At 38.6% G+C, this 57,671-nt stretch carries 61 protein-coding genes (2 of these 61 only partly in view); 21 read left to right on the forward strand and 40 right to left on the reverse strand.

From position 1 onward, the window contains the following. From L4F91_RS07480 to L4F91_RS07510, 7 genes are all read right to left on the reverse strand, one after another. Window positions 1-775, reverse strand: partial view of a DUF6396 domain-containing protein gene (locus L4F91_RS07480; RefSeq protein WP_395895747.1) — the 5' portion only. It extends 191 nt beyond the left edge of the window; only the first 775 of its 966 coding nucleotides appear in the window; it begins with the start codon at window positions 773-775; the stop codon falls past the left edge of the window. A gap of 89 nt (window positions 776-864) precedes the next feature. Further along, a complete protein-coding gene (locus tag L4F91_RS07485) occupies window positions 865-2,919 on the reverse strand; it encodes a phosphatidylserine/phosphatidylglycerophosphate/cardiolipin synthase family protein (RefSeq protein WP_395895749.1) in 2,055 nt (684 codons plus the stop codon). Between the two features lies 1 nt (window position 2,920). Beyond that, window positions 2,921-3,592: a PAAR domain-containing protein gene (locus L4F91_RS07490; protein WP_250349960.1), complete on the reverse strand. Its 672-nt coding sequence runs from the start codon at window positions 3,590-3,592 to the stop codon at window positions 2,921-2,923. A 54-nt stretch (window positions 3,593-3,646) separates the two neighbouring features. Continuing rightward, window positions 3,647-4,798 (reverse strand): sel1 repeat family protein, encoded by a 1,152-nt coding sequence (locus L4F91_RS07495; RefSeq protein WP_250349959.1) that lies wholly within the window; start codon window positions 4,796-4,798, stop codon window positions 3,647-3,649. Between the two features lie 124 nt (window positions 4,799-4,922). After that, complete coding sequence (locus L4F91_RS07500; RefSeq protein ID WP_265754900.1) at window positions 4,923-6,074, reverse strand: DUF6396 domain-containing protein; 1,152 nt, start codon at window positions 6,072-6,074, stop codon at window positions 4,923-4,925. Then, complete coding sequence (locus L4F91_RS07505) at window positions 6,074-8,128, reverse strand: phospholipase D-like domain-containing protein (protein WP_395895752.1); 2,055 nt, start codon at window positions 8,126-8,128, stop codon at window positions 6,074-6,076. The genes L4F91_RS07500 and L4F91_RS07505 overlap by 1 nt, the downstream gene beginning before the upstream one ends. A 28-nt stretch (window positions 8,129-8,156) precedes the next feature. After that, complete coding sequence (locus L4F91_RS07510; protein WP_265754903.1) at window positions 8,157-8,729, reverse strand: PAAR domain-containing protein; 573 nt, start codon at window positions 8,727-8,729, stop codon at window positions 8,157-8,159. 282 nt (window positions 8,730-9,011) lie between these two features. Between L4F91_RS07510 and tagH the strand changes: the two genes are divergently transcribed. Genes tagH through L4F91_RS07555 form a run of 9 tightly spaced genes read left to right on the forward strand, consistent with a single transcriptional unit; the run spans window position 9,012 to window position 22,312 of the window. Continuing rightward, complete coding sequence (gene tagH, locus L4F91_RS07515) at window positions 9,012-10,253, forward strand: type VI secretion system-associated FHA domain protein TagH (RefSeq protein WP_265754905.1); 1,242 nt, start codon at window positions 9,012-9,014, stop codon at window positions 10,251-10,253. A gap of 11 nt (window positions 10,254-10,264) precedes the next feature. Further along, window positions 10,265-10,816: a type VI secretion system lipoprotein TssJ gene (tssJ, locus tag L4F91_RS07520; RefSeq protein WP_250349948.1), complete on the forward strand. Its 552-nt coding sequence runs from the start codon at window positions 10,265-10,267 to the stop codon at window positions 10,814-10,816. 2 nt (window positions 10,817-10,818) lie between these two features. Beyond that, window positions 10,819-12,162: a type VI secretion system baseplate subunit TssK gene (gene tssK / locus L4F91_RS07525; protein ID WP_250349947.1), complete on the forward strand. Its 1,344-nt coding sequence runs from the start codon at window positions 10,819-10,821 to the stop codon at window positions 12,160-12,162. A 3-nt stretch (window positions 12,163-12,165) separates the two neighbouring features. Then, window positions 12,166-12,903, forward strand: a complete 738-nt coding sequence (gene icmH, locus L4F91_RS07530; RefSeq protein WP_250349946.1) for a type IVB secretion system protein IcmH/DotU — start codon at window positions 12,166-12,168, stop codon at window positions 12,901-12,903. Window positions 12,904-12,911: 8 nt separating this feature from the next. Then, on the forward strand, window positions 12,912-15,521 hold the full coding sequence (gene tssH / locus L4F91_RS07535; protein WP_265754906.1) for a type VI secretion system ATPase TssH: 2,610 nt from the start codon (window positions 12,912-12,914) through the stop codon (window positions 15,519-15,521). Further along, complete coding sequence (gene vasI / locus L4F91_RS07540) at window positions 15,506-16,171, forward strand: type VI secretion system-associated protein VasI (protein WP_265754907.1); 666 nt, start codon at window positions 15,506-15,508, stop codon at window positions 16,169-16,171. Before tssH ends, vasI begins: the two co-directional genes overlap by 16 nt. A gap of 27 nt (window positions 16,172-16,198) precedes the next feature. Beyond that, window positions 16,199-17,587, forward strand: coding sequence for a type VI secretion system protein TssA (gene tssA, locus L4F91_RS07545; protein ID WP_265754908.1), 1,389 nt, complete (start codon window positions 16,199-16,201; stop codon window positions 17,585-17,587). Between the two features lie 19 nt (window positions 17,588-17,606). After that, window positions 17,607-21,107, forward strand: coding sequence for a type VI secretion system membrane subunit TssM (gene tssM / locus L4F91_RS07550; protein WP_395895757.1), 3,501 nt, complete (start codon window positions 17,607-17,609; stop codon window positions 21,105-21,107). A gap of 35 nt (window positions 21,108-21,142) precedes the next feature. Next, window positions 21,143-22,312, forward strand: a complete 1,170-nt coding sequence (locus L4F91_RS07555; RefSeq protein ID WP_265754910.1) for a type VI secretion system ImpA family N-terminal domain-containing protein — start codon at window positions 21,143-21,145, stop codon at window positions 22,310-22,312. Window positions 22,313-22,358: 46 nt separating this feature from the next. On the opposite strand, the gene mobH is transcribed toward L4F91_RS07555, so the two are convergent. The 3 genes from mobH to L4F91_RS07570 all read right to left on the reverse strand — a co-directional run bounded on the left by mobH (window position 22,359) and on the right by L4F91_RS07570 (window position 25,534). Next, window positions 22,359-24,278 carry a MobH family relaxase gene (mobH, locus tag L4F91_RS07560; RefSeq protein ID WP_265754911.1) on the reverse strand — a complete coding sequence of 640 codons (1,920 nt, stop codon included), beginning with the start codon at window positions 24,276-24,278 and terminating at the stop codon, window positions 22,359-22,361. Between the two features lie 104 nt (window positions 24,279-24,382). After that, window positions 24,383-25,147 carry an Abi family protein gene (locus L4F91_RS07565; protein WP_265754912.1) on the reverse strand — a complete coding sequence of 255 codons (765 nt, stop codon included), beginning with the start codon at window positions 25,145-25,147 and terminating at the stop codon, window positions 24,383-24,385. Window positions 25,148-25,300: 153 nt separating this feature from the next. Continuing rightward, window positions 25,301-25,534, reverse strand: a complete 234-nt coding sequence (locus L4F91_RS07570; RefSeq protein ID WP_265754913.1) for a hypothetical protein — start codon at window positions 25,532-25,534, stop codon at window positions 25,301-25,303. 273 nt (window positions 25,535-25,807) lie between these two features. On the opposite strand from L4F91_RS07570, the gene L4F91_RS07575 reads away from it, so the two are divergent. Both L4F91_RS07575 and L4F91_RS07580 read left to right on the forward strand, forming a co-directional pair. Further along, a complete protein-coding gene (locus L4F91_RS07575) occupies window positions 25,808-26,431 on the forward strand; it encodes a recombinase family protein (protein WP_395895760.1) in 624 nt (207 codons plus the stop codon). 112 nt (window positions 26,432-26,543) lie between these two features. Further along, the gene (locus L4F91_RS07580; protein ID WP_250349936.1) at window positions 26,544-26,999 is read left to right on the forward strand and encodes a hypothetical protein; all 456 of its coding nucleotides are present in this window, start codon (window positions 26,544-26,546) and stop codon (window positions 26,997-26,999) included. A 75-nt stretch (window positions 27,000-27,074) separates the two neighbouring features. On the opposite strand, the gene L4F91_RS07585 is transcribed toward L4F91_RS07580, so the two are convergent. The 7 genes from L4F91_RS07585 to L4F91_RS07615 all read right to left on the reverse strand — a co-directional run bounded on the left by L4F91_RS07585 (window position 27,075) and on the right by L4F91_RS07615 (window position 31,697). Next, window positions 27,075-27,881 (reverse strand): N-6 DNA methylase, encoded by an 807-nt coding sequence (locus L4F91_RS07585; protein WP_250349935.1) that lies wholly within the window; start codon window positions 27,879-27,881, stop codon window positions 27,075-27,077. A 78-nt stretch (window positions 27,882-27,959) separates the two neighbouring features. After that, on the reverse strand, window positions 27,960-28,709 hold the full coding sequence (locus L4F91_RS07590) for a hypothetical protein (protein ID WP_250349934.1): 750 nt from the start codon (window positions 28,707-28,709) through the stop codon (window positions 27,960-27,962). Between the two features lie 154 nt (window positions 28,710-28,863). Next, window positions 28,864-29,832, reverse strand: a complete 969-nt coding sequence (locus L4F91_RS07595; protein WP_250349933.1) for an ArdC family protein — start codon at window positions 29,830-29,832, stop codon at window positions 28,864-28,866. A 78-nt stretch (window positions 29,833-29,910) separates the two neighbouring features. Further along, a complete protein-coding gene (locus L4F91_RS07600) occupies window positions 29,911-30,738 on the reverse strand; it encodes a hypothetical protein (protein ID WP_250349932.1) in 828 nt (275 codons plus the stop codon). Between the two features lie 88 nt (window positions 30,739-30,826). After that, entirely contained in the window at window positions 30,827-30,997 is a 171-nt protein-coding gene (locus L4F91_RS07605; RefSeq protein WP_250349931.1) for a hypothetical protein, read from the reverse strand. Beyond that, entirely contained in the window at window positions 30,994-31,251 is a 258-nt protein-coding gene (locus tag L4F91_RS07610; RefSeq protein WP_250349930.1) for a hypothetical protein, read from the reverse strand. Before L4F91_RS07610 ends, L4F91_RS07605 begins: the two co-directional genes overlap by 4 nt. Before the next feature lie 95 nt (window positions 31,252-31,346). Next, window positions 31,347-31,697 (reverse strand): hypothetical protein, encoded by a 351-nt coding sequence (locus tag L4F91_RS07615; protein WP_035686545.1) that lies wholly within the window; start codon window positions 31,695-31,697, stop codon window positions 31,347-31,349. Window positions 31,698-32,078: 381 nt separating this feature from the next. Between L4F91_RS07615 and L4F91_RS07620 the strand changes: the two genes are divergently transcribed. From L4F91_RS07620 to L4F91_RS07655, 8 genes are all read left to right on the forward strand, one after another. Next, window positions 32,079-32,516 carry a TIGR03757 family integrating conjugative element protein gene (locus tag L4F91_RS07620; protein ID WP_250363236.1) on the forward strand — a complete coding sequence of 146 codons (438 nt, stop codon included), beginning with the start codon at window positions 32,079-32,081 and terminating at the stop codon, window positions 32,514-32,516. A 1-nt stretch (window position 32,517) separates the two neighbouring features. Next, window positions 32,518-33,444 (forward strand): TIGR03756 family integrating conjugative element protein, encoded by a 927-nt coding sequence (locus tag L4F91_RS07625; protein WP_395895764.1) that lies wholly within the window; start codon window positions 32,518-32,520, stop codon window positions 33,442-33,444. Between the two features lie 11 nt (window positions 33,445-33,455). Beyond that, on the forward strand, window positions 33,456-35,453 hold the full coding sequence (locus L4F91_RS07630; RefSeq protein ID WP_395895766.1) for an integrating conjugative element protein: 1,998 nt from the start codon (window positions 33,456-33,458) through the stop codon (window positions 35,451-35,453). Window positions 35,454-35,518: 65 nt separating this feature from the next. Continuing rightward, window positions 35,519-35,953 carry a hypothetical protein gene (locus tag L4F91_RS07635; RefSeq protein WP_250350097.1) on the forward strand — a complete coding sequence of 145 codons (435 nt, stop codon included), beginning with the start codon at window positions 35,519-35,521 and terminating at the stop codon, window positions 35,951-35,953. 136 nt (window positions 35,954-36,089) lie between these two features. Beyond that, window positions 36,090-36,329: a type II toxin-antitoxin system VapB family antitoxin gene (gene vapB, locus L4F91_RS07640; protein ID WP_250350096.1), complete on the forward strand. Its 240-nt coding sequence runs from the start codon at window positions 36,090-36,092 to the stop codon at window positions 36,327-36,329. Then, the gene (gene vapC / locus L4F91_RS07645) at window positions 36,329-36,736 is read left to right on the forward strand and encodes a tRNA(fMet)-specific endonuclease VapC (RefSeq protein WP_250350095.1); all 408 of its coding nucleotides are present in this window, start codon (window positions 36,329-36,331) and stop codon (window positions 36,734-36,736) included. Before vapB ends, vapC begins: the two co-directional genes overlap by 1 nt. 94 nt (window positions 36,737-36,830) lie before the next feature. Then, a complete protein-coding gene (locus tag L4F91_RS07650; RefSeq protein WP_250350094.1) occupies window positions 36,831-37,511 on the forward strand; it encodes a DUF4852 domain-containing protein in 681 nt (226 codons plus the stop codon). Between the two features lie 12 nt (window positions 37,512-37,523). After that, window positions 37,524-37,847, forward strand: coding sequence for a DUF3742 family protein (locus L4F91_RS07655; protein ID WP_250363239.1), 324 nt, complete (start codon window positions 37,524-37,526; stop codon window positions 37,845-37,847). Window positions 37,848-37,900: 53 nt separating this feature from the next. Here L4F91_RS07655 and L4F91_RS07660 read toward each other — a convergent pair whose 3' ends face one another. The 20 genes from L4F91_RS07660 to L4F91_RS07755 form a co-directional block, all read right to left on the reverse strand. Continuing rightward, complete coding sequence (locus L4F91_RS07660; RefSeq protein ID WP_395895770.1) at window positions 37,901-39,403, reverse strand: conjugal transfer protein TraG N-terminal domain-containing protein; 1,503 nt, start codon at window positions 39,401-39,403, stop codon at window positions 37,901-37,903. A gap of 13 nt (window positions 39,404-39,416) precedes the next feature. Then, a complete protein-coding gene (locus L4F91_RS07665) occupies window positions 39,417-39,716 on the reverse strand; it encodes a hypothetical protein (RefSeq protein WP_395895772.1) in 300 nt (99 codons plus the stop codon). Continuing rightward, on the reverse strand, window positions 39,713-40,111 hold the full coding sequence (locus L4F91_RS07670; protein ID WP_395895774.1) for a hypothetical protein: 399 nt from the start codon (window positions 40,109-40,111) through the stop codon (window positions 39,713-39,715). Before L4F91_RS07670 ends, L4F91_RS07665 begins: the two co-directional genes overlap by 4 nt. Then, window positions 40,092-42,926, reverse strand: coding sequence for a conjugative transfer ATPase (locus L4F91_RS07675; RefSeq protein WP_395895777.1), 2,835 nt, complete (start codon window positions 42,924-42,926; stop codon window positions 40,092-40,094). The genes L4F91_RS07670 and L4F91_RS07675 overlap by 20 nt, the downstream gene beginning before the upstream one ends. Further along, window positions 42,926-43,330 (reverse strand): TIGR03751 family conjugal transfer lipoprotein, encoded by a 405-nt coding sequence (locus L4F91_RS07680; RefSeq protein WP_395895779.1) that lies wholly within the window; start codon window positions 43,328-43,330, stop codon window positions 42,926-42,928. The genes L4F91_RS07675 and L4F91_RS07680 overlap by 1 nt, the downstream gene beginning before the upstream one ends. Window positions 43,331-43,352: 22 nt before the next feature. Beyond that, entirely contained in the window at window positions 43,353-44,783 is a 1,431-nt protein-coding gene (locus L4F91_RS07685; RefSeq protein ID WP_395895781.1) for a TIGR03752 family integrating conjugative element protein, read from the reverse strand. After that, window positions 44,770-45,687 (reverse strand): TIGR03749 family integrating conjugative element protein, encoded by a 918-nt coding sequence (locus L4F91_RS07690; RefSeq protein WP_395895783.1) that lies wholly within the window; start codon window positions 45,685-45,687, stop codon window positions 44,770-44,772. Before L4F91_RS07690 ends, L4F91_RS07685 begins: the two co-directional genes overlap by 14 nt. Beyond that, a complete protein-coding gene (locus L4F91_RS07695) occupies window positions 45,688-46,326 on the reverse strand; it encodes a PFL_4703 family integrating conjugative element protein (RefSeq protein ID WP_250349916.1) in 639 nt (212 codons plus the stop codon). Next, window positions 46,327-46,695 carry a TIGR03750 family conjugal transfer protein gene (locus tag L4F91_RS07700; RefSeq protein ID WP_395895785.1) on the reverse strand — a complete coding sequence of 123 codons (369 nt, stop codon included), beginning with the start codon at window positions 46,693-46,695 and terminating at the stop codon, window positions 46,327-46,329. It abuts the gene before it with no gap. Window positions 46,696-46,737: 42 nt separating this feature from the next. Further along, the gene (locus tag L4F91_RS07705; protein ID WP_395895787.1) at window positions 46,738-47,148 is read right to left on the reverse strand and encodes a DUF2976 domain-containing protein; all 411 of its coding nucleotides are present in this window, start codon (window positions 47,146-47,148) and stop codon (window positions 46,738-46,740) included. A 2-nt stretch (window positions 47,149-47,150) separates the two neighbouring features. After that, the gene (locus L4F91_RS07710; protein ID WP_250349913.1) at window positions 47,151-47,399 is read right to left on the reverse strand and encodes a DUF3262 family protein; all 249 of its coding nucleotides are present in this window, start codon (window positions 47,397-47,399) and stop codon (window positions 47,151-47,153) included. 10 nt (window positions 47,400-47,409) lie between these two features. After that, complete coding sequence (locus L4F91_RS07715; protein WP_395895789.1) at window positions 47,410-47,727, reverse strand: RAQPRD family integrative conjugative element protein; 318 nt, start codon at window positions 47,725-47,727, stop codon at window positions 47,410-47,412. A gap of 237 nt (window positions 47,728-47,964) precedes the next feature. Then, window positions 47,965-48,654 carry a TIGR03747 family integrating conjugative element membrane protein gene (locus L4F91_RS07720; protein ID WP_395895791.1) on the reverse strand — a complete coding sequence of 230 codons (690 nt, stop codon included), beginning with the start codon at window positions 48,652-48,654 and terminating at the stop codon, window positions 47,965-47,967. Further along, complete coding sequence (locus tag L4F91_RS07725) at window positions 48,651-48,989, reverse strand: hemophilus-specific protein (RefSeq protein ID WP_395895793.1); 339 nt, start codon at window positions 48,987-48,989, stop codon at window positions 48,651-48,653. Before L4F91_RS07725 ends, L4F91_RS07720 begins: the two co-directional genes overlap by 4 nt. After that, window positions 48,986-51,217, reverse strand: a complete 2,232-nt coding sequence (gene traD / locus L4F91_RS07730; RefSeq protein WP_395895795.1) for a type IV conjugative transfer system coupling protein TraD — start codon at window positions 51,215-51,217, stop codon at window positions 48,986-48,988. Before traD ends, L4F91_RS07725 begins: the two co-directional genes overlap by 4 nt. Further along, the gene (locus L4F91_RS07735; protein WP_395895797.1) at window positions 51,217-51,729 is read right to left on the reverse strand and encodes an integrating conjugative element protein; all 513 of its coding nucleotides are present in this window, start codon (window positions 51,727-51,729) and stop codon (window positions 51,217-51,219) included. The genes traD and L4F91_RS07735 overlap by 1 nt, the downstream gene beginning before the upstream one ends. A 267-nt stretch (window positions 51,730-51,996) precedes the next feature. Next, window positions 51,997-52,335 carry a hypothetical protein gene (locus L4F91_RS07740; RefSeq protein ID WP_395895799.1) on the reverse strand — a complete coding sequence of 113 codons (339 nt, stop codon included), beginning with the start codon at window positions 52,333-52,335 and terminating at the stop codon, window positions 51,997-51,999. Between the two features lie 9 nt (window positions 52,336-52,344). Then, window positions 52,345-53,055 carry a hypothetical protein gene (locus L4F91_RS07745; RefSeq protein WP_395895800.1) on the reverse strand — a complete coding sequence of 237 codons (711 nt, stop codon included), beginning with the start codon at window positions 53,053-53,055 and terminating at the stop codon, window positions 52,345-52,347. Next, window positions 53,034-53,789, reverse strand: a complete 756-nt coding sequence (locus L4F91_RS07750; protein WP_395895802.1) for a TIGR03759 family integrating conjugative element protein — start codon at window positions 53,787-53,789, stop codon at window positions 53,034-53,036. Before L4F91_RS07750 ends, L4F91_RS07745 begins: the two co-directional genes overlap by 22 nt. Further along, entirely contained in the window at window positions 53,782-54,423 is a 642-nt protein-coding gene (locus L4F91_RS07755) for a PilL N-terminal domain-containing protein (RefSeq protein WP_395895804.1), read from the reverse strand. The genes L4F91_RS07750 and L4F91_RS07755 overlap by 8 nt, the downstream gene beginning before the upstream one ends. Window positions 54,424-54,576: 153 nt before the next feature. On the opposite strand from L4F91_RS07755, the gene L4F91_RS07760 reads away from it, so the two are divergent. Next, window positions 54,577-55,506 (forward strand): hypothetical protein, encoded by a 930-nt coding sequence (locus L4F91_RS07760; RefSeq protein WP_395895806.1) that lies wholly within the window; start codon window positions 54,577-54,579, stop codon window positions 55,504-55,506. Between the two features lie 18 nt (window positions 55,507-55,524). On the opposite strand, the gene L4F91_RS07765 is transcribed toward L4F91_RS07760, so the two are convergent. After that, a complete protein-coding gene (locus tag L4F91_RS07765) occupies window positions 55,525-55,971 on the reverse strand; it encodes a hypothetical protein (RefSeq protein WP_395895808.1) in 447 nt (148 codons plus the stop codon). Between the two features lie 181 nt (window positions 55,972-56,152). Further along, the gene (locus L4F91_RS07770) at window positions 56,153-56,497 is read right to left on the reverse strand and encodes a hypothetical protein (RefSeq protein WP_395895810.1); all 345 of its coding nucleotides are present in this window, start codon (window positions 56,495-56,497) and stop codon (window positions 56,153-56,155) included. A 58-nt stretch (window positions 56,498-56,555) separates the two neighbouring features. Between L4F91_RS07770 and L4F91_RS07775 the strand changes: the two genes are divergently transcribed. Further along, the gene (locus L4F91_RS07775; protein WP_395895521.1) at window positions 56,556-57,206 is read left to right on the forward strand and encodes an IS1595 family transposase; all 651 of its coding nucleotides are present in this window, start codon (window positions 56,556-56,558) and stop codon (window positions 57,204-57,206) included. Window positions 57,207-57,325: 119 nt separating this feature from the next. Here L4F91_RS07775 and L4F91_RS07780 read toward each other — a convergent pair whose 3' ends face one another. After that, window positions 57,326-57,671, reverse strand: the 3' portion of a protein-coding gene (locus L4F91_RS07780) for a hypothetical protein (protein ID WP_250349901.1). 329 nt of this gene lie beyond the right edge of the window; the window shows 346 of its 675 coding nt (coding positions 330-675); its start codon lies off the right edge, out of view; its stop codon occupies window positions 57,326-57,328.

Here is a 57,671-nt window from a genome sequence, read left to right on the forward strand (position 1 = left end):
TTAGAAAATAGTACGTAGATAAATAGTCATAGATCATCTGATAACGTGTTGAACGTTCTAGATCCACATATCCCCCTAAATAATCTAATTGTTTAGAGTTTGTAATCCTAAACCCGTCCGCTAAAGTAAGCGCTGATAATTTGTTTCCTGCTTTTACACCCTGGTGGTAAACTTGAATCGCCTCTTGATACCTTTTATCTAGCTCAAAGCCAATTCCTAACGATTTAGACGCCTCTCCCATACCTTGTTGAGATGCACAACTTAGAAATTGTTCAACCAAAGCTGTACGGAAAGCGAATGTTGCCTTATCATCTATTCTCTCAAGGATTTCGCCTACGGCGAACTGAGCCTCCCGACTCCCCATATCCGCTGCTTTTCGTAAATACGCAAACTTCCCCCCTGAGGTAGTTTTTACCCCATAGTTGCTATCCAGGTGGTAGTAAAGTTTATACATTGCGGTGGCAGGTAAGGTTTTTTCTAACTCTTTATTTAAGTGATACACTTCTGTTTGTGGTTTTTTCACCACCACACGTTTGGTTTCCAATAACCATTGCAAGCGTAAATTCGCCTGATAATCGCCATTATAGGCAGCAATACGGTAATACACTGCCATATTTTGCCAGACCTCATCGCCTTTTTTGCCCCGCCACATATTGTGTAAATCATGATAAAGGGCATAGTCATAGAGGCTATGTACTTCTTTATCAATAGATGGACGCACTTCATGTTTACATTCAAAAGTGAGATTATCTAAAATGCTGTTGGTTTTTTGCATTGGCTTATCCTTACTGGTTGAGGCCACTGTGTGACACGCACACAAGCTGGCGATAAGACTGAGTAATACAAGTTTTTTGATTGGTTTCATTAGTCTGACCTCGAAATTTCAGTGGTTAAACGTAAAAATTCACACAAAGGTTGATGGGGTAATCTTTGTTTATAACGTTGTTTTCTATTTATATCCATCAATTTTTCCCATTTATCAAACACTACCTTAGTTCTCTCAAAACGGTTCATTTCTTTAGGATTAACCTCTGAATTATGATTAGTATGTAAATTCCATAAATCATAACGCAATGCCCTTGCCACTGCCTGACACTCCGAAATAATCCCCAACTCCGTATCCACCTGCATACTGCGGGTATTCAGATTGGCTGAGCCAATAAAGGTAAACACATCATCAATAATCGTAACTTTCGAATGAATATACACCTCTTGCCACGCATCCATTGAGGTTAGCGTGCAAATATGCGTCCGAATCCCCACCGCATCACTGACTTCGCGTTTGAGTTGTTTCATCTCTTCATATTGTGCCTGAATCGCCTGTTGTTCCTGTTCAGTTAATGCCGATAATTCCTCTAAGATTGCTGCTTTTTTCTGGGTAACCGCCTCTCCACCTTGCCCACGTTCCTCTTGTGCAGTTAAGGTTTCAAGCTGCTCTTCTAGCTCTTGCCTTTTCTTTCGATAATCATCATATTTGGTATAGTCACCATCATTCGTGTTGTCACTATCCAACTGGGTGCTTACCCCCGGCAGCACATCCTCTCGCCCCAATAGCTTGAGCATTTGATAGGTGTTATAGGTTCCACTACCAATTCCCGCATCACTGGAATTGGTCACCACAAACCAATATAACGGTTGGCTGACCTCTCGCCCATTGTCTTTCAATCGTTGCCAATGGGATTGATACGCTCGCACCAATTCTGTCCAGCGAAAATATTGGTTTTCCGTATAAATAAAATGGCTCGCCTTTTTGATATTCTCCAAATACATCGCTCGGATATGCTCTTCTTTCGGATTATCATAAGTGCGTAAGATTTGCGCCATAATTAATTCACCCAACTCAGAACGTGGGGCAAACGAATCTCGCGTTAGCACACTTCTTCGTCTATCTGCGGCCAAAGGCGTGTTGTAGGCTTCCCTTGCCTCTCGGTCAACCCATCCCACCAAATTACGGCTATCACTTCTATCCCAAGATTGGCAAAAATTATGGTTGATATCCCACAATACCTTTCCCGTTACTAAAGAAGAAACATCTTGCAACGGTATCGGGGCGTTACGTTGCGTATATGGCGTGATAGGACGGCTGTAATGAGTACTTTCATCCCAATACTCATCAAGCATATTATGCTCTAATACGAATCCCACTGCATTAGGTGGGTCAATATAATCAATCAGCACCGTCTTTTGATGATGGGAAGGGGAAACATACAATACGAGCCGGTTCATAACAGGCAACGCACTGGCCTCAGGATAATGATTAAAATGACTTTTCACACTGCGTTTTTTCACTTGCAATTTCACACGATTATCACTGAAACTAAAGCCATAAAGTTCTGTAAAAGCCCCTCTAAACACCGTTTCCGAATAAACTTCATTTAATCGGTTTAACTCGGCTAAATCCTTTTCTCCTATCTTGCCCGCCACCGCACGATACCACCAATAATCATAAGCGCGCTGAGCCTCGCTCTGATATGCTTTACCTTTTTGCTGGAAAGGCATTAACCCCGGTGCATTTCCTAAATTGGCCTCTCCCAAGCCTTTTACGGTTTGGAAGTCTATCCACATACTCCATACTAAAACCTTAACCTCTCTGCCTTCTACGGCTTTTTGTATCAATAATCGACCAATACAAGGAGATTCCCCATCTCGCTTAAAAAGCATGGAAGGTTGAAAACCCCAAATTGCAATGTCGATAGAATGTTTTGCCTTAGCGATAAAATCATACAGGGTTTCAAAAGTTGTTTGACCATTAATCAATGGCTGAAACGTCGCCGGTGTTGCAGGTGGTGGCTGAACAATCACCGGCCTTTCCGCCCCCATCTCGTTACAGGCATCTTGCCGTAAAAACCAACTTTGGTTTAACTTCCCTTGGCCTGTGGCCTTTGAAATAACAATGGTTGGATAGCGGTTTTTTGACATCTTAGTTATCCTTTAATACTTGGTGATAATCAGCAAGCTCGTTATCTTGAGCTTGCTCTGTCGGATACCCTTGTTTATCTAATGTACTAGCAAGGTCTATTTCCTCAATTAATTGCAAATGAAACCGTTGCCCATTGCCTAGCTCAATTTCGCCTTCTTTGTCTGTGTCTTTCACTTCAAAATAAAGCGAGCCGGTTTCATCAATAACACCTTGCCCAATCTCTTGCTGTTCAATCATCACTTTATAAGGCATTCCAGCATAAGCACTCTGCTTTGAATGTGCCGATTCCATTAAATTTAATCGAATCTCTTTAGCACCAGCGATACTTTTGCCATGCACGGTTTTTGTGCTGTCATAAACGGTAATCGTTGGAAAAGCATTGATAATCACCCCGCCACAGCTGGTTTTATCCCCTTCTCGGGCTAAGGCCTTACCGCCAATGGAGACGGTTTTTGCTCCAGCGATAATTACACCACTATGTCCTGGACATTCTACCTTATCACCAATACAAGCCGCCGCTTTGCCACCAAAGGTGACAGTAGATTGCCCTCCCACAACCTGGCCAACCGAACCATCAGGGTGTAGCACAGAAGCACCAATATGAGCAGGATTTTTGCCTTTCGGCGTAATCGACCAATGTTTTGGAGAAAAAGTTGATTTTGAGTCTTGCATAATGAGATTCCTTGTCTCTAACATCAATACATTCAACGTGCATCGTCTTTGCCCTTATTTTTTCAACGGCAATCCAGTTTGCCAATCTAACCCTGCTTTTTCAGCCAGTTTCTGCATTAACTCATCACTTGGTTTTTGTGGTGAAGGGCCTTCAAACCAACGTTGAAAAGCGATTTTACCGTCCCAAGGTGGAAGTTTGGCTGGGGGTAAGGGAACGATTTCATCAAGGTCAGGGACTTTAGGTTGGAGATAGTCTTTCGTTGACAAATAATTCTGTATCATTTTATATCTTACTGAACGCTCTATATCTTCAGGCAGATTTAGAAAATCAATATCTTCACCATCATTTTTTCGCTTACCATCAAATCCATAAGCTAATCTATTTGCTGAGGATGAAGAACCATTTTTTACGCCTTGATGAAACGCTTGAATTGCTTGCTCATATTGACCTTGATTTTTATAACGGATACCTAAAAATGTGGAGGCCTTTGCTAAGCCTTGGTCCGAAGCACATTGTCTAAGTTGCTCAATAATTTTTTGTCTATATGGGAGCGTTTCGGGATCATCTATATCCCCTAACATATCTGCCACCACATACTGCGCTTCTCGACTACCCAAATCCGCTGCTTTTCTTAAATAGGCATATTTGCCGTCTTTTTCTTTAGTGGTGACACCAAAGCCAATATCTAGATGTCCATAAAGCTTATAATATGCCGTCGCCGGAAGTGATTTCGCTAGAAGTTTATTGAGATTATGCACCTCATCATAGCTCGTTGAGGTTAAGGCTCGGTTGGTTTCTAATAAATATTGCAACCTTACATTGGCTTTATAATCCCCATTAGCTGCGGCAATTCGGTAATAAGGCAAAAGTTCATTCCAATCCCCTGCTTTCCCTGTCCACATTTTGTGTAAATCTTGATAAAGGGCATAGTTGTAAAGCAGTTGGGCTTCTTCGGGGATAGGTGGTCTCTCTTCATGAACACAGCTAAATTCTAAGGCAGCAAGTTGTTGCATAACATCCATTTTATACTCCTTTTTCAATTTTTCACTTTCAGCTCTTTCTTTGGCGGTACAACGTTCTGGTCGATAACTCGGCCCTCCGCCCATAAAAATAGGGTTACATTCTAAATACTTAATCAATAAGACAAAACTTACGGGAACGGCAATGGCAATAAACCAAAATATTTTTAAACACGCGTGCTTCATTAGTCTAACCTCGCTACATTAGGATAAAAATAGAACAGTGATATTTAAACAAAAACCATAAATCCGCCTTAATTTTCCACCGCACTTTTTTCTGCTCTCAATAAAAAGTGCGGTAGTTTCCCCCTTATTTTTTCAACGGAAGACCAGTTTGCCAATCTAGCCCGGCTTTTTCAGCCAGTTTTTGCATTAACTCATCACTTGGTTTTTGCGGTGAAGGGCCTTCAAACCAACGTTGGAATGCGATTTTACCGTCCCAAGGTGGGAGTTTGGCTGGGGGTAAGGGAACTATTTCATCAAGGTCAGGGACTTTAGGTTGGAGATAGTCTTTCGTTGATAAATAGTGTCTTATCATCTCGTATCTTAATGAGCGTTCTAAATCTGTAGAAAGATTTAAAAAATACATATCACTTCCGTCATCTTTCCTTTTATCATCAAAAGCACTAGATAACCATCCTGCAGAAGAAGAAGAGCCGTTTTTTACCCCTTGATGAAAGGCTTGAATTGCTTGCTTATATTGTCTTTCATCCTGATAACTGATTCCTAAAAACTCCGAAGCCTCCGCTAAGCCTTGTTCTGAAGCACATTGCCTGAGCTGTTCAATTATTTTTAGTCTATATTTAAGCGTTTCAGGATCATCAACTGCACCTATGTATTTAGATACTACATACTGCGCCTCTTTACTACCCAAATCTGCTGCTTTTCTTAAATAGGCATATTTACCGTCTTTTTCTTTGGTGGTGACACCAAAGCCAATATCTAGATGTCCATAAAGCTTATAATATGCCGTCGCTGGAAGCGATTTCGCTAATAACTTATTCAAACTATGTACCTCATCATAGCTCGTTGAGGTTAAGGCACGATTGGTTTCTAATAAATATTGCAACCTTACATTGGCTTTATAATCCCCATTAGCTGCGGCAATTCGGTAATAAGGCAAAAGTTCATTCCAATCGCCGGCTTTCCCTGTCCACATTTTGTGTAAGTCTTGATAAAGAGCATAGTTGTAAAGCAGTTGGGCTTCTTCGGGGATAGATGGTCTCTCTTCATGAACACAGCTAAATTCTAAGGCAGCAAGTTGTTGCATAACATCCATTTTATACTCCTTTTTCAATTTTTCACTTTCAGCTCTTTCTTTGGCGGTACAGCGTTCCGGCCGATAACTCGGCCCCCCACCCATAAAAATAGGGTTACATTCTAAATACTTAATCAATAAGACAAAACTTACGGGAACGGCAATGGCAATAAACCAAAATATTTTTAAACACGTGTGCTTCATTAGTCTAACCTCGATACTTTCGGATCTGCCCGGAAAAATTGACGTAAAGGATGTTTAGGCATCTCGCCTTTTTCTCTTGCAGATTGATTTGCATTGATTAAATCTTTCCATTTATTAAATACCTTTTCAGAATCACGATGATCATGCAAATCAGGAGGATTGGCATCACTATCATTCTTTGTATGCAAACCCCATAAAGTTTGCCGCAACTCACGAGCAACTTGCCCATTCTCAATTACTATACCTAACTCAGTATCTTTCTCCATACTGCGGGTATTTAAATTGGCTGAGCTGATTATCGTAAAAACATCATCCATAATGGTCACTTTGGAATGCACATACACCTCATCCCAACTGTTCGCTGAGGCTAATGTGCAAATATGGCTTTTAATACCTGGTGTCTGGTCAATTTTGGCTTCAAGTTTTTTGAGCAACTCAAGTTCTTTTTGGTCAATTCCTTTTTCAACATTTTTTTGGGTCTTTTTTATCTCTTCCTCTAAACCTGCTTTTTGTTTTTTTAACTCATCGATTTCCTTCATCACTAAACTTGGATTTGAATGTGAATTAGGCTGAGTTAATCTAAAGTAGTGATACTCAATTTTTGTTTGGATTTCTTCAATCTTTAACTGCCTTACTACATTAGGCATCACATCTTGTCTGCCTAATAATTTCAACATTTGATTAGTGGTGTAAGTGCCTTTACCAAGCCCATCATCACTTGAGTTTGTTACCGCAAACCAGTAAATCGGACTAGTTCGTCCTGCTTGTCGCATTTTTTCCCAATGGGTAAGGAAGGTTTCAACTAACGGAGGATAACGAAAATATTGATTTTCCGTGTAAATATAGCTCACCGTTTTTTTGATATTTTGCAGATAAATTTTTTGAATATCGGTGACTCGTGGTTCATCATAAGTGCGTAAAGTTTGGGCTTTAACCTGATGGCCAAATTTTTCATTAGGGATAAACATTTCACGGGTTAGATGTTGTCGTTGTTGGGTGAGATTCTCTGTCGCCTCATAATTCCCTCGATTTTCAAATAATCCATTACGATCCCAAGATTGGCAGAAGTTATAGTTGATATCCCATAACACTTCACCCGTCACAACACTCGACACATCTTGTAACGGTGTATTGACATTTTTTCCTAGGTGAGGAAGTTTGATATCGCCATAATGATGTTCGTTCGTATCCCAATAGTTATCAATCATATTATGCTCCATCACAAAGCCGACTGCGCATTCTGGCAATTCATAATCAATTAACACTGTTTTTTGGTGATGTGAAGAAGTAGCAGATAAAGTTAGCTCTGCTTGCCAAGGCAAATTTTTATCAAAATACTTACGGTTATCAAAGGTGTCATTAAATAAAGCGATACGGCGATTTTTATATTGGATTTTCTTTCTTGCCACTGTGCGGGAAAAAGTGACTAAATGTGAATAGTTAGCCTCAATATCTTTGATTAAATTAATACGGCTTTTGTCAAAAATAGTTTTCGCCTCTTTAAATTCAGCTGCATCCTTTAGATAAGGATCAGTAAAATTCATTTTAGTTCTTTCTAGAAAAAGGTGTAACTCCCCTTTAATCGCCATATACCAATAGTAGTCATATTGTTCTTGCGCCCTAATGACGTCAGTTACACTACGATATTTTACGCCCTGCATTCCACCTAAATTCGCATTTTCATGTACAAAGGTTTGTGCATGAAACCACATACTCCAAACCAGTAAACGAATTTGTACATTTTCATACGCTTTGATTATGAGCAAATCCCCAATGCGGTAAGTTTTGTCATCGCTACCTCGCTTAAAACACATAGAGGGCTGAAAGCCCCAAATTGCTATATCAACAGAACGCTTGGCATTGTTAATTGCTTCATACACTTCAGCAAATGCCGTTTCACCATTCACTAAGGCTTTGAATGTTGCATCCACCGGTCGACTTTTATCCCCATTTTGGTAAGTCTCCGCATTATCTAAAAACCAACGCTCTGTTAAAATCACTTCATTTTGATGTTTCGCAAGTTGTATGCGAATCGGTTGTTTTTCCTCGTCCATCACGTTTCCTCCTTAATGTTACAGAAGATTAGCTTTCCGTCGCGATGATATAGCGATCGCCATTTTTAAGCACAAGCTCAAATTCGTTGGTGTTTTCTGGAACTTCAAGGTAAAAATCCCCTTCTTCATTAGAAAGGCCCTCACCCACTTCACTCCCATCAATGTAAAGCTTATACGGCATTCCTACATATTTCTTTTGCTCAGAAAAGGCTGATTGAAAGAGAGATAATTTAAGTTCCTGTTTGCCCTCTGCACTTTTGCCATGCACGGTTTTTGTGCTGTCATAAACGGTAATCGTTGGAAAGGCATTGATAATCACCCCGCCACAGCTGGTTTTATCCCCCTCTCGAGCTAAGGCCTTACCACCAATTGAGACGCTTTTTGCACCGGCGATAATTACACCACTATGTCCTGGGCATTCTACCTTATCACCAATACAAGCCGCCGCTTTGCCACCAAAGGTGACTGTAGATTGCCCTCCCACAACCTGGCCAACTGAACCATCAGGGTGTAGCACAGAAGCACCAATATGAGCAGGATTTTTGCCTTTCGGCGTAATAGACCAACGTTTTGGAGAAGAAATTAAATTTGAGTGTTGCATAATGGCGTTCCTTATGCTTATATAGATAGATTGAACATTATTTCAGCATAGTTTATATATGCAATGCAAGCTAAACGATACTCGACTTTGTATTTATTCATTAAGATGAAAGATTCCACAAAAACATATTTAGTTATATAATGTTTTACGTCCGAGGTTTAAGCAGGGTGTCTGTATTTTGCTTTTCCTATAGGCAGCCTCTTCTTTAGTTGTTAAATCTATTTTTAGTTTTTTTATTATTATCAGTAAAAAAACTAACACAAATTGGTATGGAGCAATAAAATGATAAGCGGAGACAATAAGACTCTAATCCTGAAAGTAACAAACTCTGCAAATATAGAGAGTGGCTGTCAGGCTTATTTTATTTTTGATTACAATGGAGGAACGCTAGGTAGCAGTAAGAATAATCTGTGGGTTATTCAAGATACCAAGAATAACATTCAGCCCGACCAGGCTAGAGTTGAATGGCGAGATAACCATTATTGCTTCCAAGTCACCGGTAAGAATGAGGTTTCGATCAATGGAAGTATGATAAATGCTCGTTCTGGTTTTATTCGATTAAATAAAAGTGACATCATCACCATTGGTAATATAGAGATTAAAGTTTATATTGAAAATGAAAAAGATGTGGATCTTAAATCTCTCGCTCTAGAACCAGTAGAAATTATCGGTACGCAAGATCATTTAAAACACCTAATCGGAGATAAAAAACAATTCTCCTCCCCTCAGAATAAAACAAATAATTTCCTCAAAGAGGATAAAAGTCTAGATCCTTTATCAGCCTTATCTAATGATGATCCAACAGTTTCCTCCACAGGATTATTAAATAATGAAAGTCCATTTACTCACTCTTCGGCTACCTCTTCAAATATAGGACGCTCTACCATGTCTTCATCAAACTTTATTGATTTACCACAACCTGAACAACATCAAAAATCCGAATATATTGAAAATGCATATGTCACCATTTCCCCTTTGCTACGAGAAATGGATACGAAAATACCGTTAAACAATAGCCAAGACATCAATGATATTCTAAGTGAGATAGGAAGCACATTAAAAGCAACAGTTGATGGTCTATTACGTTTACAGCAAGCTCAAAGTAGTTTATCAGATAAACACCTACGCCCTATTGAGGATAATCCCTTACGTTTAAACTTAGATTATCCAGCCACAATGGACATTTTATTTGGGAATCAAAAAAGCCCTGTTCATTTAGCTGCGCCTGCTGCTGTATCTGAATGTTTAAATAATTTACTCATTCATAATGAAGCAAACAAAATGGCTATCATTAGTGCGTTATCTGCAATCTTACAGGCATTCTCACCCGAAATGTTATTGGCTCGTTTTGAAAATTATCGCCGCAGTAATGAACGGCAAGACATGGATCCATCCTGGGCTTGGCGAATGTATGAAAATTACTATCGAGAATTGACTTCAACACGTCAGCAAGGCTTTGAGAAACTGTTTTGGGAAGTATACGAACAAGCCTACGATAAAGCATTACGGGAACAGGGTAAGTAATAGGATTCAGTATGATTAGCAAATTTAGTTTTTTCCTGAAAATTGCCATTTATTTACCAATTAGCATAGTCTTAATTGGGTGCAGTAGCACTTTAGAAACAGCGACAAAAATTGGGCAGATAATTAGTGACCCTAGCACCCCAGTAGGACCAATTGAAGATCGGCCATCTACAATGGCATTAACTTTATTAACTGATAATAATGTTAATCCTAATGATGATGGTGAGCCTTCCCCTTTAGAATTACAAGTTATTTATCTTTCTGAAGACTCAAAATTACTCGCCTCTTACTATGAACAATTTGAAGGAGATAGCTTAAAAGATATACTAGGAAAAAACTATATTTCTCATCAAGATTATGCAGTTCAACCAGATCAGTACAAGGTTATTTCTGATATTACATTAGATAAAGATACACGTTATTTAGGGGTTATTGCCTATTACTCAGATCCAGAAAAAGCACAATGGCGCAAAGTCATTCCAATCAAAGGTAAGGGATACCATTATAATATTTTAGTTTATTTAAAAAAATGGACATTTGATATTAAGGAGTATAAAGAATAAATATGGCAACAAGAAATCGCGTTATTTGGGGAGAAGGGACTTTTGTTAGACCTCAGCACTTCCAGCAACAACAACGGCATTTAGATTATCTACTGTCGAACCAGCTCCTTTCTCTAACAGGGTATAATTATGGATTACAATACGTAGAAATTGATTCGGAGCTTTTGAACTTAGGTAGAATTTCTCTCATCGCTGCAAAAGGTTATTTTTCTGATGGTACTTATTTTGATATACCATCTCAAGATGCCAACCCAAATATTCTTGAAGTTAAACAAGGTGATAATGTCGTTGGACAATGCATTTATTTAGCATTACCTACTTTAACGAATACTATTAATGAAATTCAATCAGAAAATCAAAAAAATAATCATATCGTACGTTATAAAGAAGTTCATGAAGAAATAAGAGATTTGCATACACCTCATGGAGATACTTCAACCATATTTTTAGCTCAATTATCACCACGCTTAATGTTTGAAATGGAAGATAAGAGTGCTTATACCTATATCCCTATTGCTAAAATAAAAGAGCGATTGGAAAATGGCCAAATTATTTTAGATGAAAAGTTTATTCCAACCTGTATGACAATCTCTGCTTCTACGGTATTGAAAGATTTTGTCGTTGAAATGGAAAATACACTGGATCAACGAACATTAACATTGGCATCTCGCATTGGTTCTCCTGGACAGCGAGGCGTTGCTGAGGTTTCTGAATTTTTAATGCTACAATTACTTAACCGTAAGTTGCCATTTTATCGTCATTTAAATATTCATCCTAATTTACATCCTGAATATTTTTATCGAGAACTTGCTTCATTTTGTGGAGAATTGATGGTTTTTACTGATGCTTCGAGAACAGTAAGCCCATTCCCTCCTTATGATCACCTTAATTTGACAAAAAGTTTTCAGCAACTATGTTCAGAAATTAGAATGGCATTAAGTACAGTTCTAACACCTAGAGCAGTATCAATCCAACTTGCTATTAACGAACATGGCATTCGTTCTGCAGCAATTAATGATGAACAATTACTCAACACTGCAACATTTATTTTAGCTGTATCTGCAAGGATACCTGTTGAAAATTTAACTCATCAATTTATGCATCAAACCAAAGTTACCTCTCAAGGTCGCCTACAGCAACTGGTAAGTGTACAAGTACCCGGTGTTTCTCTTATATCATTAGGCGCAGCCCCAAGAGAGCTACCTTACCATGCAGGTTATGTTTATTTTCAGCTAGATACAAATTCAGATGAATGGCAAGAAATTAAACGTAATCGAACTATTGCTTTCCATATATCAGGCGAATTTCCAGATTTAGATATGCATTTATGGGCGATAAGGAATTAATTTATGTTCGATCAGTCTGATTTATCATTACAAGAATATTATCATCTTCCATTGCGCGGAAATAACATTAATAAGATGATTGATGCTGCAACGCCATTACTCGGAATGATTTTACGCCTAAAAGAAGTAAATGCAGATATGATGCCCGAGAAACTGTATTCGCAAGTGGTGACGGATATACAGTCTATGGAGCAGTTACTAAGAGAAAATCATTATGAAGCTGGTATGATTGTCTCTTTCCGATATATTTTATGCACATTTATTGATGAGGTTGTGCTATCGCATGGATGGGGAAGCAGCAATAGCTGGTTAAATAAATCCTTATTGACTCATTTCCATAATGAGACTTGGGGTGGTGAGAAAGTTTATATCCTACTCGATAAGCTAATGTCTGAACCTAAACGTTATAGAGATCTCCTTGAATTTATGTATCTATGCTTCTCCTTGGGGTTTAAAGGACGTTACAAAATAAACAATCATAATGCTGAGTTTGAAGATATTTTTAAACGTTTATATGATTTGCTCCTCACATTAAGAGAGAATAAACCAGAACATCTTGTTTTATATCAAAATAATGATGAGCAAATACAACAACCTTATTCATTAACCAAAAAGCTCACAATTAAAAGAATTCTTATCTATCTCATTATCGTATTAACTTGTATTTATGCGGTCTATTTCTTTATGCTAGACCATCAAAGTGATGTAATTTTAGAGCAATTAAATAATTTACTTAATTAGGAAAATGTATGAAAGTAGAATTATCCAGCCTTATTGCCAAACTCTCTCCAGTTACTAAATCCATTATGGAAAGTACTGCTGCACAATGTATGTCAGAAAACCAAACAGAAATTTTGGTACCTAATCTGTTATTACAAGCAATAAAAACCCCACTTTGTGATATAAGAAAAATACTTTCTCATTTTGACATCGACGTAGATACACTGTCAGAACAGCTCCAAGAAACATTACCTCAAACTCCATCTTTAGTTGAGGGGAACTACCCTAGTTTCTCACCATTATTAGTAGATTTATTACAAGATGCCTGGTTGCTAACAACCACTGAACTTAATCAAAAAGTCCTTAGAAGTGGCGCTATTTTATTAACTTTACTTGCAACACCACAACGTTACTTATTACCCAAAGTATCGAATATCTTAGTTAATATCAATCGTGATTTATTAAAGCAACAATTTGAGCAAATTACATCTGGCTCTAGTGAAAGCGATACTTTCGAAAGAGAGCAAAATAGAAATAACTATGAAACTGAACATCAGCTTCTTAATAAATATGCACAGAATGTGACCGCATTAGCAAGAGAAAATAAATTAGATCCTGTCTTATGCCGAGATGACGAAATTAACTTAATGATTGATATACTTTGTCGTCGTAGAAAAAATAATCCGATCATCGTTGGAGAAGCTGGCGTTGGTAAAAGCGCATTAGTTGAGGGGCTTGCCTTACGTATTGTGGAAGGAAATGTCCCTGAAAATATGAAAGATACCGAGTTGATGACATTAGATCTCGGAGCTATGCAAGCTGGTGCATCTGTAAAAGGTGAGTTCGAAAAACGTTTTAAAGGTATTATGTATGAAGTTAGTCATTCACCAAAACCAATAATTCTTTTTATAGATGAAGCTCATACATTAATTGGTGCAGGTAATCAACAAGGTGGGTTAGATGTATCCAATTTATTGAAGCCCGCACTTGCTCGAGGAGAATTAAAAACTATTGCTGCAACTACCTGGAGTGAATACAAAAAATATTTTGAAAAAGATGCCGCACTTTCTCGTAGATTCCAATTAGTCAAGGTTGATGAGCCAAATGTTGAAGAATCTATAGTGATCTTAAGGGGGTTACAAAATATTTATGAAACCGCCCATAATGTATTGATTGAAGAGGAAGCGCTTATTGCCGCAGCTCAATTGAGTGAACGTTACCTAACAGGCAGGCAATTACCAGACAAAGCCATTGATGTACTAGATACAGCTTGTGCTAGGGTGGCTATTAATTTCACTTCTCCGCCAAAACAACTAGCCTTATTTCAGAATCAATTATCACAGATAAAATTAGAAATTGAGCTATTAGAGCGTGAAATTTCAATAGGATTTAGCCAAAATAATGTTCGTTTAACGCAATTAAATAAACAATACAATCATATACAGAAGCAAAAGGATGCCTTATCTAAACAATGGGAAAAGCAAAAAGATTGCGTAAACCAGATTATAAAATTAAGAGAGGCTCTTTTAAATAATGATGTTGCGAATAAAAGATCAAATATCAATAAGTTAAAACATTTATCCTCTCGTTTATCAAAATTACAAGAAACACAAATTCTTGTTGCACCTCAAGTGACGAAACAGCAGATTGAAAGTGTTATTGCAGAATGGACCGGAGTCCCATTAGACAAATTATCACAAGATGAATTGAATACAATTACCCATCTACCTCAATTTTTAACCCAAGAAATAAAAGGTCAGGATCTTGCAATTCACCACCTATATAAACATTTACTTACTGCAAGAGCTGATTTGCGTAGATTAGGACGCCCGCTAGGCTCATTCTTATTAGTAGGTCCAAGTGGTGTCGGTAAAACAGAAACAGTAATACAAATTGCAGATTTATTATTTGGAGGGAAACAGTATCTAACGACAATCAATATGTCTGAATTTCAAGAAAAGCATACTGTTTCTCGCTTGATTGGCTCGCCTCCTGGCTATGTTGGTTATGGCGAGGGAGGAATACTTACCGAAGCAATTAGACGCAAACCTTATTCCGTTGTCTTACTAGATGAAGTCGAGAAAGCGCACCCTGACGTACTAAACCTTTTTTATCAAGCTTTTGATAAGGGGGAGCTTGCCGATGGAGAAGGTAGATTAATTGATTGTAAAAATATTGTATTCTTTCTAACATCAAATTTAGGCTACCAAACTATTGTAGAGAATGCCGAAACGCCTGAAGTGATAACGGATAAGCTTTATCCTGAACTAGCAAATTTCTTCAAACCAGCTCTTTTGGCAAGAATGGAAATCGTTCCTTATTTACCATTGAATAAAGAAACGCTATTGACCATTGTAAATGGAAAACTCAATAAGCTCGTTAACCTACTCACTGAGCGTTTTAGTGCAAAAGTGACTATCTCAGAAGAAGTGAAAGAGGAAATTTTATCTCGTGCAAGTAGATCTGAAAATGGAGCTAGAGTTCTTGAATCAATTATAGATGGCCAACTATTACCTCCAATTTCATTATTACTTTTACAGGCATTAGCAAATAAGGAAAACATAGATCATATCCACTTTATCGTTGATAACCATACGTTTATTGCAAAAATTGGAGACAAAGAATGCAATTTAAGCTAATTTTATACGTGATCGGAATTCTATTTCTCCCGCTTGCTATACACGCCAGTGAAAAGGGAGAAAATTTAGAGCTTTCCCTATTAAAAGACATAAAAAAATGCCGTGCGGTTCAATCTGTGTTAGAACGAATAGAATGCTACGATTCTATCTCTATTGGTCAAGAAACTGGGGAGCAAAACTCAAACTCCCCCAAAGGAGAGGCTTGGACTCGAGCAAATCAGCAGGAAGCAAAACGCGAAACGAATACTACCCATTTTATCTTAACTGAACACGGAGATACTAATCCAACAATACTATTAACAACACCCGCTTTAGGGTATCGTTCAAATAGACCAATTCTTATGTTTAGTTGTATTGATAATATCACTCGATTACAAGTAGCTCTACCGGCTCCTATCAATAAAAAGAATAGTATTTCAGTGATATTGACAACAGAAAATTCGACATTCTCAACACAATGGTTTGTTCGTGAAAACTATTTTTTACTCGAGTCTAGCCGTGGTTTAGATGGGATCAAAGAAATACAAAAATTATTTAATGCAGATACATTAAAAATACAAGCTAAACATAAAGAATTTTCTGATTTGATCTTCAACATCAAAGAATTGGCTAATGAAATTAAGCCGCTACGAACAGCTTGTCACTGGTAAATAAATTTTATAACGTTGAGCAACACTATGGATTACTTAGAACAACATCCTTGGCGTCAGTTAATAGCTTCTCCTATTAGTTCGCCGATTGAGCAAGAAATCTCAGAACAAAATCTAGACTGGGAATATTTAGATGGCGAAATGGTTAAGCTAGGCTCTCTAGAACATGAACTATTGGATATTGATAACGTTCAAAAAACGGCCCTTTCTCTACTCTCTAACGAAAGTAAAGATTTAAGAATCTTAGCCCATTTATTACGAACGCTACAGCATTCTGGTGGTGTTTTAGAGGTATTACTTGCTCTGCAATTATTGAGTGATTATGTCGAGCTATATTGGGAAAACGCACCGCCATCTTCTGAACTAAAGAAATATCGTTTAACAGTACAAATCTGTAAACGTTTTGAAAATGCTGCTAACAACTTCAAGCAATCTGCCTCCCGAATAGAACAAGAAGTTGCACTTCAACTATTAAATAAACTTCATCAATATTGGCAAGATAACAAACTGGCTACGACATTGATGGATTTACTTTCTCGTTACGCTGTAGATCGAGAAATTACCATTACTCCTAAAGATCCCGAACAGAAACAACCACCGAAATCACAAAAACAAACGTTTGGCTCCTCTACGCCATCAAATAATTCTATTATTGACCCTATAGAAGTGGATGCAAGCAATGAGAGAGCCTGGAAAAATACCTTGTTTAAGGTGGTAGAATATTTATTAGATCGTGAAATATCCCAACCTTTAGGTTATTTACTCAGACGCTATGCAATTTGGAATAACATTACTACAATTCCTTTAGCTGAAGAAAATAAAACGCCTTTATCTCCACCTTCAGCAGATCGAATCGCCTATTATGAGTCATCAATAGCAAATGCAGATATTGCATTATGGAAAGATATCGAACATAGTCTCACTGTTTCGCCTTACTGGTTTGAAGGACATTATTTATCTGCGATGATAGCTATTTCATTGGGCTATGATGAAATAGCAAATGCTATTAGAGATTCCGTAAATGAATTTTTAGAACGTTTACCTCAATTAAAAGAATTGTATTTTAGCGATGGAACAGCTTTCTGCTCTGAACGTTTGCTACAATGGCTATCTGAGGATAATTTGTATATAAATGATAATACATCTGCGCTTCAGGTTAATGGAACATCTACTGATGATTTATATAATGAAGATATTGAAATTGCACTTGGATCCTTGAATAGAAAGAAACATACAGATTTAAAAGACAAGTTTTATGATCAAATTTTCTTAGCTCAACTACTAGAAGAGAAAGGCTTCAATGAGCTAGCCAAACAACATTATTTTTCTATTTATAAATCCATAGAAAATCTTTCTGTAAAAGAATGGGAAGATAGTTTATATAGTACACTTAAACAAAAATTAGATAGAAATTAGAAATATAAGGTTTATAAAAATGAAATTACCATTAGCATTAACAACATTTAAACCACTTTTAACGAAAATTAGAAGTTCAGGAATTGTGCTATGTATTATAGGGTGGTTTGCATTATTAATCTTCATCTGGCTAAAAGGAGAACACTTTGCTTTAGGTGAATATAAACCACTATCAAGTTTAACTTCAAGATGGCTAACAACAGCTATATTAATTATTATTGCAATAAGTTTTATTACTTGGAAAGTAATCCAAAGATTAAGAACACTTGAAGCACGTCAACAAGAAGATAAACAACAAAAGTATCAATCTATAAAACCTGAAATAGATGCACAACGTCGATATTTTGACCATTGGATTAATCAATTCAAAAGACATATAAACCAACAAGACTATGCCTATTTCCTGCCATGGTATCTTATATTAGGGATTGAAGATAGCGGAAAAACTACATTACTGCAAGAAGGTGGAAATTTTACTAAATTATATAATGATGAAGAGGGTGAGCAGCAAGTAAATTTCTCGATATTTACTAATAAACAAGCCGTAGTAATAAACCCTAATCACAATCTCATAGAACAGCTCGATAATATTGAAGAAAAACCCAAATTATATAAAAAATTGTGGAGTAATTTATTACACCAAATTGCCGAACAAAGAGCAAGACAACCATTAAATGGCATCATTCTTACTATCGATATACATAGATTATTAGTGTCAGACAAAGCTCAGAAAGAAATGTATGTAAAGCTATTATCTCAGCGTTTGCAAGATATTTTTGAGATGACTCAGGGAGCATTGCCCATCTACCTGATTATGACAAAACTAGATATATTGCACGGCTTTGATAGTATTTACCATACATTAAATAAAGAACAAAAAGATGCTGCATTAGGTATTAGCTTTAGTCAACACGGTGAAAATTGGAAAATAGAGTTAGAGCATTTTTGGAATCACTGGATTTCTCAAATGAATGCTCTACTCCCTTCCTTACTCTATCAAACGACTTCTGAAAAACGTAGCCAACTTTTTAGCTATGTAAGACAATTAGCAACAGCAATGGATATATGCATTCCCTTTCTGGAAAGTTTAATGACGAATAAAAGTCGTTCATTTCATTTTCTAAAAGGGGTTTATCTGACATCTGCAACTCAAAAAGGGAAAATAGATGACATTTTTGTACAGTCTGCATCGGAACAATATCACCTTGGTAGACAAACCTACCCAATATGGGGAGTAAAAAATACTCAACCTTATTTTTGTAATGAACTCTTTGAGCAAGTTATTTTTAGCTATCCAAATCTCGCACAAGAAAGCCAAGGCTGGATAAAGCAATATCGCTCTTACATAAAAACATTTTGTTTCTCAAGTGGTATTCTTGCATTAGCTTTATTAGGAAGCTGGCATTACTTCTATTATAAAAACTATCAGGCTGGTATCAATGTACTTGAACAAGTAAAAGAGTTTAAAGCGATCCCTATTTCCTCTGAGCAAGATCATTTTGGAGATAAACAATTACCACTACTTAACCCAATCCGAGAAGCCACATTATCTTACGGCAATTATCACGATAAATCTTATATTTTTAAGGATATGGGACTATATCAAGGTAACGATATTGGCCCCTATGTAGAAAGCACTTATTTAAGGCTTCTTCAATTAAGGTTTATTCCAGCCATTATGAGTGGTTTACTAATCGAACTCAATAATGCGCCAGCAGAAAGTGAAGAAAAATTAGAAATTCTAAGGGTAATGCGTATGCTTGATGATAAAACCGGTAGAGATAACCGTTTTGTCAAAGAGTTTATGCGTAATTACTGGAGTAATGAATTTCCAGGACAAAAAGGATTACAAGATAATCTAATGTTACATCTAGATTATGCATTGCAACATACTAACTGGTTTAACGGTCGATTAAACGGAGATGAGATTCTCATTGAGGCTTATCAACCCTATGATTTATCGATAAAGGATGCTCAAATCGAATTAGCTCGTCTCTCAATTTACGATCGGGTTTACCAAAACTTAAAAATAAAAGCAAACACTGTGCTTGCGGCTCCTTTGAATTATAGGGATGAAATAGGCTCAGGTTTTGATACAGTGTATATGGCAAATAATGAGCAATTATTGAAGATCCCTAGATTCTTTACAGAACATGGACTAAAAAATTATTTTGTTAAACAAAATGAGCATTTAATTGATTTAATAGCAATGGATAGTTGGGTATTAAATCTTAAAGAAAATATGGAATACAGCGACGCAGATCGACAACGTATTAGCGAGCGTATTTCAGAACAATATGTGAATGATTATATTTCCACTTGGCGATCTGCGCTAAATAATTTAGATATTAGGGATTTTGCTAACCTGGAAGAAGCAATAAGTGCAATTGAAAAAATAACAGGCGGAGAACAAACAATTAAGCGAGCCTTGGTTATTTTAAGCGAAAATACGCTACCGCCTATATTACCAGATAAAGAAGGAAAGGAATTGCAAGAAGCAATAAATACGCTAGAGTATCGATTAATGTCGCAGATAGATCATAGTTTTGCTGAAGAAAAATCAGTCTTAAACGATGCAGAAAACAAAAATAGTGCATTGCAAGATATTTATCAGAAGCTATCTGATCTACATCGCTATCTTCTATCCATCCATAATGCACCAGATTCTGGAAAAGCTGCATTACAAGCAGTAAAATTAAGAATAGATCAGCGCTCATCTGATCCTATTCTAGAACTGCAGCAATTAGCAAAAACACAGCCTCAACCAGTTTCTCGTTGGTTAGGACAACTTGCGGAATATTCTTGGCGTGCAGTATTAAAATCAGCTATTGTTTCATTAGAAGTTGAATGGAACAATAAAGTGGTAAAACTATATAAAACCTATATAGATGGGCGTTATCCTTTTTCTGATAGCGCACAAGAGGTTCCACTAAGTGAATTCACCCGTTTTTTTGCCCCTAATGGGATTTTGGATGAATTTTATCAACATAATTTAAAACCATTTATCGAAAGCGACCTAACAGAATTATCAGAGGATCACTCACCATTAATTAGGAATGATGTCGTTGAGCAATTAATGCTAGCTCAAGAAATTAGAGATACGTTCTTTAATACAGGAAATGGAATTGGTATTCAATTTACCATTGAGCCCATCAATATTTCAGCAAATAAAAGACGTAGTGTATTAAATCTTGATGGTCAAATTATTGATTATTCACATGGCTTAAAAAAACAAACAAATATTGTCTGGCCAAATTCAATGAATGCGAATGTAGAAAGTAAGCTGACACTCGTTCCAACATCAAGTAATGCTCCACGTAGTTTAATCTTCAAAGGACCTTGGGCACAAATGAAATTACTTACTACTGGAAAAATAAGTAATGAAAAAGAAGGATCATTTGATATTCGCTATGATGTTGATGGAGGATATGCTACTTATAGAGTACATATTGATGCCTCAGACAATCCATTTTCTAAGGAACTATTTAAACTATTCAAATTACCTGAAACATTATATTAGTATGCTTTTTAAATGCTTTATTTTAAAGAATAGATATGAAAAATATGGATAAACACATTACGGAAATCCAAGTAGGCAAAAACCCTTCTAATACAGATGCTTATTTAAAAATTAGGGAGCAAATCAACTTTCTCAGTCGTCCAGAAAAACGTATTGACTGGAGAAAAGTTGCTAATTTATCCTATGGTATATTTAACCAAAATGGTATGGATCTACAAACGCTTTGCTATTATACCGTTGCCAAAGCTTATTTAGATCCCACTATTACACAAATAAATCAAAATCTAAGCATTATGGCTACTTTAATGAGTAATCACTGGTCTACATTCTGGCCTGATGGAATTCAGGCTAGGATAAATATCTTAAACTGGTTAAATAAACATATTAGTCCTTTAATCTTAAGTATAAATATTGATGATAAAACCTCAAAAGAGCTCTACAGGCTAAAAAATCACCTTACAGAAATACTAAATCAAATTAGTCTACATACAAATACATCTTGTAATCTGACTAATACATTAAACTTATTACAAGAGAAACTGAAAATAGAAAGAGAGCGGGATAATAATTTTCATATAGAAGAGAAAAAGAACATAAACGTTAAAAAAGAAATTCAAAAAACTCCCTCTATAGCACAAAAGATAATAAACTATGAACATCCCAATGCCCCAGTGATAGAAGCAACTCATAGTTTTTCTCCACCTAAAAATAATAGACGCTACATTAGCCTTCTAAGTAGTTTTTGCATAGGTGTTATACTATCCTTTCTAGTTAGTTATTTTTATCTACAACAAAAAAGTGAGAACTTTCAACCTATACCACATAGTTCACCAGGTATCTTAACAATTGACTCAATGAATATTGAATTACAGTATCAATTAAACCAACAAGAAAACATTGTTAAATATGTAGAATACATTCAAAAAGAGTTGGCAAAAAATCAACTGAAACAGAAAATAACACAATTACAAAAAGAGCTAATTACAGCAGAACAAGAAAAAAAAGGAATAACAATTTCTCAATTAAAAACAGCACTTTATGATATGGAGCGCACTATAAATATAAATCCACCGATTGAGCAACAGCTTTACCAGTACAGTCTTACACCTCAAGATTATATGCTACAAACATCACTTGAAGAAAAGTTAATAGGTTTATTAGTATATTATTATAGAATACGTCAAGACAACCAAAATATTAAATGATTTAGATACATATTAAATTATATTTTTTAGATAAACCTAGAAGTATCTAGTCATCTAATGATAGGTATCTATTATTTATTAAGATTTTATCACCAAAAAATAATTTGGTATTCGGGACAAGATAACCTGTTAAGAATGACGATTTTTTAGGTCCAATCACCTTACAACGCCAAAAATTAGTCGTGTCATCCTTGATTATTCGTTTTCTATGCAAGCCTAATGCTTGAAATTCATATTGTAAATTATTTACACATTCTTCATTATAAGGCTCCCCTTTTTCTTGTAAATATAGTTCAAAAGAACTTGGGCTAACAATAAATAAACAATCATTAACAATATGAACTTTTGCCGTACGATCATTAAAGGTGAGTTTATTATTTAGCAGTTTATCTTTTAGCCAATCTACAAATTTCTGCCCTTCGGATTTGAAATGCTTATTTTTATCTGCTGAAGATACAACAACAGTCTCCGTTTCAACAGTGATACAAGTATCTAAATCCGCTGACTCAGATTTTAATGTCATTGCTGCCTCAGTTTCAGAATTCTCAGAAGATATATTCTCAACTTGTTGCTTATTATTGCTATTAGGTGTGAACATATTTAGTAAAAAATCAACACTATTCTCATCATTATTTTCTAGTGTTGCATCAATATTCTGAGATGAATTAATTGATTGAGGTTCGGCATCGTTCTCTTGTAAGTTTGAGGTAGTCTCTGTATTTCCTTTTTTATTTATAGGTGCAGTATCTGCAACAGCATTTATTGTATTCGATGTATTTTCTTCTTCCTCATTTTCCTTTTCTACAACACGGATTGTTCCAGCAAATAATTCAGGGCGATCATCAACATTATCCCAAATTACCTCAGGTTTAATACGTAACAAGCTAAACTTATCTTTTGGTTTCCAACCTGCATCTGCCTTTAACTGACAATACCAAATCGCCGTACCTTCTGACGTACTTTCAATAACTTGATGAGCTTGCATTTCATCAAACAGTTTACGATTATCATTCGGCGCACTAATCCCCTGTCCTATCAAATAAGCTCGAATTTGATCTGCCGCAGTTTTACTCATTAGCCATAACCCTTCTTCGGTAAGCCAACCATCTCCTGGACCTTTAGCACTGATTTTAAATTTTTGTGAAACTAAATAACGTAAGGCTAAAACAAGTTGTTTTGCAAAGGAAATTACTGGTTTTTGGAGAAGTTTAGTAATATCACCGCCAAGAGCAAGAGCAACACTGTTTTGATCTGCTTTTTGCACAATTTCAGCTAATACGCTGGCTTTATCATAATGTCCTGCCATTGCGTACGTTAACGCAGAAAATACCTCTGGATAGGTTGCCAACCAATCGAAAGTTTCCTTAGCAATTAATTGATTTGCAATAAATCCCCCTAATACAGGGTGAAGTTCATAATCTCTCTGCTTAATGTATCTAAATTTGTAAGGCAATGTTGGTATGCCATTCCAAGCGTACCAACGTTTCCCATCTTGTAACTGCATTTCAATATCAACGATGGATTTACCTACATCGTGGACTAAGGCTAAATAAATCACTGCTGCGGTCCAAGCATCTTTTTGTTTTGCTTGTTCCTCTGGGGCTGCATTTAATGGCAGAACATAGTTTTGGCGTAATTTAGCCGCAAAAGAAATGACTTCTAAACCGTGGTCTAGCATCCCGCCTAAATGAGCGTGATGATGTGATTCTGAGGCTGGCAATAGCTGAACCATCTCGGCATAACGTTCAATGGGTTTTTGATACAAATGTTCAAACATTTCCCTTGTCATTGAGACTTGTTGCCACAGCAAGCCAAGATAACGCTGCCGCAATTCTGTATTAAGTAATTCTTGAGCAGAATAAGGCCTGATCCAACCATCTATATTCTGCTTTGGGGCTGCGTTATCTTTTGTAATTTTAGATGTATGTGGTTTTGATTTAAAAAGCTGTGTCAGTGATTTAAACATTAAGGTATCTCGCAAAAAATATGAGTAATGAAAGAAAAGGCCATTTAGCCCTTTGGCCTTTTCGGGTAAGACCTTTCCCCTTGGAAAGGTTACCCTTAAATCCCTTAGGGGATTTCCCTTATGCCTTTTCCTTTTTGGGGTTTTCGTGCGATTGTTTGACTTATACGCTCAAGTTGCTTCAATATATCTGCCGTTTTAGGCGAAATGTACCATAACACCTGTTTTATATTATTAAATACGTTGATAAGATCGATTTTACTTTCATCGAAAATTGGCTCATGGTGACAAATTCTATTCCTTAGATAACGCACTCGGCTTGTTATGTTATGTATCTCATTCACTATTAAATCACGTTCATCAGGGGAGGAAATACAAACATTAGGGAATGCTTTATTAAAATGATTTATCCATCTCATTCGATGAGTTCGTGATAGCATATTTTCCCAAAATATAAAGTTAAGCTCTGCTACAACTTTTCCTGGCGAAATCTCATTAGTATCTATTCTTAATGGCTGTAAGCGCCCATTGATGAAATGGAATTCATAGGTTTTGTGTGAAGACAACTTATTTACAATACGGAGCAATTCTTCTCTTGTTGCCGGTTTTAATGCTCGAATAAAGTTATCATTTAGAATACTATGTGCCCTATAACTAGGTTCTAGCGCATTAATAATGGCATTTCGTAATGCTACTTCATATAAGCTAATCACTTCCAAAAGTGCGCCACTTATTTGTATGTTCCAAATATAGAGTTCATATGCCTGCATATCTTTTAATGAAAGGTCATCTTCATCTTTGAAGTAAGATAGATAGGTTTCTATTCTTGCTTGGGATAATAGAGTGTGAAGCTCACTAATTTTAAATGCCATAATTTTAAACCATATTAATTAACACATTGACAACGATGTCATTGAAGTATAGCATATAGGAAGACTTAGGGACTGTGAAGATAGCGATCATTGATTAGCTGGACCCCCCTTTGCAAAAGAGATAGCCCCAATTGATGAAATTGGGGTTTCTTTTTATTCATCAATTTCTGCTTCCACTCCTTCTTCCTCTATAATCACTTCTTCCCATTCATCTTCTGATAAAAACTGCCAATAATTACAAATCCAACCATCTTCAAATTTTTCCCATACCCCCGCATAGTTATACTCTGTCACTTCGGGATCTGCGTGGCAAATTTGGCCCGCTTGAATTTGTGCGTTGGCCCAACTTGAAAAAAGAAGAGTTATAACGATAATCAAGATTTTCATTTTTAGGTCATCTTATTCCTCCTGTTCCAGTATATTTATCCTAAATGACTTTTCCTCTCCTAAATTCTCTGAAATTTCAAAACAATTAATTCTCCTAAAATCTCCTGATATTTTGCAAAATAGCTACTGTAATTAGGGTATACCTCAATGACACTGGCAAAAAGCCATTAAATGCCTCCGTCATTTAGACCGAAAATGGGGTTCAATAACAGAGTCATAAAAAAATGACCTTAATGAAGGTATATTGAGTATTTTATGTTCGCACGAATTTATATGCGGGTTTCAACCGAAGAGCAAGACCTACAACGCCAAGATAAATTGATTGAGGACGCAAAACAAAAAGGATTTTATGTGGTTGCGGTTTATCGTGAAAAAATTTCAGGTACAACAGAATGGGAAAAACGCCCAGAACTTTCTCGGTTAATTAGTGATTTGCAACAAAACGATATCGTGATTGCTGAAAGTATCGATCGCTTAACACGGTTAGAACCGAAAAAAGCCCTTGAGTTAATTAATGCCATACAATCAAAAGGGGCAAAAATTCAGGTTCCTGAGGTATTTGACTTTGATACCGTGTCACAAAGCCTCGGTACAAGTGCGGAGGTTTTTGACCCTAAATTTTTAATGTCGGATCTCTTTTCTGCAATGCAGAATATGTTTTTAAAACTTGCCGTCAGTGTGGCACACAATGATTTCCAAAAACGAAAAGAACGACAATATCAGGGAATTGCACTAGCACGCAAACAAAAGAAATATCAAGGACGGCAACCTAATACCGCATTACACCACGCCATTATTGAACAGCGAAAAAATGGGACATCCATTAAAGAGACCGCTGCAATCCTTAATACAAGTGAAAGTACGGTATTACGGGTTTGGCGAAAATATAATACTTAATATAATTAAAAACGGTAATGAGGAATATCATGAACCATAACATTTTAAAACTGAATGCGGCATTTACTCAAAATAGTCCTATTAAATGAAGATGCACATAAGGAAAAACAAAATGAACGAAAAACAAGAATTAATAAAGTATCTATTTGAGTTTACTGAATTTTCTAACTACTTAAGGAAATTCTTAAAACAAAGAGAACGGAAAATTATACAGAATATTAATATCCTAATTTATATATTTTCTGGCCTTCTTATGTGCAGTTTATTTTTTTCTTTATATTGTGCTTTTACAGAGGAAGCATTTATAAATTTATTATTCTGTTTTCTATGCATGACATTAGAACTTTATTGTAGAGATAAAGTTATAGAATTTACTTTTAAATTTAGAAATGAGATCAAAACGGCAACGATAACAACAGCTCCAAATTTTGGATTGTTAATGCATAATTCAACCTACTTCAACAGATGTATATCTAAATTACTACAAAAGAAATCAGACAACAAAGTACTTGTAACAGTGCTATTGGACACATTGGATAATATTGAATACATGCTTAGAAAGCAGTAAGTCTATATACCTATCTAATGTATTTGACATCGTCGTAATAGTAAAAAGCACTCATTATTGAGTGCTTTTGTTCTATCAGTAAAAAATCACTTCATCTTCATCAAGTACTTCTTCCTCTCCCACAATGGCAGGGAAAAACGATGGTTTTAATGTCGATTCAGTTTCAATCCATTCTTCAGCATCGACAATTTCAGCCTCTGCTTTATTTTGAATATCACTGAGAGCCCATTTTGATGACCAATCCCCCATAACATACGCTAACGTATATATACAAATACGTTGTTCATCGCATAAGGTATCCCCTACAACGATACAAGCGGGAATGTGCAAAAGTGATAATTGTATATAACACATCATCGCAGCTGTGAAATCAACATCTTGGCAATGCACGCAAAACTGTTTTTGAGGGTTAAATCCATATTCATACAGTGTATTAACACAACCGATCACCATAACACCTGATCCACAGCAAGGCTCCGAAAGGGTAATATATCCTTTGCGATTTATCGTACTATCACAATCTTGTAATACGACTTTAGCCATTAAATCACCAATATAAGAGGGGGTGAAATACTGCCCCTTATAATTGTCGCCGAGTTCCAGTGCCATAAAAACTGTCCCGAGAAAATCGTATGGTTTCTCAGTGAGTGCATTGATCACGATTGATAAAAGTTGAGCCAATTTTAAAAACTCTTCATTATCATAACGTGCCCTTGAATGCTTAAATCGTGCTATTAAATCTGCATCAGCATTTGCACCGTAAGTGGCTTGATAAAATTCTATCGCAGAAAGTGTGATAAAATCTAAAAATACGGAAGAACGTCGGTATTGAGGCGCTATCTTATTAAATAATTGGATAAATTCTTTCTCATAATTACGCATAATTATCTCCATGAAAAACTAGAGATAATCCCCCTAGGGAATTACCCCTAGGGTTAACGTATTGTCTAAACCTTACTGTTAAGAAAACTTAAAATCCTCTTCAGAATAACCAAATTCTTCCGCGATTTTTAAGGCTTGCTTGGTTGAGTCAGGATATTGGTAATAACAGGTTTCTGCTTCATCAGAACTTTCAACACCACCAAAAAATATTCCTGGTTCAAAATAAGTCAATTTTATTTTGGCCTCAGGAAATGTCTGAATAAGCGTATTTACCCATTCATTAGGTGGGTTCCAAGGCGTATCAAAGCAAACATAAAAACAGGTATTACCTTCATTAAACTCATCACAATATTGGGTATTTGCGTTCCACTTGACCCCCCAATTGTTATAAGCCCAGTCGTACCATGTTCTAGCACCATATTTTAATTGATTATCAATATAAGCCTGTCCCAATGCTAAGTCATAGCCAAAATAATTTTGTTCATCTGGATTATTTCTCAAAAAATAAACAAAATTGCCAATAGTCCAATTATTTTGTCGAGATAATAAAGAGAGCCTTAACCCCTTTCTCTCATTTCCAGTAATATAATCCGCAATAAGGTTATCCGTTAGTGTCTGAGACTGATCCAAACGAAGCAATGTTTCTGAGAAATCACCCAAACTACCACAAGTGATATTTAACTCTTTAGGCATAGGGATCAGTAAATTGAAATCAACGATTCGTTCTTTCTCTTTTGGATCAAATCGAAAGACTTTTTCAGCAATCGCTTTTGCTAACGTTGCATTGGTCGTATCTACTTCAAGGGTATTTTCACACCAATTTGGCATTGTGTATCTCCTTATTTAAGTTAAATGATAAAAGGGATACACTACCCCAAAGGGATAAATGTATCCCCATTGGGAAAAGTGCGGTTAAATTTCACCGCACTTTTAAAGGTTGAAAGGAAGAGGTGCATCATTAAATGATGCCACTCCGTATGGTTTACGCTGCTTCAGGATAGTAATGTTCATATTGTTTTTGAACATCAAGCGTCTCAAGCATATATTCACAGGCTTTGCGGGCAAACCCTGAGGCTTTGAGAATGGCACGATTATCCTCTTTCAAAATCTTGAGCCAACTTTGAATATAGGCGGCATTTTGTGGAACTTGGTTAAACCCAAGATGTGCACATAAAAATGCCCCGCCCATTTCAGCAATTAGCTCTTCAAACGCATAGACTTTGTTGCCAAATTTGGCTTTACCTGAGGCAATGCCTTCTCGATTTAAACGCGAGGCGTGCCCTGTGGCATGCGTCATTTCGTGCAAAAGTACACTGTAAAAATCCTGCTCTGAATGGAATTGCTTCATTTCAGGCATCACAATTTTATCGGCACTCGGTCGATAAAAAGCGTTAGGACTTGGTCCGATATTCACTGTCAGCGACATACCATCGATAATTTTGCGAATATCTGCGTAAATCTGGTATTGGGTCAGCTCAGCATCTACTGTACGTTCTTGAACGTGATCAAACATTACTTTCGGCAAACCGTCACATTGTTCGATGTTGAAAACAGGATAACGTTTTAAAATGGCAAACTGCTCCATTTCAGGGTTTCCTTCTTCATCACAAATCGGGTTACCCTCATCGTCGCATTTTTCACGTTCAATCGGACAATAGCTCGCCACAATCGTCGCGTTCTCACCTTTACGCACATAGCCACCTAATTTGTTGGCCGCGCGAGCGGTGATCCATTTACATTGTCGATAGCCATTTTCTGCACCCGCAAGCCATAAAAGTAATATATTTATTCCTTGATAGTATCGTCCTGATACCGCATTACGAGGGATACCTAAATTACCCTCAGGGTTATTCCAAGGTTTTAGCCAAGGAACCGTGCCCGCTTCAAGTGCGCTAATAATGCGATCGGTAATTTCTTGGTAAATATCTGTTTTCTGTGTTGAATTGTTCATTACTGTTCTCCTAAATAGAAAAAGGGAACAGCCCCACAATCGGGAATGTTCCCCGATTGGGTTGAAAAGTCAGTCAATTTATTGAGGCTGACGTAATTGCGTTAAGCCCGCCAACTTGTGTGCAAAGGTTCTTGCTTCACGAATAGCATCAAGGATTAAATAACGTTGACTGCCGCCGTAAGTAGTATCCTCACTCAAGCAAGTACACCAACTTAAAGAACTCTCACCCATTTGAATGCCGAGTGCTTTGTGATATACCGTGGCACTTAAATCAACGATTTTCATACCACTCAAGATGGCTTCGCAAAATTGATTGGTATCCTCGTAGCCAAAATCTTCTGAGCTAAAATAGCCATAATGAAAAGGCACAGGTTCAACCGTAAATTCAATGCGATACTGCTTGGTGTTAATGGTGCGACGTTTTTCTTCTGGTTCAATATACATCGACTCCAGTAAACGATAACCGAGACGTTCCAGCATTGTTGAGATGGCTTTAATATATTCACCTAAATCCGCAATAAAGCTATCCCAGATTTCTCTGAACATTTCTTTATCTTTGTTGCGAATATCTCGAAAGCAAAACGCTTCTTCCGCTGGACGAGCATCAAGACTCATCGTATTACAATGTGAATAACGATACCCGAAATGATTACGCGTAATGTCAAGTACATTGAAATACTCATTCGCCCCGATATATTCGGCAATAAATGCAAATCGGCGATAGGCTTTCTCTGTTTGATCAGGATAAATGTGTTTATACAAATTAATCCAATCATCAGAATAAAGTCGCCCATAAAAAGCAACGCCATCGCCTTGGCTATAAGAAAGCGAACTTTCAATAGTTAATTCACTTGGAAAGCCTGCTTCAACCAATTTATTGTCAAAATAAGTGTGTAAAATATTCATTGTGTTTCTCCAAAATAAAAAAGGGGAAACACATTTCCTCAAGGGAAAGGTTTTCCCCTAAGGATAGGAATATCTTATCGTGATACGATTAAGATAGGTGTTGAAGGGTTAAACCCCCTTCAAGAACAGAAACGTTGTCTGAAAATAAAACCGTTCCTACAAGTCCCATCAGGTAAGCCCCTTTGCGTAAATCATCACTTAAGCGTAATAACGTTACTGTCTGTAAATGATGGAATAATGCTTTTAGCTTGGCTTTCATCTTGTTCGCCCTCCTGAGACCAACAAGGTATTTTCATCTTTTTGAGTCACCTCCAAAAAACGAAAATGTGAACCATGTTGTGCGGGCATTTTTTGTAAAAATCGCACCGCACTTTCTTGTGGTTGGCGAGCTGCCCAAACAGCCTTAGCTCGCTGAATAATTTCATCAATCAAGGCTTGCTGGGGTTTCGTATCAAGATGCTGATATTTCGGCATATAATCTCCAACTGCTGAGAATAAAATTTGCACTCTCATTGTGTTTCTCCTTAAAAATAGTGGGGAAACACAACCTCCTTGTGGGAAGCAATATGTTTCCCCAAAGGACGTAGCAAGGTTAACTAAATGTCAGTTTAGTAATACCAAAATAAGATAGCCGCAGACACCGCCCCCATCAGTAAGCCAATTAAGCTCATTGAGAGAACGACTTTTAAATGACGCCGCTTAAGTTTTTCGATTTCTTCACAATACGAAATTTCCTGTTGCTGTTGCAACATTTCGTGAAAGGCTTCTTGCTCAGCCAAACGTCGCTGAACATCGTCTTCAATACTGTGATGAACTGCTTGGCTCACGCCTGATAGTTTGTTGCGTGCAAAAACCACGGCTTTGCCTAAACCCCGACCTAAAACATAGGAAAAAGATTTTTTGGCTTTTTCGGGTTGTTGAGATGATCCAAAGGGATCGAAAGGAAGTGAATTGCTCATAATGCATTCTCCATTGAAGTTAAACATAGGTTCAAGGAGAAACGCCCTGCAGGGACATTTTTCCCTGAACAGGTGAGATAAAAGACACATTCACAGTGTAATCACTGAAACCTCTTTCAGAATGCTGAGGTTATTTCGGCAATGAACACAACTACCACAGCGGGCTAGTCCGTTGCTATTTCAGGTGTTCTGCAACGTTTTAAGGGCTACCAAAGTAGCTGACTTAATGCCCTTATCATACAAAATTCACTCCCATAAAAAAATCCTTTTTTGCTGTTTCTTTGCACAATAATTGTTTCTATTTCAAAGAGAATTAATTATTCAGTTCATTTTGGAAGTTCGCTAAGGTTGGGCTATTTCTCTTTTAGTTGGTAAAAGGTCATGATAAAGCGAACGCTCCTTGTATGTTTAAGTATCAGTATAGCTGCTTGGGCTGAACTTCCACGCGAAGTCAATATCACGGTTTTCAGCACACAAGCCTATCCCATTCAAAATGTCCAATTAGCTCAGCACCTTTACCATCTCGACCGCGTCGAACAATGGGAAGACCAGCTTAGCCAAGGCTTAAGTACCAATCCTACACAAGCGGAATATCAAGCTAAAGCGTTTTTTCAACGTCCTGATAGCCAAACCCAAATCCGCGAATTACAGCAGGCTTATCAAGGCGTGATCATGGGCTGGCAAATGGGCATTCGCAAAGTGCCCGCGGTGTTATTTGACAGCCCACAATTTGGTCAAGGTGTTATTTATGGTGTCACTGATGTTCAGTATGCCATTCAACTTTGGAAACAATGGATAAATCAAAAAGAGGGAAAATAACGTGACAATAAAAATCCCGCAAAAACTGACCGCACTTTGTACCGCACTTGCTTTTACTACAACAGCACAAGGCGAAATCAATACCGCAACCATTATGGCATCGAGCGCCTCAACTAGCTGCTTAGAATACAAGGTGGTTGGTACCTGTTTCTGGCTCTTCTGCACTTATTTTGGTTGCAAAGTTCGCACTTCAACAAAAGTACGCCACTTTTTGCCTGAAATGGTGGTTTCAGCCTATAACCACGATGGACAAAATCCGTGGTCAGAAATGAATGTGATGTCTCAAGGGGTTAAAGGCGGGGAATATCGCTCACCACAAAAAAATTACAGCCAGCTTAATTTTAAAAATGCTACTGCACTTGGCCACCCTCAAGGGGCGATTGGTAATTTGTTAAAAAGTACAGGTTATTATTGCCAAACCCAAACAACACCATTTATGCCGTATTTTTTAAGTAGTCTTGATTACTTTGCTTGGCGACAAAATTTGCCCGAGATGTTTTACCCTGAAGCCCTCACGCCAGGAATGCGTGAAGTGCGTTCAGGGGCGGAGATGTGGGGAAATATTTTTCCTCGCGGTGGTGCGGTAACCCAAGTGGATGATTATAAGGCATCAGCCGTCATTGCACAGCGTGTTGCCGACATTGTTACCCGCACAGGACAACTCCATATTTATCAGCCTGCTGCGAGAACAGGCGGTGCAGGCACTTGGTATCCTAAACCCGTTAAAGAAGGCAATGCCAATAATCATAAATGGCAACAACTCTCCCCTGAGATGCAACAATCTTGCAGTGCATTCCCTGATACCCCGCCAACAATGTTATCTGAAAAAGGCAATTATGCCTGGGCGTTATGGCGTCCTTATAAATGCTGTAAGCGTCGTGGACAAACCTTTTTATACAGTATTGATTGGTATAACGACAACGAATAAAAGGAAACAAAATGAAACGACTCAATAAAGTCAGTGTTGCGGTACTTTTCGCACTCAGTACATCTCCCATTTATGCAGAGAGTTCCCTGTTAGACAACATTCAATTCAATAAATCCGACTCTGTTTTATCCGATCAAATTTACTATCAAATCGGCGGCGGTTCAGGCTATATGACACCACCGACACGAGCAAAATCCCTAAAAGCCATTGAATTTGGGATCGGCTGGAAAGCCAATTTAATGTGCGGTAATTTTGACATTAAAACCACCGTAAAAAACCAATTAAATGGCATCACGGAGGGATTTAAGGATTTAATGGGAAACGTGATGGAGTCGGCAAAAGGGGCGGTAGCCAGTCTTCCTGCGATGGTTATTCAGCGTGCCAATCCGCAGCTTTATGACATTCTGACTAATGGCGTTTATCAAGGACGGCTTGATTTTAATCGTCTAAAAACCAGTTGTGAAGCGATGTCCAAGCAACTTGCTGACTATACCCTAAATGGGCGTTGGGCAAAATCGGCGGATTTGGAAAATTATAAAGACATTGTGGCCACCGAACCCGATGCACAAAAAGCACAGAAAAAATCAGAAGACAATAAAGGGAAAAATGGCAAGGAATGGATTGGAGGCCAAAAACATGGAGGCGAAAATCAAAAACAAATCAAATTGATTGAAGATGTCTCTAAAGCAGGTTACAACCTCTTACATAACCGCAATGCCTTAGATGAAAGTCCACTTACAGGACAATCTTGTACAGGGGCGACTTGCCAAACCTTTGACTCACCACAAAAACTCTCTGATTTTTTAACCCGAACCATTGGTGAACAATCCATCTCGACCTGTACTGAAGATTGTGGTCCGAAAACCAGCTCAAAAGCGGGTGTTGGGCTGGCGCCTGCGATTGAAGAAGAAAATGTGCAAACCGTAGAGAAACTTGAACAAGTGCTGAATATGGATACACCAAGTAAAGAAATGCTAGCTGAACTGAGTTCCAATACCATTCCTGTTACACGGGGACTCATTGAAGCCTTACGCGAAGATCCCGACGTGGAAGTGCTTAGCCAACGTTTGAGTGCCGAAATCGCGACAGCCAAAGTGATGGAAAAAATGTTGCTAGCACGTCGAGCAATACTCGCAGGAATGCGAGAGCCTTATGTTGCCGCTGATAAGAATGCACAAGAAGAGTTGGAAAAAACCTTAAATAAAATTGACTTAGAAATTTCTCAAGTCAAACTTGAAATGGATATGCAAAAAATGATCACCAGTAACACCGCATCTGTTGTGATCCAAAACAAACTCAACCGCGAAGCCAATGTTGGCAATCATGGAGAGGGCTATGACAACGTGGATAAACGTGTCAATGACTTAGCTTACGGCACGCCAAATGCAGAAGATCATATGGAAGCAGGCGATATTGCCTTACCTCGCCGAAATATTGCCCTAGATGTTCCGATTGTGAACAACGTTGTGCCTTATAGACCGCCTTATAACGCAAGCGGAAACTATTCTGGCAATTATAAACCGATTGCCCCCATCAATGGTTCCTCTCTTGATCAAGCGACAAATCTATTGAGAAAGTTTGAAGGATTTATTGGTACAGCAAAATGGGATATGAATGCACAGCGTTTAGGCTACGGCTCAGATACCATTACCAAAGCGGATGGTACGGTGATCAAAGTACAAGCTGGAATGACCGTAACCAGAGAAGATGCGGAGCGAGATTTAGCCCGAAGAACGAAAGAATTTGCAAATATTGCAAGAAGAAACGTTTCTGCCGAGACTTGGGATAAATTACCCCCAAATGCACAAGCTGTTTTAACCTCAATGGCTTACAATTATGGTTCTCTGAGTAAATTGGAGTCTGTGGTAAAAGCAGCAAACGTCTCAGCTAATACAGGTGATATGACTGCATTAGCCAATGCAATCAGAAGACGACAAGTTGATAACGGCGGAATGAATGCTCGACGTCGGAATCAAGAGGCTGATTATATCCTGAATAAAACAAGCTAAAAAATAGTCGCATTTTTAATCATTCATTGATACATTATTTATGTCTCAAATAACAGGAGCTTCTTATGCGTAAATCTCTTTTTTTAAGCATTATTTTAACCGCACTTTTTTCTACTAATGCCCTTGCTGCAAATAATAGCAGTATTATTTTTTCTTGCACGGCAACAGATGGTAAACCCATTATGGTGAAAAAAGTTGGCAGTGATTATGAATACACTTATGGTCAATTTAGTTTTAAAAATCCAATCAAACAAGTCATCGCCAATGAAAACTCTGAAATTTCAGTAGGTTCAGGGTTTATTACGAATGTAATGGAACTTAAAAATAACGGGATTTCTTACCGTGTTGGCTTTCTTCAAGGTAGAGGAACTAATACAATTGATAACCCTAGCGTTGACATTTACAAGAATGGGCAATATGACGACTCTATCGAATGTAATGTAAAAAAAGCGATTAAACAAAACTTCGCTTCAACACAGATTCGGCGAACTGGTCTTTAAAAGTAGAACTTAGAAAATAACAACACTAAATAATAAAGCACATAATTAATTTTGTCTAAATTATGTGCTTTTTACTTTACAATACATTACATATCGCATAGTATATACAAAAATCATATACAAGCAGGAAATTAGCATGAGTATAGTAACCGCAACTATTTTTATGAACAATAAAAGTCAGGCAATTAGAATCCCTAAAACTGCAGAATTGCCCGAAAAAATAAAAAATGTAAATATTATTGTTCAGGGCAATACTCGTATTATCACTCCAATCAATACAGTTTGGGATAGTTGGTTCAATGATGTGCATACCGTATCAGATGATTTTATGCTTGATAGAGAGCAACCACAGATGCAAGAAAGGGAATCGTTCTAATGCTAAAATATATGCTAGATACTAATATAGCCATTTTTACGATAAAAAATAAACCTGTGCATATGTTACCTCTATTTAATGAGAATCAGGCTATGATTTGTATGAGTTCAATTGCCCTAATGGAACTCATTTATGGTGCAGAAAAGAGTGCTAAAGTAGCTCATAATTTATCTATTATTGAGTCTTTTTGCTCAAGATTGACTATTCTAAATTATGATGAAAGGGCGGCATACCATAGTGGGCAAATAAGAGCAGAATTAGCTAAGCAAGGGCAACCTATAGGTCCATACGATGCTATGATTGCAGGTCATGCAAGAAGTTTAGGCTTAACTATTGTAACAAATAATATTAAAGAGTTTTCAAAAGTAGAAGGGTTAAAAGTTGTTGATTGGAGTAAAGGAATATAAAAATTACAAAATTTTTGTATACCACAAATAAATTAATATCTAACACTTATAACCTATCAACTCAACCGCTTATTAATCAAGCAAGGAGGAAGAAATGGTTTTCTTGGAAAAAAAATTAGTTTTATTAGTTATCGCAACCTTTTTATTCATACCCCTTTCAACTTTTGCAGCAGTAAAAAAATTTAATTATGACAATATATTGATTGAATCATTGCGTTTAAATAATATCACAGATTTTAAACCGCTTGCTGAAGAGTGGCTGCTATATAGTGATAAACAAACTTACCATAAGTATAAGAATGATGAGTTTGAATTCCAAGATAAAGTGGAAGAAGCTGGGAAAAAACTGAAAACCTTAGTAGAAAAAGCACCGCCCTCCCCTGAGTTTACGATTTTAGTTGATACTCAATTTGGAGAGTATGATTTTGAAAAAAATCAGTTTACTTATCAACCGTTAATGAATGGTCATTTATATATAGATGGGAAGCTAATTACTCAATATACCAAAACCTTACCAAGACGAATCAATCTCTATGTATCTAACCCAGAAGTAATTGACGGTATTCAAATGCCTAAAGCAGAAGCTAAAAAGTTTATACAACACAGAAAAGACCAATTTGGTAATATCAATAGAAACGTAGTATTATCTGTAAACATTCAGTTTAATTCTGCCGATGGGCTAGACAATTTAACAGGAACGGTTCTCAGTTATACTCTTAAAGATAAAGATAATAAAATTATTTATTCAAAAAAATTAATGGATAACGCCCAATAACAGGAGGCAAAAATGAAAATGACAGGTTTTACAAAATTCGTTGATAAGACAGAAAATGCGATTAACAAATTTAAGCATTGGCAGGTGGCGAAATGGGTGAAAGTTATGATTGTACTCGGTATTTTCAGCCTGTTTTTCGGTTTATTTTATATAACCTATCACTTATTTGCATTGATCCTCTGTTTTGCACTCTTAGTTGCATTTCAATATCTTCCAAAAGAAGTAAAAGATATTATTCATAAAATATTATCGGTGAATAATGATGATGACGATAACGGTTATAGAAGCGGTCATTCAGGATATGGATATTACTCAAACGGTAGCCGAATAGACTAAACAAAAATAGCAAAGCCCTAACTTAACAGCTTTGCTATTTTTTTATTAGTAATTTACTTTAATTTGGAGCCCCCAGGTAATAGTTTTGGTCCATTAGAACCACTTTTTTGGACTTGTTCAGAACCTTTATGAAAGCTATCTGCTAATCGTCCTAAATTGACCCCAGCCCAAGACATTGCCGTAACCCAAACACCAGGCAGAACCAAAAACATTACCCCCAAAACAAAGCTCATAATCACGTCATCACGGCTATTTTGGAGAAACGCCCAACCTATTTCTGATTGATGACCAGGGGAATTATACAAAATGCTAATCAGAAACGAATCCAACCAACGTGCCAATTCCCACCAAAATGACACGGTCACTAAAGCAAATTGTACAAATATTAGCGTTACAATCGCTTTTAAGGAATAGCCACTGAATATGATGACTATCGGCATCAAAATAATCACTGCCATAATCAGCAAGGCTTGGATCATAGGCAACGCATTACGCATTGCATCAAAACCTGGGTAAGCGGCAAGGCTACCCGCAGTAATCCCCAATGCAGACACCACTGAAGAAACGTTATTGGTTAGCGTAGAATCTAAACTACCACCGTACCCTTCATAGGTTTTCCCTCTTGAGATATTAATATTTTCAGGGCGTAATAAAGTGCGAAGTAACGCCTCATCTTGAATATTCGCATCAGTAAACAGCTCGCCTAATTTCACCGATAAATTTTGTCGCATATCCGAAAGTAGCATATCTTTTAACCCTACTTGGCTATCTGCCCACCATTCATCGCAATGAGGAAAACCGCCCTCACCCGTATTGGGTAATCCCTGATCACGGTTAGGTTCATAAGCCCAACGTTGCATCGGTTGCATCGCTCGATAACGAGGGTAAAGTTCACTATTGTTCACTAAAATTTTCCCCCCAAGCCAGCTTACTTCTCGGGCTTGTGCGGCATTCATTGCCACTTGGCTATCCAACACTTTGCGTCGAGCAGGCAAATAACATTGTTGCACAAATTGACGGACTTCGGTCAGCAGTGCGGGGTTGTTAATTTTTTCGTGTTGCACCTCAAAGCGAATTTGACGTAAGTCAGGTTTACAAGGAATGGTTGAAACCGCCCCATGCAAAATCCCCTTATTAATGGCGTGTACTAATCCCCACAACAAGGGTACTTTGGCTTGTTTATCGGCGAACTCACTCACCATACTGGCATAACCTGTTTTTTCAGGTGCTAACGGCACTTTATAGCCACAATGCTTCGATTGCTCCACATTGTAAGCCATATTATTCAGCGAAATCGGCAACATCGGGGCAAGGGTAATCACAATCACCAGCATTGCAGGAAAAAATTGTATGCCTAGCCAATCAATCAGTAATTCGCCTTTGTTCCCTTCATCTGCCCCTTGCTTTTTCACCTCTAACCACGTTTTAATCAGTACGCCAATTAAAGGCGCAATAAATAAACCTGTACTGGCAAGCAATCCAAATAAACCATTGTTGATTATCCAACCCAATAACGTGAGAAAATATTCAAGATAGCTATCCACATTAAACGTCATCTTATTCTCCCATTTATAATCGATACAGAAAATTCAGCCCTTCAACGGTGAAGAATACCGCTATCACTAATCCCCAAAGTTTAACGGAGAATGGACGAACACGATAAATGCGATACATTAATCCTATCACCACGACATACAAGAAAAATCGCCAAGCTATCCACCCATTGGCGGTTTTCTGCAACCATTGATTTAGATTCAGTCCTGGCATATAGGTAACCAATACCACGCCAAGCAAAAGCACACTAAAAAAGAGCAATACGCCGATTAAAAGTGCGGTCAATATTTTGCGTGTTTTTGAACGGGTTTTCATTGTGCGTCTCCTCCAAATAGTCCAGTCGGAATCGTTGGAGGAACAGCAAGCCTTTCGCTCAAGGCATAGGCAAACCAAAAGGCGTCAACATCATCGGCAATAGTGATAGAGAGACGCGTAGCCGTGTTATCATTGATAAATTGATAATACCCAACAATATTGAGCAACAGATAAGTTACCCCTTTCTCCCCCATAATTTTGATATGCCAAGCACGCCGTTTAAAAACACGATGAGGATACAAAATATACTGGTGTACTTTACCTACTCTGCCAATAATAAGCTCACTGAGCATAGATAAATCATTTAAAATTGGGTCAATATTAAACGATCGAATAATTGGGTCAGCTTGAAATAAGAGACCCGTATAAGATGACTTAATGCTTGTATTCGACATTCTCAATTCCTCTTGCTTTATCAATCTGTGTCGCCATAATTAGCGCTGCATCTAGTTCACTGCATTGATGTTCTGCCATAATGGCGCGTCGTTGCGCTTTTTCGTGTTTTTCAGTCATTCCTAAAGCGAGATAAATACTCGGTGGCACAACACGGAAAAGGGCTTCCATATTCGTTGCCAGCACCACGCCTTCGGTATATTTTTTATCGGCTTTTTTCGCTGACAATAACATCAGTTTTTGAGCCTCCGACAATCGACGAAAACGGTTTACTTCTTCGATTTCATCATTGGTGAGATTCAGCAACTCCCACCATTCAATCATACTAAGCAATTTCGCGGCCTCTTTCGGAAAATCTTCCATATTTTGTGTGGCCAGCCACAACCAAATGCCTAGTTTTCGCCACATTTTTGACCCTTTTACCAAAAACTTGGCGAGCAAGGGATTAACGGTGATAATATGGGATTCATCGGTAATATTAACGATAGGACGAAAACTATGTTGATATTTTTCCCCAAGACTGTTGATATGGTTGATCAAGGAAATGTAAGCTATGGCAAGTTCTGCTTCATAGCCTTCTCGCGCAAACATCGCTAAGTCCACAATCGTAATATCAGCCTCTGGCCAAATCTCCCCTTCACGGTTAAAAAACTTCCCATTGATTCCCGTACAAAACATATCCATTGCCTCAGCCATTTCAGCCAATCTTGCACGGCGTTCTTCTCGGGTATCGGGGTGTTGACTCAACGCCTCTAACGCATCTCTTACATCACCCGCGAGGGTTTGTCTCCCCTCGGCATAGGTTTTTTCTGCGGCCATCATAATGGCGCGACGAATTTGGGCACGGTCGGCACGACTCATTTTGTCATCTTCTTTCATTTCACCGCCCGTGATCATTAAGCGCGTAGTCAATTCCATTTCAGCTAATAAATCACGTTGCTCACTGCCTTCTTCGTCCTCCTCTTCCTCATCAATAACTGCCTCAACATCGACGTTCATTTCGAGGAGTTTATGCGCTTCGGAAAAAAGCGGTAAGGCAATATCACTGCTCGGCTCAAGAGAGATACGGTTGACCGTTAAACCATAACGTTGGGCGTAATCGGCAAATAAGCCAAAGGAGTTTCCTGCTTCAACCACAAAGAGACGTGGTCGATGTACCGCCATCAGTTGTGCCATTTGGGCATTCAATGTGGCTGATTTTCCCGACCCTGTTGGTCCTAACAGCAATTTATGGGCATTTTTGGCTCTGTCTTTCGGATTAATGGGGTCAAAATCCAAAGGTGAACCACCGCGATTAAAATAGGTAATGCCAGGGTGTCCAGTGCCTGTTTCACGCCCAAAGACAGGCAACATATTAGCGAGGTGCTGCACAAAATAATACTTGGTATAGTAATGCGTTTTCATATCCAACTGTGGATTGAAATTCATTGGCAACCAACGGAGATAACTGTTCAACGGCGCAATTTCAGCATTTTCTTTGACGGGAACAAGATTGTTACTCAATAAAATGGTTCTAAGCTCACGAGAACGTCGCTTGAGTTCTTTTTCATCTTTACCTCGAAGATAAAAAGCCAGACTGGCTTGATAGAGCTTGTGACCATCTTTGAGGTATTCCATCACGGTTTTAACATCTTGTTTCAGGTAAATTGATTCATAATTTTCGCCTACCGCACGGCTGCTAATTCGTTCAAGATGGGCTTCTAATTTGTCTTGCGGATACACCACAATGGTTGTAACCATAATGGTCGATTCAGGCAACAAGTCGAATAAAGCATTAATATTCTTACCACGTCGTACCTCACCGGTAAAATGCCCAATGGCGGGGGTATTTCTTAGGTTATCTACAACCACCACTTCGTGTGGCAATCCATCAAAATACCAATAGTCATCTTTACTTTCAGGTTGGTTATAAAAGAGATTTTCAGAAAAATCTTGCCCAACAAACGGCAAGTCATCGCTTGTTGGTTGATGCAGTTTGTCATAACAGCTACCATTATCAAGATCAAAAGCCATCGCAGGATTGGGATTAAACCAACGTAGAAGCCATTGATGGATCTGCTCGCCTGTTTGGCGTGTTAAGTGAAGCCCCGCGGTCGTTAATGCACCAACTACTCGCTCACAGGCATTATTTAAACTTTCTACCGCGCTTTGTTCTTCATTTTTCCCCACATAACGATAGATGACCATTCTGGTACGACGAATGCGTCCAGACCAAATGGTGTTAGTAATACGATCATCAACAAATAAGCCCCCAGGTTTGCTAATATCGTTTAAATGCTTTGCCGTATTTTTCAGCCATTCTTGCGTAAACGCAGTTTGCAAAATATCAGGTGCAATATAGTCTTTCAGACTTTCCACATAAGGACGTAAATCTTGTTCATCTTGACAATAAAACTGCACAACGTACGGGTAATTATCTAATTCATCAAAACTGTCTTGCAGTGCGTCTTTAACAAGGCTTCGTACACGACTTAAATAGTCTTCGCCACGCCCTTCCGTACCAATAGGTTTAACATCAAATACCACGCCAACACTGCGAACATCATCTAATAACATCACGCCTTCTTGTTCTAAAAATTCGCCCCACGGCAGATAATCTACAAAAGAGGGCTGTTTGCTATAGAGTCGCTGATGATGTGCTGCTTGGGTTAATTTTCCACTCCGCCTCACGGTATGAGGCACTGAAAACCCAGATGAATGCTCAGAGGAATGCATTTCCTTCTCAACGTTTTTCTCTACGTCCTCGCTTTTTTCTGGACGAGAAGCCACCGTCTTATCAGGAAAAAAGGACGTCAATACGTCTGAAAATACGCCCATTATAACCCCCTTGTTCGTTCACCTGGTTGAGCATACTGTACGCGACTATAAAAGGGGATCACCGTGGAATACCCTGGGATCGGCATTGGCTCACCTGATGCCGATAAATGGGGATACACATACATAATTAAATCAGGATTAGGGAGCTTGGGAAAAAGGTTTTTAATTTCATTTTCTGCTGTGCGGGTATAATCCCGTTGTTCTTTAAACCCGATATAATTGACAGGATCAAGTTGACGGTTATTGTTATCGCGATAAACCTGTAACTGTGCCCCACTGCCCGCTTTATTCCAAATCGACTGCATTGTATCCTCCCCTGTTGGCAATAAGGCTTTCTGTGAGGTTGAGCAGGCGGACAATAAACCAAAGATGATAAGTGCGGTAAAAATTTGTCTTTTTTTCATAGCAAATTCCTTAATTGAAGTCTTAATCAAGCTGAGAGGAGCGAGAAAATTGGGCATATTTCACTTTACGTCCTTTGAGGTCGTAATCAATCTCAATGGCTTTATCAATGTGGATCGCAATAGGATGACCAGGTGGCACATAAATCGCATCAAAATTCTGCCCATAACGCTCTTTAAACCAATTTGCGGTTTCTTGAATGCCTTGCCCAAGAGCTTGGCCCACCACATATTTGCCTTGTTGTCCCGTTACCGCACCGACAACCGTATTGCCATCAACCACCGTTGTAGTTTGAGCTTGCGAGTAACCTTGTGCGGCTGCGCCCGCGGCAGCCAATAAGAAATGCGTGCCTAAATATTCAGGAGCATTAGTTTTCCGCTCACCAGGAATGCAAGGGATACCGTGCGGGTCGGATAACCAGCCAATTTTTTCATCCCCTTTGCCCTGGTTGCCATGGGTAACAATCCGTCCATCACTAAATACAAAGGTCAAACTTTTGACCTTGCCGCGCACGCAAGATAAGGTCCAATCCCCTGTTGTCGTCCCTGACACAATGGCTTGTTCGATGTCTGGCAGTTCAATGCCATTAGCAATTAAATTATCTCGCCCAATAATGGCTTTAAAAGGGTAAGGATCGTTCACCGCATTACCAATTGGGATACGCCCTAACAAGGCGGTCATTGACGTTGATCCCATCAACGTTGAATTTTCAGGGATCGTGTAAACCGCAATTTTACTTTTTTGTTTCCCACTTGATGAATTTGAAGAGGTTGTGCCACGATCATTCTCATCACTGCCTGAAATAAAAGGTAATCCTTTCTTACCCGATGTACTATTGAATGCATTAAGGTTTGGGAAGCCAATTTTAGCGGGGTTACGTTCATCTTCGATTTGATCATCAGGATTAACCCATTCCACGCGCTGTCCGTTTTCCTCTGTCCCTGTTCCCACTTGACCATTTCCGATAGGCAACGCCGTATCCTCCTCAACGCCAATCCCATTGGTTGTATTACCTTGATACGTGGTTGACTCATTAGACGACGTGCGACCTTGTACTAACTGCGACATCTCTTCGCGAAGCATCGCGACCATATTTTGTAGCTCTTGCGTTTTGCTTTGTACCGCCTCATCGACTTGTTGCTGGACATCTTGCTCACGTTTACGCAAGGTTTCATTTTCTTTGAGGATTTTTTCATTTTGCGAGATCACTTTCTCATAACGACGATTACTTTCTTTCGCCGCCCCAATTAACGTGCGAACCGTATCATTTTTGGTATCTCCCTCTAAACCAAGTTGGCGGATTTCTTCAGGCGTGAGATCTTTAAGTGCGGTATCCAACACACTGGGTTTTGTGCTTGAAGGCGATGATGAACCACTAAATAAGAGATAGGACACACCACCGACCATAAGAAAAATAATCGCACCAATGACAATAAACAGTTTATTGGCTTTCATTTTGTGCCTCCTTCACCGTTGCAGAACGGGTTTGCTCAATCACTTTTTTCACCACAATTTTGGTGCGTTTAACTTTTTTCGGTGGTGCGTATTTTTTTGATTCAGGAATGAGAGCTTGATTTGGTCGCCCTTCCGTTACCAAATAAAGGGTTGTGGTATCTTCCGTTGAACCAACGCCCCCCAACCAATGATGTTGAAAGGTCGCCGCATAAAAACGCCCTTGCAGCTCACGCGGGTCGAGGTCAAGGCGTGAGGCGCCTTTATTTTGTAGGCGAATGGCAGTGACCACATAATCACCCAGTTGCCAGCTCATCAGTGGCGTGGCTGTAATAGGATAAGCAGGTAACAAGGTCGTGATTTTTGACGGCAGACCGTGTGCAATCTGGCGAATACCTGGAACGGGCTCAACCGTTCGCAATGGGGCATAAAACATCTGTGCGGCATAACGGGTCAGGGCGGCAGGTACAGGTAATTGAAGAGAGGTAGAAGTTTGCTCTTCTGCCTCTTCATCTTGATTTAGACTGCCTGATTGATTCTCTAATTTTCCCTCATAAAGCAAGCGAACGGTTTCTTGAGGATTGACCACCTTTTCTTTTGCGGTAATATCTAGCAAAATAATTTCATTGGTCAGCATATCTTTGAGCTGCAACCGTGCGGTAGGAAAAGGTGCTAAGGCTTTAAGATACACCGCCCCACCTGTGGATTGTAAACGGATTTTCCCCTCCAAGGCTTTTGGATAACCCACTTTGACGTTTTTATCGACCAAAATGACCCGTTCTTTCTCCACCTGCAAATCAATCGGCAAAGGGAGGCGTTGCCACTTCATTAAGATTTCGGCTTGAGCATTCCACGCAATGACAGCACAACAGAGTGCGGTTAAATTTCGTAAGGTTTTTCGCTTCATTTATTTTTTCTCCTCACTCTCACTTGCCTCTAAACGTAAGGGTATTGAGGCATAACAGTTAAAACCTAACCCCCAAGGATTACGCTGCGAATCAATATCCATTCGCACAATACTGATAGGGAAACGGGTTAAGACACGTTTGACAGGTTCGTCTTTGTAATACTCATCGACACTTAAATCCAAATTCACTGTCCAGCTATCTCGGCTATGGACAATCACGCGATCATCACTAAATCCCCGTCCTGGGATTTCATACACGCCACGCACACGATCTCGCAATTCACTATGACGTTGGCGATCCTCATAATCTTGTTGCAAAAAGGCTTCACATGAAGGCGTCAAAAAAGGCTTTAATGCCTCAATGTTTTTTTCGTAATCTTGTGTCCCATCAAGTGTCCAACGATTAAGCTGCTGAAAGGTTTGATAGGCAAAGGCATACACGGTTGATGTAGGCACTTCCCACCAAGGTCGCTGACTGCCTGCCCTTAAATCAGGGGGGAGTAAGATTTTTAAGGTGCTTGGGAAGGTGTAAATAATAAACATTAAGGCAAAACAAATAATGGTGATGCAAACTATCGCAATTTTGGCGACGGTTAATTGGCGATCTTTATGATTCAGTTCACTTTTCAATCTACTCATCTAGAACAGTCCTCTTGAAGAACGACGAGTGGCCCAAAAGCCGCCCCGCCGAATAAATTTATTGCCGCCTAAAAGCGAATCCATACGTTCTTCAATCAGACGGTTTAAATAGGCTTCTGGCTTGCCCCGCTTTAAACGTGCGAATAGCACTTTACCAATCAGTACAAAAATAATGCACATTAACATCGCAAGAGCAGGCGCAAGAATCCAAGACAGCCCAATCGCCCACAGCGTCAGCCCAAAAAACAACCCCACCGCAAATCCAATCGCAGCGGCAATACCAAATTCAGGCACCGTCATCCCACCGTACACTGTAGCCTCTCGATTAAGCCGGGTGGGTAAAAATTGAATATCCTCTTGAGTTGACATAGCGTATCCTTATCCTGTGAGCAAAGGGGAAATCAAATAAGATTAGAAAAGCCCAACGGCCATCTTCACTAACCAGAGCGAGAAGAAAATCAGAATAAAACCAATAATCAAAGCGGTAATAAAGGGACCCCAACCTTTTTTATCGTTTTCATCTGTTGCTTGCGTATAAGTTTTAATTAAGGCTCTAACGACGGCATAGATACACCAAGCTGAAAATAATACTGCTGCAAGGGTGGCTAATGATTTGAGCACAATAAAAATAATTTCCATCGGATCGGTCGTATTACTATCCACGCCAGGAATTTTAAAATCAGGAATTTTGGATGCGTCAGGTCCTGCGGCTAAGGCATTTTGCACAGCCCCAAAACACAGAACAGAAAAAGCCAAATAACGCTGTGCACCCCATTGCCAAGTGTGTTTTACTTGCTGAAAAAAAGAATGGAAAAGAGTCATAATTACCTCTCAGAAACGAAAAATAGCACGACAACAATTAACACTGCTGCCCCTTTCAGAATCAATTTTAAGTAGTCAAAGATGTCCCCCTTAAACCCACTGAATAACCCGCTGTAACCTTTTTTCATTGCCCATACATAAGCAAATAGCAACAATGCCACGAAAATAATCGCAAAGAAGGCACGAAGCTCAGTAGCATTCAAGCCACTGGCAATTTCAAAAGCCTTAAGCGGGGTATAATCACTTGCCATACTATCCTCCTTAATGTCTTAATTTGGTGTAATCTTCTTGCAAGCGACGAGAGGCGTTGGGATCGCGAGGAATGGCACGTGTTGGATTGATATATTGATTAATGCCACTTTTAATCGCATTAATATCTCGACGTGCAGCTTGATAATCAAAATATTCACGGTTTTTCTCCGAGGTCTGAGCCAGAGCCTCCGCACGCGTAAGCGAATGCTGAGCGGCTTCAAGTTGCTTGATAGCCTGAGCTAACTGGGCATTTTCGGAAGCCTGTACAGTCAATGCCATCATAGACACAGAGACGGTGAGTAAAACTTTTTTTCCTAACGGATTCATCGACAACTCCTTAACTTAAATTGATTCGGGTTAAGGTTGCCAAAAACACAATGGGAATTTAATGAGAAATTCTATTCAGAATTGAGAGAGTTTTTAGGGAAAAAATAGATACAGCGTCAAAGGTATTGTTGAGGCTCACGAAAAAGATAAATAATCTGATACTCAGATTAAACGACATAATAATATTGAAGGAAATAATTCCTATTTCCTTCAAATTTCATTCTATGCAGTGCGACGTTATAAATATTTTTTAAAGCTCGCTGCCGTAATACAAATAGATAAACCAAATAAAAATGCGGCAGGTATTAAAATAATATTCGGGTAAACAGAAACAGGAATGGACAAATAAAGTAACCACGAGCCTATCATCACAGGCTTAATGTAGCGTCTTGCATGGTGATACAAAAAACTTGATTCTCGTCCTGAGCCAAATTTACGCAAATCACGCATCATTAATCCTTCCGTAAACCCCGCAAAGGCGGCTAATAGAAACAACGGACTGGTAAAAATAATCACAATCAACCGCACAACAAAGGTAATCGACACATAAATAATGGACTCTAAATAGGCTCGCGTATAATGGTAAATCAAGTATTCCCAATCACTGTGTTTGTTGGGTGACTGTAACCAAGGCTGAAACCCAGTTTTCACAAATAGCCAATCATGCAAAGTGAGGGTAATAGTATTGGCAAGCTCACTCGGCGAATAACCAAAGAGGCTGCGTGTTGCACTTTCTGAAATCCAGCCTAATTCCTGAATCATCATCGCTTGGCTATGCAGATGACCTTGCTCAGGCCAAATAAACGCAATCCCTAACCATTCAAAGAGAATGCTTAATAACAGGGAGATAAACAATGCGGCCAATAAGGCTGAAACTGTATGACAAGGTCCCTTTTTCTTGCTTGAACTTGAGGTTTGTTCACTCACTGAAGTGCTTCCTTATACGATAACTGACAGTGAATAAGGACGTAACCTTGCTCATTTTTCGTTGACACTAAATAAAAGCAGGTTCGTTGTGTTGCTATATCTTCTTCGCGTAAAGGAACATCACTGGCTGTCCACAGTGAGATGCCCTCATCAGCATACTTTGTGGCAAATTGATGCACGGAATCTTGACTTTCAACCCACTTATTCAAATAAGGCTCAAGATAAACAAGCAACGCTTCTGAATTAGGTAACCCACAAGAGACTGCAAAATCAGCGTCAAAATTAATAGTACAATTTGGTAAATCTAATACATTAGTTTCTTTTTCAAACGTCATTCTTCTTCTCCTAAGTCTTCTTCAGTCTCTACTTGACTGACAGGTTCGCCGTCATCCTCTTCTGGCATATCAATATCGCTCCCCCAATCCACCTCTACCTTGGCAATACGTTCTTCTGCAATCATCTCTTCAAATGAACTCGCAATATCTTTTGAGGGGGTATATTCCTTAAAAGCGGGCTCCCACCAATTTGCTGCCACATGATAATGTTTTTGCATCTTCTTCAATAGTTCCTGCATTGAGGCTGGAATTACGTCGTCTTTATCAATCGCGGGTAACGGCATTCGCACTTTATATAACGTACTCCCGTTCATCAGAATAAATGCCTGCCCCTTAGGGAGGTTAGTAACATTCGCCACATCTAATAACGGTACTTCTTTTTGTGAAATCCGCTCTCCTGTATTGGAGGTAAAGGCTTTGTCATCATCAGGATTACTTGAGTCGGTCACACTTGAGGTAACCATACTCTGTAAAATCGTCACCCGATGCAGTTGATCGGTAAGCAATTTTGCGGTTGCTGGTGATTTAACCCGAAACATAATCAAGGTATTAAAGTTCCCAATAGTTTGCTCGGCTTTGGCACGATTACCTAAACGGGCTTCAATATCTGCGATGGTTTGGGTATAGGCGGTCACTTGCATTCCTGCTCCACGTCCTTTATTAATAAGGGGGATAAATTCATCGCCCATCAGCTCATTAAACTCATCGCAATGTAAATTGATTTTTACGGGTTTATTTGAACCGGCAAATGCCTCAGGTAATCCTTCATTCACACCGTGCTTATAAATATGTCCAGCCATTGAAACGAGATCGGCAAACATACTATTACCTACCGCTGCTGCAACCGTGGCATCAGAAAGTGCATCAAGCCCAACATACACAATGCCTCGTTTACGGATCACTTCTTCCCAATCAAAAATCGGTCGTTCATCATTCACATCCGTATAGTCTGGCGATAATAACTCTTCGATTTTCCCCGTGGTCAATTTTTCCAAGAGCGGTAATAATGACGCCACAATTTTATCAAAATAGGTTTTATCATAACGTACAGCCGTCGCCAATCCCTCCAGAACAGGATCGAAGATTTTATTTTCCAAAATATATTGATTGATCACCCAAATCAGTGGGCGGTCTTTCATACCAAAGGATAAATTTTTTACATCAACGCCTGCGGCAATGCTTAATAGCTGTGGCCAAAGTGCAGGATCACGGGCATCAAAATAGGTTTTAGCATAATTAAGAAACAGAGAATCAATATTTTGTACAAAACGAGAGATTTGCGAATAATTTGGACGCTCCCCCATTTCAACTAAAGCTCTTGCAACAATATTAACAAACCTCCAAGCAAATTCTTTAAAGGCGGCAGAATTACCCGCCCCACTTAACTGCCCTGAAATCCTCCCTGCAACCTCTGAAACACGCCCAAAGCGTCCAATAGGGTTATAGCGTGCTGAACGTTCAGGATAGCCCAAATGGAACATATAAAATTCCTTATCACGCCCAGCCCGTTTCGCTTCGGCATACATCCGTTTTAACATATCGGGATCACCTTTGGGATCAAAAAAGATGACCACTTCGCGCTCTGCTTGCGTTTTCCCTCGATGAATATCTTGCGTAACAAGGACCTCAGCAAAACGGGTTTTCCCTACCCCCGTCGTGCCAAAAACAGCCGTATGTCCACCGCGTGAATTTAACGGCTGCATCACATCAACTTCATTGAGTTCTATGCCATGAATTGCAGGAATCCCTTCAACAGGCGGCAGGGGTCTCACGGGATTAAAGCGAGAGTCAGAAGTTGTGAGTTTAGTAATAAAATTATCGTGATGTTTTTCATATTCTCTTGCTCGATTAAAAAATTTAGAAGAGCGGAGGTATTTTTTTCCCTCTGCCGAAAAGCAATCATATAATCGCTGAGTATGTTCAGGTTGCCATTCAAATCCGCGACCAAGAAATAAAAATTTCTGGCTAACAGGAATTTGACGACTGGTTAACGCATAATAAGGTAAACGCTTTAAATTCCGATGATAACGCACAATACGCCACCCTTGTCGAAAGCGAAAATAACTGATCCCGCCAAAGCCCGCAGCAAGTCCATAGCCAATCATAGGATTTAAGGCCAGAGACCAAGGCGCTACTGCACAAATATAGGCACAAGCAGCATGAGCCGCAGCGGGATAAAATTCCACAGGGGGACGCAGTAGCCCTTCTAATAAATACTTCGATGCCATTATTGTGATACCCCTGTTTCAGTGATTAGTGCAGGATAATGACTCAGCTTCAAACGACGACTTAAATCGTCCGCACTGGTTGGTAATAATGGCACATTTGGGGCAAGCTCACGTAGCGCGGTCAATTCCTCAAGGGTTGCTACATTCACCACTAACCCCACCGCTTGATTGGCTAATAATACGTTATAATGTTGTTTAAGCCATTGACGAGATAAGTTATCTACTCCCACTAAAAACAGCGGTGACATCCCAGTAAGATCAAGTGCTATCGGGCCGACTTTACCCGGGGTTAAACGATGGGAAACCACAGGAAGCATATCTGCCTCACTAATGGTATCAGGGATGGCATTCGGGAAATTGGAGGTATTTCCGTCCACCTCAGGCTGAATTCCTTCATAAAAACGTACCGCACTTTCACCACCTAAATCGGCAATGACGGGCAGTTCTGCCGAAACGGTATTTGTGTAGAAAACAAACATCGTACCTAAAATAAGCGAACTAAATCGGTTCATTTATTTTCTCCTTAAAAAACACACATAGACGAAATAACCTATCACCGAAAAATTCAAACTAATGAGTAGCGTAACCCAATAAATCTGATTGAATAGGGCTTGATAGGCTAAAGGGTAACCTTGCAATCTAGCTAATTGAGCTATCGTTGTCTCAAAATGGTCAGGTGAGAAAAAATAGAGCCATACACAACCATAAACGACGAGAAAACAAACCCCAACGCTGAAAATAAATTTGATAATGGCAGTCATTCTTTTATTCATCATTTTTCAACTCTCGCCATTTTCTTCTATGTTGATAATGTATTTAAAACATCTCAATACATACATAAATATTGTGATGGATAAACATAAATAAAAACTCTCAGCCAATATATCCATTATTATGGTCTCTAAGTCATTTAATGAATCAATGGTAATTGGCAAGTCCTGAATAAGTCGTCCACATAATAAAATAAAGGCAAATGCTAATGTATTAAAAGCAATGACCAAAATACATTTGAGGAATATACAAATTGCAAAAAATGTGCTTACATAAGGAGTTAATCGCCAATTAAATAAATATCCTTGAATATCTGCCCTCACGGCATCAATAATATATTTCATCATATTTTTCTCCTATTTTGGTTCAACCCAAACAAGCGGTGTACCTTGTGGTTCAACCCAAAAAATGGCTTGATTTTGCACCGCACTTTTAGGGGATACCCAAGCATAGTTTTGTTCGTTTAAATGGATTCGATTATTGGCAATGTGTTTATGCTGTCGATAACGCTGGCCTTGATACGCAAGAAATTGCGCAACCGACATCCCTTTACGCATACCATTGCGACGCATATTGCGAATATCTTCGGCATTCGCACGCCCTAACAAGGCTCGATGCAATCCCTCTAAACCAATGTTATGGGCAAGATAGAGATGTTCATCAGTCGGTTTAATGCCACGTAAGGCAAACTGTTCCAAATGCCAACGGGCTAATAAGGCTGTAGCATAGGTATTTGTGCGGTGATGACGCCGTGGATCGGATTTGGTGCCACGATTTGATGGGGTTATTAATCGCATTCCAAGCATTTTCCCTCGCGTACTCTGTGCTAACCAATTCCACGTTTTTTGCGTAAACTGTCCAACGCCTAATGCCCCTGTTGGCGAACGTTTTCCATACCAGCCATCTTCCATCTTTACTAAACCTCTTAACATCGCCTCACTCACTTGATAATGCTGTGCTGCATTATGGATATCTTGATCGATGTCTTGACCAAAACTAAACGCCTGTGCTGAAACCGTACAGGTACACAACAGAAAAATACCCACTAATAAACGAGTGATTGCCATTGTCCGTCCTGTTGAATTTGAAATGCGGCGGGCATTTTGCCTTTCGCATACTGCAACCAATACCCCGTATCGTGATTTAGGGTAATTAACCGTTTTTTCACCTTAATCGGATCAATGTGATGTTTCTTCGCCCACGCTTGAATCGCTTTATCATTCCCGCCGACGATATAAATATCGACAGGGGTGCTATTGCCTACATGGGAAAGAATACGGCTCACATCCGCCTCACATTTTGCACAGTTGTCTAAACGGGTAAAATAAATCACCCGTCCAGCCGATTGTGAAATATGCGGTTCAACCTCAAACGGCAATTCATTAGGATAAAGTTTGGCAAAGGCTTTATCATAGGCACGCTGAAATGCAAGCTCCCGTTCAACACGTTCATACATCTTACGGGCTAAGAGTTCAGCATATCGGGTACGTTCTTCCTCGGTTTTTGCTTCAATGCCCAAGGTCGTTAAGGGGTCAAGATTCGGCGACCATATTCCCCGCTCCCCTTTTTGTAATTCAAGGTAACGTTGCCATTCTTCAGTGGTCAATCCCCATTCCTGGGCTTTCTGTTGTAATTCGGATTGGGTGAGGGTATGTGTATCTAGCTGCTTTTCAAGGGTTGTCGTGTGGCTTGACGTTGCTGAAAGTAACGATGAAGAATGCGTTAAGGAATCCGCATTTCCCTGAAACGAAATGCCTATCCCCAATATGGACAATGAAACCCACTGAGCCAATTTATTCATTGATCACCTCAGTTTCTGTCGTGGTTGAAATGATTTCGACACGTTTGGTTTCCACATCAATAGGCTTATCACGCGGTGTAAAACACACCGTACGATTAAACGCATTTAACGTCATTGCGTAGGCAGGACCTGCCAACATTTGGAGGGCTTCACGAAGTTTGATTGGTCCAAATTGACGATGAACTTTAGGGAGCGGTAACGAAAAGAGCGACGCTGTTTGATTAAAATGAGAACCTGCACAAAGACGCAATCCTGTGCCTGACAAGGTGCGTGTTAAACCTTGTTCAACGGTTACCACATTAAGGTTTTTTTTCTTTGGCAACATATTTACCGTCACCATCTGTTCCAGTAAATACTTCTGTCCCTCTTCTGGTGAAGTGTTCACAAGCGTATAACGACCCTGACGGATTATTTGTGTTTTAGATTCATCTAAGCTTTGATAAATATCTGGCACAATAACTTGCTCAAATTTCACTGAAGGCGGAGAGGTATTTTGTCCAATAACCACTTCTGGCTCGGGCAAGCCCTGTGTTTCAGTAGCCGTTGATAAACCTTGTTGAGGGTGTTGAACACAACCGAGCATTGTCACACTCACACACCCTATAATTAAAAGTGAAAAATAAGATTTTTTCATTGTTCTTCTCCAAAGCTAAATTGATGAATTATCGCTTTACTATGGAGAAGATAAGATGGAAGTGGAATAATTTTTTATTTTGGCAATAGAAATAAATACCTAAAAACGATGAGTATGATATTTTATATTAGAAGGATATGATGAGGAGGAATAATGAAAATTTATAAACTAAGCATAAATACCCAAAAAGAATACCATATAGGAAATAATTCTGAACAGTTTGAGATGCTGACACAACGAAAAGCGCCCTATTATCAACATAATCCAAAAGGTATATTAACCGCTTATGCAATTTGTCCTGGTTGTAACAACCCGATAGAACTTATCGGTATGATTAGACACCCCAAAGACAAACGTCGATATGGAAAACATTGTGGTTATAACGTCATGGGGTTGGCATTGAATAATGTGGAAGATTATCACTGTTGCAAATACAGAGCCAGACAGCATTATGTTCGTACACAGCGAAGAAATGTAGCCTCTCCTTTAGCAATTCAAATTCTTAACCAACTAAAAGCACAATTCGATCGGATAATTTATCTGTTAAAGGTAACAACAGGTATCCAAATTACACCTAACTTAGCAGAAAAAATGTTAATCACTTATCTGTCTAGTAAAGGTCAATATTATACGGGAGCAGACTTGCGAAATACGCCTTGGATTTTTGCTTATCTCAGTAACAGCCAATCTTTATACCAACAGCGTATTTCAAAAAAATATGAGAAAGCAACTGAATTAATTTGTGCCTTAAGACAAAGTAAAGATATCGAAATCATTGAAAATGAATCTAGCTATATCATTACAAACAAGCCAGATAAGTTTACAACCATTGCATTTTGTTTTCATTCACATAAAGTTATCGTAAAAGAAAATGGGGAGATTATTGAAAAAATGACCTACTCAATTTCAGAAGAAAAAGATAAATTTGACTTTGATGATCTGAAAAATCCTCTAAACAATGTATTGTGGACAACAGAAATCCAATTCGACTATGACTTCTATCAGAAGTTGATTTTTTCAAAAAAGAATGAGGATAAACGACAACATAACTACTTAGCTATTGCCAATAAACTTATTAAGTAATAAAAAGCGATGGTCAGCTTAATGTTGATACCAATAATCAAAATCTGCATAACGCCCCGCTAATCTTAACCAAAAAATTATGGGTAACGTAGGAATTTGCCCCCCAATTTCTAATTTTTTGAGGGTATCCAAAAACAGGGTAATTGGAAACGTAAAACAGGAAACCGTTTTTTTAGGAGAAAAGGAAGTTATATCAAAGTATTTTTTCTGTATCAGAAAAGCAAAATTTTCATCGCAATAATCGCATTGAACGGTGATATGATGAACGGGATAAATACGTGCATACCAAGGTGAATAGATGTAAGGTTGATATCTAGAGGGCTCAACAGCACAAAAAACTTGTTTAATCCATTGTTCAGGAATATGAGGGACAAATCCTTTATCTTTCAACCAAATGAGGCTTTCTATCATCTCTTTTAAAGATAAACTAAATAAGTGATTGTGATGACGAAACAAAATTTCCACGGTAATACTCCTCAATAACGATAATAACAATCTTTCACTATACGGGAGAATTTTGCTAAACAAATCAGAAATTCATTTTTGCTGATGGTTAAAATAAGGGAAAGAACAACAATCACTAAAACAACGAAAACAAAGATGGATAACAACGCAAAAAAATAGCGACCTGTGTCGCTATTTTTCATTAATTCAAGTGAAATGTGGATTTGATTTCTTCCACTTTTGCCATAAACGCATTAAGCGTGTTAATCGCTTCACCATCAATACAAAAATGGCTGTCGAAACCATTTACAAAGGTGAATACCTTAACTCGCTCATCGCCCTCCTCTAAACTAATCTGTTCAAAAAAGAGACTTTCGAGTCGTCCAATAACGAGGCTTTGGTAAATATTGCCAAGATGAGGAATTTCCTCACAACCTCGAGCCACTTCCCAAACCTCGCTATCTTCAATTGTGGCATTAAAGTGATAAAGAATGCCCTCCCAGTCTGCTAAATTTTGGCTAACAGAATGGAGATAGAGTTCAGGCATAATATTAGGGGCTGTCCTAGATAACGACTAAAAACTCTATTTAGGTTAGAATGAACCAATGAGAAAAAGTCGTCTAAGTCAGCATAAACAAAATAAACTCATTGAGCTATTTGTCGCAGGGATTACAGCAAGGACTGCTGCGGAGTTGGTCAATGTAAACAAAACAACAGCAGCATACTACTTTCATCGTTTACGCCTGCTCATCTATCAAAATAGCCTACACTTAGAAATGTTTGAAGGTGAAATTGAAGCCGATGAAAGTTATTTTGGTGGTACCCGCAAAGGTAAACGTGGTCGTGGCGCGGCAGGGAAAATCGCAGTATTCGGGCTCCTTAAACGCAATGGCAAGGTTTATACCGTTGCGGTTCCGAATACTCAATCAGCCACCTTGTTACCTATTATTCGAGAGAAAGTAAAGCCTGATAGTATTGTTTACACCGATACTTATCGTAGTTATGATGTGCTTGATGTGAGTGAATTTAGCCATTTTCGTATCAACCACAGCACACATTTTGCTGAAAATCATAACCACATTAATGGAATTGAGAATTTTTGGAGCCAAGCAAAACGCCATTTACGCAAATTTAATGGTATTCCTAAAGCCCATTTTGAGCTTTATTTAAAGGAATGCGAATGGCGTTTTAATTACAGTGACATAAAAACTCAAATTTCCATTTTAAAACAACTAGTTAAAGGGAGTTTAGTCTAGTTATCTAGGACAGCCCCTAATATTATTGCAGTACATATGTGTTTCTCCTAAATAATCAATCAGAGAGAAACACACCCTAAAGGGAAGTATTTCCCTCTAGGGTTAAGATAGTGTAATAATTAGTTTACCTGCACAGATAAAGCCACTTGTCCTTTTTCTTGTTCAATGAGCATTAAGGCATCATTGAGCAAACGATGAACTTGCTTTTTCCATTGCTGTAACAACTCCCACGGATTTTGTGGTACTTCAGCAAAACCACGTTGTTTCACAAGGTCAATAATACACTGGGCTTTATGCATAATACTTTCAAGCTCAATGACTAAACTGTTAACCAAATAGGTTTTACCTGGCGAAATAAAAGAGAAATTACGCATTTGTGCATTGATTTGTTCCATTGCCTCTAACGCCTGCTCTGAAATTAGTTGAAAATCCCAGTGCGTTGGTTTGAGTTCAAATGGACGCCCA

Origin of the sequence: Avibacterium sp. 20-126, assembly GCF_044358625.1 — a bacterium.
Lineage (GTDB): Bacteria > Pseudomonadota > Gammaproteobacteria > Enterobacterales > Pasteurellaceae > Avibacterium.

Coding starts and splice junctions, on each gene's coding strand:
- L4F91_RS07595 (WP_250349933.1), bottom strand. CDS start 29,832: ATGAACAATTCAACACAGAAAACAGATATTTACCAAGAAATTACCGAT.
- L4F91_RS07755 (WP_395895804.1), bottom strand. CDS start 54,423: ATGAAAAAATCTTATTTTTCACTTTTAATTATAGGGTGTGTGAGTGTG.
- L4F91_RS07630 (WP_395895766.1), top strand. CDS start 33,456: ATGAAACGACTCAATAAAGTCAGTGTTGCGGTACTTTTCGCACTCAGT.
- L4F91_RS07660 (WP_395895770.1), bottom strand. CDS start 39,403: ATGACGTTTAATGTGGATAGCTATCTTGAATATTTTCTCACGTTATTG.
- tssK (WP_250349947.1), top strand. CDS start 10,819: ATGGCAACAAGAAATCGCGTTATTTGGGGAGAAGGGACTTTTGTTAGA.
- L4F91_RS07745 (WP_395895800.1), bottom strand. CDS start 53,055: ATGGCAATCACTCGTTTATTAGTGGGTATTTTTCTGTTGTGTACCTGT.
- L4F91_RS07700 (WP_395895785.1), bottom strand. CDS start 46,695: ATGTCAACTCAAGAGGATATTCAATTTTTACCCACCCGGCTTAATCGA.
- L4F91_RS07620 (WP_250363236.1), top strand. CDS start 32,079: ATGATAAAGCGAACGCTCCTTGTATGTTTAAGTATCAGTATAGCTGCT.
- L4F91_RS07610 (WP_250349930.1), bottom strand. CDS start 31,251: ATGAGAGTGCAAATTTTATTCTCAGCAGTTGGAGATTATATGCCGAAA.
- L4F91_RS07775 (WP_395895521.1), top strand. CDS start 56,556: ATGAGAAAAAGTCGTCTAAGTCAGCATAAACAAAATAAACTCATTGAG.
- L4F91_RS07585 (WP_250349935.1), bottom strand. CDS start 27,881: ATGCGTAATTATGAGAAAGAATTTATCCAATTATTTAATAAGATAGCG.
- tssJ (WP_250349948.1), top strand. CDS start 10,265: ATGATTAGCAAATTTAGTTTTTTCCTGAAAATTGCCATTTATTTACCA.
- L4F91_RS07605 (WP_250349931.1), bottom strand. CDS start 30,997: ATGAAAGCCAAGCTAAAAGCATTATTCCATCATTTACAGACAGTAACG.
- vapB (WP_250350096.1), top strand. CDS start 36,090: ATGAGTATAGTAACCGCAACTATTTTTATGAACAATAAAAGTCAGGCA.
- L4F91_RS07750 (WP_395895802.1), bottom strand. CDS start 53,789: ATGAATAAATTGGCTCAGTGGGTTTCATTGTCCATATTGGGGATAGGC.
- L4F91_RS07695 (WP_250349916.1), bottom strand. CDS start 46,326: ATGAGTAGATTGAAAAGTGAACTGAATCATAAAGATCGCCAATTAACC.
- traD (WP_395895795.1), bottom strand. CDS start 51,217: ATGGCATCGAAGTATTTATTAGAAGGGCTACTGCGTCCCCCTGTGGAA.
- L4F91_RS07650 (WP_250350094.1), top strand. CDS start 36,831: ATGGTTTTCTTGGAAAAAAAATTAGTTTTATTAGTTATCGCAACCTTT.
- icmH (WP_250349946.1), top strand. CDS start 12,166: ATGTTCGATCAGTCTGATTTATCATTACAAGAATATTATCATCTTCCA.
- L4F91_RS07570 (WP_265754913.1), bottom strand. CDS start 25,534: ATGAAAATCTTGATTATCGTTATAACTCTTCTTTTTTCAAGTTGGGCC.
- tssM (WP_395895757.1), top strand. CDS start 17,607: ATGAAATTACCATTAGCATTAACAACATTTAAACCACTTTTAACGAAA.
- L4F91_RS07555 (WP_265754910.1), top strand. CDS start 21,143: ATGAAAAATATGGATAAACACATTACGGAAATCCAAGTAGGCAAAAAC.
- L4F91_RS07675 (WP_395895777.1), bottom strand. CDS start 42,926: ATGGGCGTATTTTCAGACGTATTGACGTCCTTTTTTCCTGATAAGACG.
- L4F91_RS07505 (WP_395895752.1), bottom strand. CDS start 8,128: ATGGACGAGGAAAAACAACCGATTCGCATACAACTTGCGAAACATCAA.
- L4F91_RS07770 (WP_395895810.1), bottom strand. CDS start 56,497: ATGCCTGAACTCTATCTCCATTCTGTTAGCCAAAATTTAGCAGACTGG.
- L4F91_RS07670 (WP_395895774.1), bottom strand. CDS start 40,111: ATGTCGAATACAAGCATTAAGTCATCTTATACGGGTCTCTTATTTCAA.
- L4F91_RS07735 (WP_395895797.1), bottom strand. CDS start 51,729: ATGAACCGATTTAGTTCGCTTATTTTAGGTACGATGTTTGTTTTCTAC.
- L4F91_RS07600 (WP_250349932.1), bottom strand. CDS start 30,738: ATGAATATTTTACACACTTATTTTGACAATAAATTGGTTGAAGCAGGC.
- L4F91_RS07485 (WP_395895749.1), bottom strand. CDS start 2,919: ATGTCAAAAAACCGCTATCCAACCATTGTTATTTCAAAGGCCACAGGC.
- L4F91_RS07490 (WP_250349960.1), bottom strand. CDS start 3,592: ATGCAAGACTCAAAATCAACTTTTTCTCCAAAACATTGGTCGATTACG.
- L4F91_RS07680 (WP_395895779.1), bottom strand. CDS start 43,330: ATGAAAAAAAGACAAATTTTTACCGCACTTATCATCTTTGGTTTATTG.
- L4F91_RS07590 (WP_250349934.1), bottom strand. CDS start 28,709: ATGCCAAATTGGTGTGAAAATACCCTTGAAGTAGATACGACCAATGCA.
- L4F91_RS07740 (WP_395895799.1), bottom strand. CDS start 52,335: ATGATGAAATATATTATTGATGCCGTGAGGGCAGATATTCAAGGATAT.
- vasI (WP_265754907.1), top strand. CDS start 15,506: ATGCAATTTAAGCTAATTTTATACGTGATCGGAATTCTATTTCTCCCG.
- L4F91_RS07665 (WP_395895772.1), bottom strand. CDS start 39,716: ATGAAAACCCGTTCAAAAACACGCAAAATATTGACCGCACTTTTAATC.
- L4F91_RS07580 (WP_250349936.1), top strand. CDS start 26,544: ATGAACGAAAAACAAGAATTAATAAAGTATCTATTTGAGTTTACTGAA.
- tssH (WP_265754906.1), top strand. CDS start 12,912: ATGAAAGTAGAATTATCCAGCCTTATTGCCAAACTCTCTCCAGTTACT.
- vapC (WP_250350095.1), top strand. CDS start 36,329: ATGCTAAAATATATGCTAGATACTAATATAGCCATTTTTACGATAAAA.
- L4F91_RS07495 (WP_250349959.1), bottom strand. CDS start 4,798: ATGAAGCACGCGTGTTTAAAAATATTTTGGTTTATTGCCATTGCCGTT.
- L4F91_RS07715 (WP_395895789.1), bottom strand. CDS start 47,727: ATGAATCCGTTAGGAAAAAAAGTTTTACTCACCGTCTCTGTGTCTATG.
- L4F91_RS07685 (WP_395895781.1), bottom strand. CDS start 44,783: ATGAAAGCCAATAAACTGTTTATTGTCATTGGTGCGATTATTTTTCTT.
- L4F91_RS07615 (WP_035686545.1), bottom strand. CDS start 31,697: ATGAGCAATTCACTTCCTTTCGATCCCTTTGGATCATCTCAACAACCC.
- L4F91_RS07760 (WP_395895806.1), top strand. CDS start 54,577: ATGAAAATTTATAAACTAAGCATAAATACCCAAAAAGAATACCATATA.
- L4F91_RS07725 (WP_395895793.1), bottom strand. CDS start 48,989: ATGACGTTTGAAAAAGAAACTAATGTATTAGATTTACCAAATTGTACT.
- L4F91_RS07690 (WP_395895783.1), bottom strand. CDS start 45,687: ATGAAGCGAAAAACCTTACGAAATTTAACCGCACTCTGTTGTGCTGTC.
- mobH (WP_265754911.1), bottom strand. CDS start 24,278: ATGTTTAAATCACTGACACAGCTTTTTAAATCAAAACCACATACATCT.
- L4F91_RS07655 (WP_250363239.1), top strand. CDS start 37,524: ATGAAAATGACAGGTTTTACAAAATTCGTTGATAAGACAGAAAATGCG.
- L4F91_RS07500 (WP_265754900.1), bottom strand. CDS start 6,074: ATGAAGCACACGTGTTTAAAAATATTTTGGTTTATTGCCATTGCCGTT.
- L4F91_RS07510 (WP_265754903.1), bottom strand. CDS start 8,729: ATGCAACACTCAAATTTAATTTCTTCTCCAAAACGTTGGTCTATTACG.
- L4F91_RS07710 (WP_250349913.1), bottom strand. CDS start 47,399: ATGGCAAGTGATTATACCCCGCTTAAGGCTTTTGAAATTGCCAGTGGC.
- L4F91_RS07705 (WP_395895787.1), bottom strand. CDS start 47,148: ATGACTCTTTTCCATTCTTTTTTTCAGCAAGTAAAACACACTTGGCAA.
- tssA (WP_265754908.1), top strand. CDS start 16,199: ATGGATTACTTAGAACAACATCCTTGGCGTCAGTTAATAGCTTCTCCT.
- tagH (WP_265754905.1), top strand. CDS start 9,012: ATGATAAGCGGAGACAATAAGACTCTAATCCTGAAAGTAACAAACTCT.
- L4F91_RS07565 (WP_265754912.1), bottom strand. CDS start 25,147: ATGGCATTTAAAATTAGTGAGCTTCACACTCTATTATCCCAAGCAAGA.
- L4F91_RS07635 (WP_250350097.1), top strand. CDS start 35,519: ATGCGTAAATCTCTTTTTTTAAGCATTATTTTAACCGCACTTTTTTCT.
- L4F91_RS07575 (WP_395895760.1), top strand. CDS start 25,808: ATGCGGGTTTCAACCGAAGAGCAAGACCTACAACGCCAAGATAAATTG.